Source organism: Escherichia sp. WS1265 (genome assembly GCF_046487585.1).
Lineage (GTDB): Bacteria > Pseudomonadota > Gammaproteobacteria > Enterobacterales > Enterobacteriaceae > Escherichia > Escherichia coli.
In genome coordinates this window covers 230,687-288,357 of sequence record NZ_JBJQJE010000001.1, presented here as the reverse complement: position 1 = coordinate 288,357, position 57,671 = coordinate 230,687, and the positions used below count along the sequence as shown (strand labels likewise).

Genomic DNA, 57,671 nt, shown 5'->3' with positions numbered 1-57,671 from the left:
CATCGACCCCAGAATTGCGCGGTGAATCATTACCGGTACCTTACGCTCGTTGTCTTCGCCCACATAGGAGGCGCTCAGACGAGACGGCAAGGAGAAGTCCAGCTGTACTGTACCGCACTGCCATGCACGATCGAGGCAGTCATACAGGGTAAATTCAATTTTCGGACCGTAGAAAGCGCCTTCACCCAGTTGATATTCAAACGGGATGTTGTTTTCTTCCAGCGCAACCGCCAGGTCCGCCTCAGCACGATCCCACATTTCGTCGCTGCCAATACGTTTTTCAGGACGAGTGGAGAGTTTGACGACGATCTTCTCGAAGCCAAAAGTGCTGTACATATCATAGACTAAACGGATACATCCGTTAACTTCATCGCGAATTTGTTCTTCAGTACAGAATATATGCGCGTCATCCTGGGTAAATCCACGTACGCGCATCAGGCCATGCAGCGAACCTGACGGCTCGTTACGGTGGCAGCTACCAAACTCGGCCATACGCAGCGGCAAATCGCGATACGACTTCAGCCCCTGGTTGAAAATTTGTACGTGACCCGGGCAGTTCATCGGCTTAATGCAGTATTCACGGTTCTCAGAAGACGTGGTGAACATTGCATCTTTGTAGTTGTCCCAGTGACCGGTTTTTTCCCACAGGACACGGTCCATCATGAACGGACCTTTAACTTCCTGATACTGGTACTCTTTCAGTTTAGAACGAACAAACACTTCCAGTTCACGGAAGATGGTCCAGCCGTCGTTGTGCCAGAATACCATCCCCGGCGCTTCTTCCTGCATATGGTACAGGTCGAGCTGTTTACCGATTTTACGGTGGTCGCGTTTCGCGGCTTCTTCCAGGCGCTGCAGGTAAGCGTTAAGTGCTTTTTTGTCTGCCCACGCCGTACCGTAAATACGTTGCAACATTTTGTTGTTGCTGTCGCCACGCCAGTAAGCCCCTGCCGTTTTCATTAGTTTGAAATGATGGCAGAAACGCATGTTCGGTACGTGCGGACCGCGGCACATATCGACATATTCTTCATGGAAGTACAGACCTGGCTTGTCATCATGGGCGATGTTTTCGTCAAGAATGGAGACTTTGTAGCTCTCCCCACGGTTGGCGAAAGTTTCACGCGCTTCGTGCCAGCTGACTTTCTTCTTAATGACGTCGTAGTTTTTCTCAGCAAGCTCATGCATCCGCTTCTCGAGTGCTTCGACATCTTCCTGGGTTAACGTGCGGTCAAGATCAACGTCGTAATAAAAACCGTTGTCAATAACCGGGCCGATTGCCATTTTGGTATGCGGCCAAAGTTGTTTAATCGCGTGCCCTAACAGGTGCGCACAGGAGTGACGAATGATCTCCAGACCTTCTTCGTCTTTGGCGGTAATGATCGACAGTTGTGCGTCGTTTTCAATCAGATCGCAAGCATCAACCAGTTCACCATTAACGCGCCCTGCGATACAGGCTTTCGCCAGACCTGGACCAATGTCCAGCGCAACATCCATGGGGCTTACAGCGTGGTCGTAATGGCGTTGGCTGCCATCAGGAAGAGTTATAACAGGCATTTTATATCCTTATTTGCAGTGGTGACCCACACGAAAGATCACATACAAAGAAAAATTTGTTTATTAACAGTTCATTGCGAAACCATCTAGCCAACAAATGCTAAATTGGTTCGCAATCAGGTACACAAATGAAAGACATTAACCTCTCACCTTCCACCCGGTTGAGCGATGTTAACACTAAAAAAAGGGAGATTGTACCTTTCCGTTTCACATTGATTCGATTCGCAATTCGTTTGTAGTGAGTACACCAGCAAAACGCTTAAAGAACAACTGATAACATCACGGAGCGTCTGAAAGGTTTACTGCGAGCGGATTTACAGCAGCATAAACTGAATCCAGCAAAGTTCGTTGCATGATTTGGCGGTAGTATTTAAACGATCATGAGATTAATGACGAACTGGCCATATCACAATGATAAAAGTGACACAATTCTTATAGCAATTTTTCGTGCACATTTCATTCTGGCGATAATAATTAATTATCATCCTCAAAACCTCCAGACATATATAAGGCGAATAGATTATGAGTCAAAACGACATTATTATCAGAACTCATTATAAGTCTCCTCATAGAATGCACATCGATAGCGACATACCAACGCCTTCATCAGAGCCTATTAATCAATTTGCGTGCCAACTCATCACCCTACTTGATACCTCTGACTTAAGTTCGATGCTGTCATACTGTGTTACTCAGGAATTTACCGCAAACTGTCGAAAAATATCACAAAATTGTTATTCCACTGCCCTTTTTACCATTAACTTTGCCACTTCACCCATCCATGCAGAAAATATACTCATTACATTACACTATAAAAAAGAAATCATTTCCTTATTACTGGAAACCACGCCTATTAAAGCTAACCATTTGCGAAGCATACTGGATTATATTGAACAGGAACAGTTAACTGCCGAAAATCGTAACCATTGTATGAAACTGTCTAAAAAAATCCATAGAGAAAAAACTATACAACCAACAGTAAATCTCAATGGTAGTGCATTTTTTTTGCAATCTCCTTCTGACGCTATTTTTTGTCGCCATCTGTCATTGCAATACGCCCTTGATTCACTGAGAAATGGAAAAGGCAAAGTCAATCTGATTAAACATTACTCCTCCGTTGAATCCATACAGCAGCATGTCCCCTTAGTCCGGGACGCGGAGTTCAGATCATTACTTCGCCATCCTCCTGCAGGGAGTCGCGTTATCGCGAGTAAGGATTTTGGCTTCGCTTTAGATATTTTCTTCTGTCGAATGATGGCAAACAATGTCAGTCATATGTCCGCGATTTTATATATAGACAATCATACTTTGTCAGTAAGGCTACGAATAAAGCAGTCAGCGTATGGGCAATTAAATTATGTTGTGTCCGTTTACGACCCGAACGATACCAACGTTGCCGTCAGAGGCACCCACAGGACAGCACGGGGCTTTCTCTCGCTCGATAAGTTCATCAGTTCAGGTCCCGATGCTCAGACCTGGGCTGATAGGTATGTTCGCAACTGTGCAATTGCTATTCTGCCCCTATTACCTGAGGGAGCTCCAGGGGCTATTTTCACGGGTATCGCGACACGAATGCCATTTGCTCCTATACATCCATCGGCAATGTTGTTAATAATGGCCACAGGCCAGACTCAACAGCTTATTACATTATTCAAACAGTTACCCATACTCCCTGAAAAAGAAATCATTGAAATAATAACTGCGCAGAATAGTGTTGGTACACCTGCTTTATTTCTGGCTATGATGAACGGACATACTGACAACGTAAAAATATTTATGCAAGAAATTCAGTCACTGGTAGATAATCATATCATTCATGAAGATAATCTGGTTAAATTACTGCAAACTAAAAGTGCTAACGAAACACCTGGACTCTATATCTCCATGTTGTATGGATTCGATGAAATAATCGATATCTTTCTGAATGCATTAACCACTCCAATAACACAAGAGCTTTTAAGCAAAAAAATGGTGATGGATATTTTAGCAATGAAAACACGTGATGGTGAGCCAGGATTATATGCCGCAATGGAAAATAATCACCCTTTGTGTGTCACACGGTTCCTCTCTAAAGTTTATGGAATCGCTGTTAAATATAACCTCAGCAAAATTAACATCATGGATTTATTAAAAGGCGCAACAACACATGGAACCCCTGCTTTATACATCGCCATGAGCAAGGGTAATAAAGACGTCGTGTTATCTTATATATCAACGCTGGATACTTTTGCAAAAAAATATTCTTTTAGGCAACATCAGTTATTCACACTGTTGGCCGCTAAAAATCATGACAACATATCAGCTGTTCATATAGCCATTCATCATAATCATTATAAAACAGTAGAAACATATTATGCAGCTATAAATGTAATCAGCCAAAGCCTGAGCTTTAGTTCAGATGAACTACAGGCGTATTTATAACTAAATATTTACGATGTATATGTTGATACATATACTTTAAACTCAATAACAGTGACCGGGTGCACAACGCCACCCGACGGCTGTAATTGCAAAAAATCCCTTGTTGCCTGTCCCTTTTGTTACACTCCGTTATCACGCACAAGAGATATGCAGGACACTGGTATGCCGACTAAACGCTTTGATAAAAAACACTGGAAGATGGTGGTGGTGCTACTGGCAATCTGTGGCGCTATGTTGTTGCTACGTTGGGCAGCAATGATTTGGGGCTGAGCAGTGACAAACGAAAATAGCCAGACCGCATACTACGGTCCGGCAGATGATGTTACATGCTGTAGCCCAGCGATAAGGTTGTCCGACGATCGGTATGTTCCGGTGCAGACTCTGGAGGTTCAGAGTTCCATGTGACGTTGTAAGCCACCTTCAGTCCAAAATGTTCATTAATAGCAACATTTAATGCGCTTTCAGAGTTCAGCGTTGTGTCTTCCGCGCCAAAGACGGAAACACCCTGCGTAAATTTAGCGTTGTCAGTCAACTGCCATGCATAAGCCCCGGAGGCATAACCCAGCGGCTGGGTTTCACTGGCATTGTCGGTATATTTGTCGTAACGCACACCTGGGCCGAATTCAAAGCGGAAACTGTGTACCGGGCCATTCAAAAACTGACGACCATAACCCGCGGTCAACACATCGCGCTCTCGATAGCCGTTATAACGGTCTGTCAGCCAGCTTGCCTGACCAAATAAATAGTCATAATCAGTTAAATTAAAACGGCTACGCCCGCCCGCCGCATATTTTTCTGAAGAACGCTCATCATTAGAAGAAGTATTACTGGCGTTCCCCCACAGCGACCAGGCAGTGGTTTGTCCATACCAGGTCATGGTGGTGTCAGCCGTAAGTGAGGAGCTTTTCGTATTGCCTGATTGTGCAAGATATCCTGCGTTCAGATTACCTTCGAAAGGTTTTTTAGCGCTGGCAGGATCGTCCATGACAGTAAAAACGGAATCATCGGCAGCTGCATTCAATGACGCAAACATGCCCCCCGCCAACATAACGATGGCAGGAACTGTCTTCAAAAGCTTCATTTATCAAGAGTCCGTACAACAAAAAAAGAGACCTTCGCGGTCCCGGAAACTTTCTTAAGGATCAAAGATTAGCGTCCCTGGAAAGGTAACGAATTATAAAAAGGCGCGAATAACTTAGCAATGTATTCTTATTTCATTTTTTGAATAAGCATGTGGCGAAAACAGATTTTTATTTATATATATTTATCTGCAAAATTTTAAATAAAGCTCTAATAAATCATATTGTTAATTTCTTCACTTTCCGCTGATTCGGTGCCAGACTGAAATCAGCCTATAGGAGGAAATGATGGTACGTATCTATACGTTGACACTTGCGCCCTCTCTCGATAGCGCAACAATTACCCCGCAAATTTATCCCGAAGGAAAACTGCGCTGTACCGCACCGGTGTTCGAACCCGGGGGCGGCGGCATCAACGTCGCCCGCGCCATTGCCCATCTTGGAGGCAGTGCCACAGCGATCTTCCCGGCGGGTGGCGCGACCGGCGAACACCTGGTTTCACTGTTGGCGGATGAAAATGTCCCCGTCGCTACTGTAGAGGCCAAAGACTGGACCCGGCAGAATTTACACGTACATGTGGAAGCAAGCGGTGAGCAGTATCGTTTTGTTATGCCAGGCGCGGCATTAAATGAAGATGAGTTTCGCCAGCTTGAAGAGCAAGTTCTGGAAATTGAATCCGGGGCCATCCTGGTCATAAGCGGAAGCCTGCCGCCAGGTGTGAAGCTGGAAAAATTAACCCAACTGATTTCCGCTGCGCAAAACCAAGGGATTCGCTGCATCGTCGACAGTTCTGGCGAAGCGTTAAGTGCAGCACTGGCGATTGGTAACATCGAGTTGGTTAAGCCTAACCAAAAAGAACTCAGTGCGCTGGTGAATCGCGAACTCACCCAGCCAGACGATGTCCGCAAAGCCGCGCAGGAAATCGTTAATAGCGGCAAGGCCAAACGAGTTGTCGTTTCCCTGGGTCCACAAGGGGCGCTGGGCGTTGATAGTGAAAACTGCATTCAGGTTGTGCCACCACCGGTGAAAAGCCAGAGCACCGTTGGCGCTGGTGACAGCATGGTCGGCGCGATGACACTGAAACTGGCAGAAAATGCCTCTCTTGAAGAGATGGTCCGTTTTGGCGTAGCTGCGGGGAGTGCAGCCACACTCAATCAGGGAACACGCCTGTGCTCCCATGACGATACACAAAAAATTTACGCTTACCTTTCCCGCTAACTGAAACATTCCCCCTGCATTGGGGGAATCACCACCAACCTGTCGGCAACGCGTTTCTCCGACTATGCTCAAAAGTCATGTGATAACAAAGGGGTGAACTATGGCCAGTGGCGATCTTGTCCGTTATGTCATAACCGTCATGTTGCGCGAGGATACATTGACTGAAATTAACGAGTTGAATAATTACCTGACTCGCGACGGTTTTTTGCTCACCATGACGGATGATGATGGAAATATCCATGAGCTGGGGACTAACACTTTTGGACTTATCAGTACCCAAAGTGAAGAAGAAATTAGAGAACTGGTTTCGGGGCTTACCCAAAGTGCAACCGGCAAAGATCCTGAAATCACCATCACGACCTGGGAGGAATGGAATAGCAACAGAAAATAAATGGTTTTTGGGCAATAATCAGTCTGTGGTGTGCGTTAGCTCGTGTTTTTACACCGCATTCTTGCGCTAACCTTATGATCTGGCAGACAACATGGGAGAGACATCATGTGGCAGGCAATCAGTCGTCTTTTGAGCGAGCAGTTAGGTGAAGGCGAAATCGAACTGCGTAATGAACTGCCTGGCGGAGAAGTCCATGCCGCATGGCAGTTGCGCTATGCAGGACGTGACTTTTTCGTCAAATGTGATGAAAGGGAACTGCTTCCCGGTTTTACCGCCGAAGCCGACCAACTGGAGTTACTGTCGCGTAGTAAAACCGTCACCGTACCTAAGGTTTGGGCAGTTGGCGCTGACCGTGACTATAGTTTTCTGGTGATGGATTATCTCCCACCTCGCCCGCTGGATGCGCATAGCGCATTTATTCTTGGTCAGCAAATTGCGCGTTTACATCAATGGAGCGACCAACCGCAATTTGGCCTCGATTTCGATAACGCGCTCTCCACAACTCCCCAGCCCAACACCTGGCAACGTCGCTGGTCAACTTTTTTTGCTGAACAACGGATTGGCTGGCAGCTGGAACTGGCGGCAGAAAAAGGGATCGCTTTCGGCAATATCGATGCCATCGTCGAGCATATTCAGCAGCGTCTGGCCTCGCATCAACCGCAGCCTTCTCTGTTGCACGGCGATTTATGGTCCGGCAACTGTGCGCTGGGTCCGGATGGCCCGTACATTTTCGACCCGGCCTGCTACTGGGGTGACCGAGAGTGCGACCTGGCGATGTTACCGCTGCATACTGAACAGCCGCCACAAATCTCTGACGGCTATCAGTCAGTATCCCCGCTACCTGCCGATTTCCTTGAACGTCAACCGGTTTACCAACTCTACACGCTGTTAAATCGTGCAAGGTTATTTGGCGGTCAGCATTTGGTTATTGCTCAGCAGTCACTGGATAGATTATTAGCAGCATAATATGGGGTGAGGATAATGGCCGCTCCGTGCGGCCTTTTGATTAAATAAACCCCAGCAGAGAAAAGAACACATAACCTGCAGCAATACAAATAACCGGCAGGATATACAGCGAGAAAAACTGCAGGAAAATAGTATGGTGCGGCACAACAATACGTGACTCAATTTGTTCACGCGTTAGCCCCTCTTCCCCTTTGGCTTTTTCCAGAATGAGTTGATCTTCAACACCTTCCCGCAAGAAGCGCGCCTGGCGACTCATCCGGGCACCGGAATCCTGCAACGCCAGCCCGACAAAAATCAGGATGAAAATCACCCAGAACATAACGTTCACGCCACCATTAAAATTGGGCGTCGGGGAGTTATACCAGAACAGATTCAAAAAAGGCGTATTCGCCTGCATCATATCGATCATGACATGAGTAAAGTCGAGCATGACCGCATTAATGCCTTCCTGGTTTTCCTGCCGGGTATTCATAAATTTCAGCAAAGAAATCAATGTAGAGATCAATGCAGGTATAAAAATCACCCAACCCAAAATCCTTTTCAAAACAGCAATGCGTCCAGCTTGTTGATACGTCATGAGTTCTCCTTGATTAAGACGCGTCGTTTCACTTAGTTTACCTGTAGATATCTGTTTTCGCCCATTCTTTAAAGGCGATATGATAGGCGCTTAATCATAAGCACGGCTTAATACCTTACACATAATGCTCTAAAGGAGAGGTTGTAATGTCAACCCCGCGTCAGATTCTTGCTGCAATTTTTGATATGGATGGATTACTTATCGACTCAGAACCTTTATGGGATCGAGCCGAACTGGATGTGATGGCAAGCCTGGGGGTGGATATCTCCCGTCGTAACGAGCTGCCGGACACCTTAGGTTTACGCATCGATATGGTGGTCGATCTTTGGTACGCCCGGCAACCCTGGAATGGGCCAAGCCGTCAGGAAGTAGTAGAACGGGTTATTGCTCGTGCCATTTCACTGGTTGAAGAGACACGCCCATTATTGCCAGGCGTGCGTGAAGCCGTTGCGTTATGCAAAGAACAAGGTTTATTGGTGGGACTGGCCTCCGCGTCACCACTACATATGCTGGAAAAAGTGTTGACCATGTTTGACTTACGCGACAGTTTCGATGCCCTCGCCTCGGCTGAAAAATTACCTTACAGCAAGCCGCATCCGCAAGTATATCTCGACTGCGCAGCAAAACTGGGCGTTGACCCACTGACCTGCGTAGCGCTGGAAGATTCGGTAAATGGCATGATCGCCTCTAAAGCAGCCCGCATGCGTTCCATCATCGTTCCTGCGCCAGAAGCGCAAAATGATCCACGTTTTGTATTAGCAAACGTCAAACTCTCATCGCTGACAGAACTCACCGCAAAAGACCTTCTCGGTTAATAACCAGGGGCAGTGATCACGCTGCCCCTGGTTCTTTATCTGAATTTGCATTCAACTGGCGGATTAATCGTCAATTTAAGAAAAAGAGTTACACCGTCACCACTTCCGCGCACTGTATAAAAATCCTATACTGTACGTATCGACAGTTTAGTGAGTTTTATCATGACGGCGGAAGGTCACCTTCTATTTTCTATTGCTTGTGCGGTATTTGCCAAAAATGCCGAGCTGACGCCCGTGCTGGCACAGGGTGACTGGTGGCATATTGTCCCTTCCGCAATCCTGACGTGTTTGTTACCGGACATCGATCACCCAAAGTCGTTTCTTGGGCAGCGATTAAAGTGGATATCAAAACCGATCGCCCGCGCTTTTGGGCATCGTGGTTTTACCCACAGTCTGCTGGCGGTATTTTCGCTGCTGGCAACCTTTTACCTTAAGGTTCCTGAAAGCTGGTTCATTCCGGCTGATGCATTGCAGGGCATGGTGCTGGGTTATTTGAGCCACATACTTGCCGATATGCTGACACCCGCCGGTGTTCCCCTGCTCTGGCCATGCCGCTGGCGTTTCCGCTTGCCTATCCTGGTTCCCCAAAAGGGCAACCAACTGGAACGTTTTATCTGCATGGCATTATTTGTCTGGTCGGTATGGATGCCCCATTCATTACCCGAAAACAGCGCTGTCCGTTGGTCATCGCAAATGATCAATACCTTGCAGATCCAGTTTCATCGGCTTATTAAGCATCAGGTTGAATACTAAAAAGGCAAAAATCACCTTTCTGGAATAAGCAATTCCATTTGAATATAAGAGCCAGCTCACAGTTCTGTTAATCTTGCGCCAACACTATGACTGCTACGCAGTGATAGAAATAATAAGATCAGGAGAACGGGGATGAACTTTCCATTAATTGCGAACATCGTGGTGTTCGTTGTACTGCTGTTTGCGCTGGCTCAGACCCGCCATAAACAGTGGAGTCTGGCGAAAAAAGTGCTGGTGGGTCTGGTGATGGGTGTGGTTTTTGGCCTCGCCCTGCATACCATTTATGGTTCTGACAGCCAGGTACTTAAAGATTCTGTACAGTGGTTTAACATCGTTGGTAACGGCTATGTTCAACTGCTGCAAATGATCGTTATGCCGTTAGTCTTTGCCTCTATTCTGAGCGCGGTTGCCCGTCTGCATAACGCATCACAGTTAGGCAAAATCAGTTTTCTGACCATCGGAACGCTTTTGTTTACCACGCTGATTGCAGCGCTGGTCGGTGTGCTGGTCACCAACCTGTTTGGTTTGACGGCTGAAGGTCTGGTTCAGGGTGGTGCAGAAACTGCACGTTTGAACGCCATCGAAAGTAACTATGTTGGTAAAGTCTCTGACCTGAGCGTTCCGCAGCTGGTCTTGTCCTTTATCCCGAAAAACCCGTTTGCCGATTTGACCGGAGCCAATCCGACGTCAATTATCAGCGTGGTAATTTTTGCCGCATTCCTCGGCGTAGCTGCGCTGAAGCTGCTGAAGGATGATGCGCCGAAAGGTGAACGCGTCTTAACCGCTATCGATACCCTGCAAAGCTGGGTGATGAAACTGGTTCGCCTGGTCATGCAGCTGACCCCTTACGGCGTTCTGGCGCTGATGACCAAAGTGGTTGCAGGTTCTAACCTGCAAGACATCATCAAACTGGGTAGTTTCGTTGTCGCGTCCTACCTCGGTCTTCTGATTATGTTTGCAGTGCATGGCCTTCTGCTGGGCATTAATGGCGTGAGCCCGCTGAAGTACTTCCGTAAGGTATGGCCAGTACTGACGTTTGCCTTTACCAGCCGTTCCAGTGCTGCGTCTATCCCACTGAATGTGGAAGCACAAACGCGTCGACTCGGTGTTCCTGAATCCATCGCCAGTTTCGCCGCCTCTTTCGGTGCGACCATTGGTCAGAACGGCTGCGCCGGTTTGTATCCGGCAATGCTGGCGGTGATGGTTGCGCCTACGGTTGGCATTAACCCGCTGGACCCGATGTGGATTGCGACGCTGGTCGGTATTGTTACCGTTAGTTCCGCAGGCGTTGCCGGTGTCGGTGGTGGCGCAACTTTCGCCGCACTGATTGTGCTGCCTGCGATGGGCCTGCCAGTAACGCTGGTGGCGCTGTTAATCTCCGTTGAACCGCTTATCGACATGGGCCGTACGGCGCTAAACGTTAGTGGCTCGATGACAGCTGGCACGCTGACCAGCCAGTGGCTGAAGCAAACCGATAAAGCCATTCTGGATAGCGAAGACGACGCCGAACTGGCACACCGTTAATTCTTATGCTGGCAACGGTCCGTTTTGTATAGGGACCGTTGCCTTACTTTTTAAATGTTCCATCGCGGCGATGCATACTGACTCATATTTAAACAGATCGTCAGCGAAAAAAATGACCAACTTATCAATACATTCCTGACTCAATGAATGTGCCTGTAGCGAGAAGCTTAAAACCTCATACCCGAGACGTTTTCTAAGTGAACTATCTGGAATACTCATAATATCTTCAAGCACACCATTTCCCATTCCCGGAAGATTTAGTGGATTAAAAAGAAGACTGATATTAAGCATTGATATTATCGAAGGAAACTTTAGGAGACTCTCATTTTTTTGAATCGCAGCAAAAATGCTCCCAACAGGATGTATATAATTTTGTTCATAGCATATCGTTCTTAAATAGTGAATAACCAACCTGTTTTTTATATTGATCAAATTGGTCATTTTTTCTGGGCGAAATACAGAAGTGACATCCATTCCAATAAAATCTTTATTTATACCTCTTATCCGAATTTCACTACCATAAAGATTATTAATTATTACTCTATATTTAACATTGTCCTGCAGATATGTATCAAAACTAAGTACTGGCGCTCCTGGCTTTGAGGCATCATAGTTAATGTTAGACATATAGGCAATCATATAATTAAAGTTTGATTCTGCTATTTCATCGCAGGCACATTGACCCGTTGATATAAAGAAAGTGAGTGCTGTCATGGTAGACTGCAGTCTTTCTTTAAAAGAGTCGAAGGCAAGGTTTTTAATATTTAAATTACCATAATCACTCTGTATTAAGTTTGTAGAAAGCATCTCCCGCCTCATATTGTTAACAAAATTATTATCTCATTTAAATCTAAGTCATTTACAATATAAGTTTAAGAGCGACGCCACAGGATGAACTATCAAAAATAGCTCATCATGATTAGCAAAACTTAACCATTTTAAAATAAATAAACAATTAAAGAAAAAAGTTCACTTATTTATAGCAATAGATCGTCAAAGGCAGCTTTTTGTTACAGGTGGTTTGAATGAATGTAGCAATGAAATACAAAATTTCAGGCCATGTAACTCCCGGCAAAACCGGGAGGTACGTAATCTTTACTCAGTCACTTCCCCTTCCTGGCGGATCTGATTTGCCCAACGCTGGGCGGATTCAGGCACAGTAAACGCCGGTGAGCGCAGAAATGACTCTCCCATCAGTACAAACGCAACATATTTGCCACGCAGCATCCAGACATCACGAAACGAATCCATCTTTATCGCATGTTCTGGCGGCGCGGGTTCCGTGCGTGGGATATAGCTAATAATCTGGCGGTTTTGCTGACGGAGCGGTTTCTTCATTACTGGCTTCACTAAACGCATATTAAAAATCAGAAAAACTGTAGTTTAGCCGATTTAGCCCCTGTACGTCCCGCTTTGCGTGTATTTCATAACACCGTTTCCAGAATAGTCTCCGAAGCGGGATCTGGCTGATGGTCTATATTTAGAGGGTTTTTTGACCAAAACAGCGGCCCTTTCAGTAATAAGTTAAGGAGACGAGTTCAATGTCGCAACATAACGAAAAGAACCCACATCAGCACCAGTCACCACTACACGATTCCAGCGAAGCGAAACCGGGGATGGACTCACTGGCACCTGAGGACGGATCTCATCGTCCAGCGGCTGAACCAACACCGCCAGGTGCACAACCTACCGCCCCTGGGAGCCTGAAAGCCCCTGATACGCGTAACGAAAAACTTAATTCTCTGGAAGACGTACGCAAAGGCAGTGAAAATTTTGCGCTGACCACTAATCAGGGCGTGCGCATCGCCGATGATCAAAACTCACTGCGTGCCGGTAGCCGTGGTCCAACGCTGCTGGAAGATTTTATTCTGCGCGAGAAAATCACTCACTTTGACCATGAGCGCATCCCGGAACGTATTGTTCATGCACGCGGATCAGCCGCTCACGGTTATTTCCAGCCATATAAAAGCTTAAGCGATATCACCAAAGCGGATTTCCTCTCAGATCCGAACAAAATCACCCCAGTATTTGTTAGGTTCTCTACCGTTCAGGGTGGTGCTGGCTCTGCCGATACCGTGCGTGATATCCGTGGCTTTGCCACCAAGTTCTATACCGAAGAGGGTATTTTTGACCTCGTTGGCAATAACACGCCAATCTTCTTTATCCAGGATGCGCATAAATTCCCCGATTTTGTTCATGCGGTAAAACCAGAACCGCACTGGGCAATTCCACAAGGGCAAAGCGCCCACGATACTTTCTGGGATTATGTTTCTCTGCAACCTGAAACTCTGCACAACGTGATGTGGGCGATGTCGGATCGCGGTATACCGCGCAGTTACCGCACCATGGAAGGCTTCGGTATTCACACCTTCCGCCTGATTAATGCCGAAGGGAAGGCAACGTTCGTACGTTTCCACTGGAAACCACTGGCAGGTAAAGCCTCACTCGTTTGGGATGAAGCACAAAAACTAACCGGACGTGACCCGGACTTCCACCGCCGCGAGTTGTGGGAAGCCATCGAAGCAGGCGATTTTCCGGAATACGAACTGGGCTTCCAGTTGATTCCTGAAGAAGATGAATTCAAGTTTGACTTCGATCTTCTCGATCCAACCAAACTCATCCCGGAAGAACTGGTACCCGTTCAGCGTGTTGGCAAAATGGTGCTCAATCGCAACCCGGATAACTTCTTTGCCGAAAACGAACAGGCGGCTTTCCATCCTGGGCATATTGTCCCCGGTCTGGATTTCACCAACGATCCGCTGTTGCAGGGGCGTTTGTTCTCTTATACCGATACACAAATCAGTCGTCTTGGCGGACCCAATTTCCATGAGATTCCGATTAACCGCCCGACCTGCCCTTACCATAATTTCCAGCGTGACGGCATGCATCGTATGGGGATCGACACTAACCCGGCGAATTACGAACCGAACTCGATCAACGATAACTGGCCGCGCGAAACACCGCCGGGGCCGAAACGCGGCGGTTTTGAATCATACCAGGAGCGCGTGGAAGGCAATAAAGTTCGCGAGCGCAGCCCATCGTTTGGCGAATATTATTCCCATCCGCGTCTGTTCTGGCTAAGTCAGACGCCATTCGAGCAGCGCCATATTGTCGATGGTTTCAGTTTTGAGTTAAGCAAAGTAGTTCGTCCGTATATTCGTGAGCGCGTTGTTGACCAGCTGGCACATATTGATCTCACTCTGGCCCAGGCGGTGGCGAAAAATCTCGGTATCGAGCTGACGGACGACCAGCTGAATATCACCCCACCTCCGGACGTCAACGGTCTGAAAAAGGATCCATCCTTAAGTTTGTACGCCATTCCTGACGGTGATGTGAAAGGTCGCGTGGTAGCGATTTTACTTAATGATGAAGTGAGATCGGCAGACCTTCTGGCCATTCTCAAGGCGCTGAAGGCCAAAGGCGTTCATGCCAAACTGCTCTACTCCCGAATGGGTGAAGTGACTGCGGATGACGGTACGGTGTTGCCTATAGCCGCTACCTTTGCCGGTGCACCTTCGCTGACGGTCGATGCGGTTATTGTCCCTTGCGGCAATATCGCGGATATCGCTGACAACGGCGATGCCAACTACTACCTGATGGAAGCCTACAAACACCTTAAACCGATTGCGCTGGCGGGAGACGCGCGTAAGTTTAAAGCAACAATCAAGGTCTCTGACCAGGGTGAAGAAGGGATTGTGGAAGCTGACAGCGCCGACGGTAGTTTTATGGATGAACTGTTAACGCTGATGGCAGCACACCGCGTGTGGTCACGCATTCCTAAGATTGACAAAATTCCGGCGTAAATATGGATAAGGTCACGCCCCCTGGGGAGTGACCTTACCACCTTACTTACACATCAAGATAACTACCCAACCGATAACCACGCTCAGCAATCGCATATTTCAACGACGCTGAAGTCAGCAGATCCAGTTCCGTTAACCGAGGGAAGCAATAAGCACTCTGACGAATCGTATTATCGATAAACGCCGGGTGGCACATCACTTCCAGAGAGCGCTCGCCGCGATGACTGGAGTCATCAAGCACTTGCAGGAACAGTGTCTCGCTAATCTCTTCACCATAAAACGCGCTACTGAATCCCTGCGAACTGCGCAGATTAGCCGGTAAATCACCAACGTTAGATAGCGGCTGACGGTCGATGCGCAACGCTATCCCCTCTTCTGCCGCAAACCTGGCAACAATCGGGAAAATCTGCGGGAACATATGCACATGATGATGGCTATCAAGATGCGTAGGTTTGCGTCCAAATAGCTCAATGAAACGCAAATACTGACTGGCAAGCTCCTGAGTAATTTCTTCCAGCGGTAAAGCATCTTCTTCTGCCAACTGCCAGATCCATTTTCCCAGCACACCATCGCGGGTTAACCCCGGCATAGCTGTCAGTGGCTTGCCCATAGTAAGGACAAAGTGCATCCCTATGGCCAGACTCGGTTCATCACGACTCAACTGCACTGCATGGTCAATAGCCTGCCCATTCACCAGCGCCGTCGTCGACGTGACAATCCCATTGCGACAGGCCTCGATAATGCCGTAGTTCTGACCTTTGCTTAAGCCAAAATCATCGGCATTAACAATCAGTAAGCGTTCCATAATCAGCCTCGGTTAATGTGCTTTTTTAAGCTCTGCGATGCAGTCGGCAAAGTTTGGCAGCCATTTCTCGTGCGCCAGAATCATCTCGCGTGCCAGCAGCTCAGCATCGCGATCGGAATGCACCAACGGACTAAGGTTTAGCGCCAGTAACGCATCGTTAAATTCTCCGCTAAGTGCGGCGTTGCTGGCAGCAACCTCGAAGCCTTTAATGGTGTGAATCAGCCCCATCACTTTATCATCGAAATGCGTAATGCGCGGATGTGGCGTCGCGCCATCGCGCCCCAGCGTACAGGTCATTTCTACCGCCCAGTCTGCCGGAATATTATCAATATGCCCATGATGCGGGATATTAACGTAATGTTCAGCTTGCTTGTCGTTGTAGATAGCGTTGATCACTTCGCACGCTGCATCAGAGTAATAAGCCCCACCGCGCTGTTCCAGTTCTTTCGGCTTAACTTTCAACTCCGGGTTTTTATACAGCTCAAAAAGTTGTTTCTCGACTTTCTGTACTACCTGTGCTCGTGCGCCGCCTTTGTAGTATTCGCCCATTTCAATAGCCAGCATCTCTTTTTGCTTGAAGTAATAAAGCAAATAAGAACACGGCAACAGATTCAGAGAACGAATTAAACCTTCGCTAAATGGCAGATCGAAAATATTTTTAACGCCAGATGCTTTTAACTGCCCGGATGCCACACCATCAAGCAATTCGGCAAAGCGTGATTTGCCATTTACCAGCACATCTTTAATGAACACCATATGGTTGAGGCCGAACAGATCGATAGATAAATCATCGCTATCTTTCAGCATCAGAACATCGCGAATAAACATCTTCATGCCGATCGGAATATTACACACGCCGATAAAGCGTTTAAATCCGGTATGACGATAAACGGCTTCAGTGACCATTCCCGCCGGGTTAGTGAAGTTAATCACCCATGCATTCGGACAAAGTTCTTCGACATCTTTTACGATGTCAAAAATCACCGGAATGGTACGCAGACCTTTAAACAGACCGCCCGCGCCGTTGGTTTCCTGACCAAGATAACCATGACTTAATGGGATGCGTTCATCCAGTTCGCGCGCCGGTAATTGGCCTACGCGCAGTTGGGTAGTAACGAAATCAGCATCTTTCATTGCTTCGCGGCGATCCAGCGTTTTATAAAGCTTCATCGGGACGCCAGCGTTATCAATCATCCGTTGGCAGAGATCAAAAATAATATCCAGTTTAGCTTTACCACCTTCGACATCCACCAGCCATAATTCGCTGACCGGCAATTCGTGATAACGCTTAATAAATCCTTCCAGTAACTCCGGGGTATAGCTGCTCCCGCCACCAATAGTGACGACTTTTAATTTCTGGCTCATAATTTCTCCCTTCAGTACAGAATACTGATATCTGGCATATCTGCCCCCCCGGACATAAATAATCCAGCAACAGGACAGATATGTGAATTGTCAGGTATAACGACTTACTGATTAAATTCAGTCAATTTCTTACGATAGCTCTTAGGCGTAAAGGACGTTAATTTCTTAAACGTTTTAATAAACAAACTCGGGCTACTATAACCGGCCTCAAACGCAATATCCGTCACGGAATAGTTGGTCATTTCCAGTTGTTTTTTGGCAAAATTAATACGGATCTCATTAATAATCTGCATTGGTGTTTTGCCATAATATCGTTGAGTCGCTCGCGTCAAATATTCCTGTGATTTGGCTGACAACGTCACCATATTCTCCAGCGCCGATTCACTAAACTGCTCTTTATCATGCATCTTTTCTACCGTACTTTTCAGCCACTGCGGTACATCATCAATCACCTGTTCTTCGCGGTAATGACGTAAACGGTTAATGACATAAAAAGTAACCATCTCAACAAACTCTTCCAGCCCTGTTTCGCGGAAATTCAATGAAGAAATCACTGTTTCCACATAGGTGAGAAAAGCGTTATTGGTCCGGTATACCTGCGAAGCGACAAAGCAATAAGGCAACAACGGCAGGTAATGCTGCTCAAAAAAGCGTTTACTGATCCCAACATTCAATATGCGCGTGGCACCAAACTCATAAAAACTTTGATGGTGCGAACCTAACGGAATAAAAACAAAATCGCCCCGTTCCAGTAACACGCGCTTACCGTTAATCTCCTGGAAATAACGCCCGGTTAATACCAGAGTAAATTCATAATAGTCGTGCTGATGCAGTCCGCTGATACTCTCAGTTTTGTTGTAGATAAACACATGGAAGTTTTTGCCATTAAACAACTGCTGTTCTCGGGCAGTGGCAATTTCCGGCGCGTTAATCACTGGCTGCATCATCGACTCCTTATGCCTTCAGTTTTTCATGAAGCTCAATTAATTCGGTAATCAGTTCACGCGCAAGCATGGACGTCATTAAATGATCCTGAGCGTGGACCAGCACCAGACTCACTTTCATCTTACCTTCGCCCGCATCGCCTTCAATCAGTTTCGTCTGTACCAGATGCGCTTCATTCAATGCCATCCGTGACTGATCCATCATGGCTTTTGCTGCGGCAAAATCGCCCTGCTTCGCCTCTTTCAGTGCGGCATACGCCAGGCTGCGCGCTTGTCCGGAGTTGATGATAAGTCCCATCACCACTTCTTCCAGCTCTTCAGCTTCTGTTTGCGTATCGGGAATGTTATCGAGATCCATCATACATCGTTCCTCTCTTTTCTTACCGGCACGATTACCCGTACCGGCATCGATTAAAATTTCAGGGCGTTAGCGATATCTTCTTCGCTCTCTTCTTTATCAATCGCGTTTTGTGCTTTGTTAGCAACCACAACAAAGGGCAGATAAATTAACGTTGCGATACCAAGGTTGAAGAGTGCGACCAGCAATGCGGCGACGCTACCGTTGGTGTTAAAGAAGGCTCCCAGACCGGTTGGCATGGTCCACGGTGCAATATTGGTCACCGGAGGAATAATGCCCATGTAGTACGCTGCGAGGGTGATTGCCGCCAGAATCGGTTGTACCAGTACAAACGGAATAAACATCACCGGGTTCATGATAATTGGCAGACCAAACAGAATCGGTTCGTTAATCTGGAAGATACCGGACGGCAGCGCCAGTTTTGCCACCTGACGATAATCAGCACGGCGAGAGGCGATAAAGATAGCCAGGATCAGACCCAAAGTCGCACCACTGCCACCGAGGAAAATAAAGGAGTCCAGCATCGGCTTGGCCCAGATATGGAAGGTCTTACCGGCTGCCAGCGCCGCTTCGACGGAACCATATTGCTGATAGGTCGCGATGTTTTCCAGCGCCCACGGCGTCATAATGCCGTTGTCCAGTGCGGTCAGCGCCAGCGCGCCATGAATACCGAAGAACCAGAGCAGTGGAACAAAGATCACATAGGCCCAGCCCACCACGCTACCCAACGATGCCAGTGGGGTTGAGATGGTATCCATAATGATCTGATGGAAGTTGGTGCCCCAGGTATTCAACGCCCAGGCAATAATCCCCATCACGGAAAGAATAATAAAGCCGGGAATTAAAGCCGAGAAGGAACGCGATACTGAAGCAGGTACGCTGTCGGGCAATTTAATGACCCAATTGCGGCGGACAATAAAGGTAAACATTTCTGCCACCACCAGGCCAATAATAATCCCGGAGATGATATTCGCCCCACCTAACCAGTTTGCGCCAACCGCATAGGCCTCACCGACACTATAAGGCGTGACGGTCATAAATGCTGCAACGGATAACAACCCGGCCGCCAGCGCATCGACTTTACGCTCTTCTGCCAGCGCCATGCCAATAAAGAACGGTGCCATTAAAGACATTATCCCTAATGTTCCGTTATATACGTTGCCGCCAATACCTTTCAGACCATTAAGTGTTTCAATGGTTGAGGCATCCAGGCGAATACCTAAGGAATAAAAAAACGACCCCTCCCCAAAGCTTAGAAAAACGTTGTTAATTAATACAAACATGGCCCCCGCAAGGGTTAACGGCATTAAGCGAATAAAGCCATTTTTGATTGCATTAACGTGTGGCTGCTTTCCTATTTTAACTGCAAAAGGGAGGAGTACCTTTTCAAGCGATGCAATAACATTACTCATAGAAAAATACCCTTAAAAACCGCAATTTAAATATTGCGGTATTGATTTATGAAATAACTCTTTGACGGGAAAATTTAAAAAAATTAATTTGCTGCGGCTTTTTTAATCGCTGCAACCGCAGCCTTAAGCACGCCTAAACCATCGACTTTGCCATAAAGCAGCGAGTCAATTACTTCGACCGGTTTGTTGGGTAACAAACGCTGGATTTCGGGCAACATATAAGCAATCTGTGGCCCTAATAACACGACATCGGCATTCTGACCTTTTTCACCAGCCAGTGTTTCCGGAAATGCTTCAATAATGACCGGAACTTCATATTTTTCTGCCTGTGCGCGCATTTTTGATACCAGTAAAGAGGTAGACATGCCCGCAGAACAAAACAGATAAATGTGTTTCTTTTCCATAAAACTGCCCTCATCGACGATTATCTGTCAGCCAGACACTCCGCAAGCCTTAACCTGCTTCCATGCTCTGGGTAACTTGCGAAACCAACATGACTTTTTTTGTGGCTGAAAGGAGTATACGGTATAGACCTGAGCAATAGTATTTCTTTGACCTTATAAATTGTCTCTCCTTGACCTGCGGTTATGACCCTCTTCACATTTCGGGCAAATAATTCGCGAAGATAATTAAGAACTCAGACCAAAAAAAACCGGCGCAATGGCCGGTTTCCGTTGTTACTCAAGCTTTCAGACGAAGTGATTACTTCGCAGCCTGTGGATCAGTGTCGTATTCAGCACAGGTCTGATAACCGGAGTTGATGACATGTCCGGTATCATCTAACGCGACAAAGTAGGTTTCTGCTTTACCATCACGTTGACCCAGGATGTAGGTCTGGCAAGTACCACGAGCATGGATCATGCTCACTTCAGACGAAGGTTTACCCGCAATTTGTGCAACCTGCGCCCGGCTCATGCCTTTTTTTACGTCTTTCACCACAGGCTGTACAAACTGGTCTTTGGTACGATCATAAGCCGTACAACCCGCCAGCATGGTTAATACCGCCGCTGCACTCAGAATTCCTGCCATATTCTTGTTCATATTCCGTCCTCTTGTTTATCAGCGTGTTAGATAAGCCTGGAATACATTGGGCGCTTTTTCAAGCCCGTGAACGAAACGGCTCCGCTTTCAGAGGATTCCTGTATGACGTTTTAACCACCATTCAACCCGCTGTCGCTTGTCGTTTCAGTAGCAACGGGTTAGCTTTAAGGAAGTTTTGTCTTTTCTGTCTGGAGGGGTTCAATGACATTGCAACAACAAATAATAAAGGCGCTGGGCGCAAAACCGCAGATTAATGCTGAAGAGGAAATTCGTCGTAGTGTCGATTTTCTGAAAAGCTACCTGCAAACTTATCCGTTCATTAAATCACTGGTGCTAGGGATCAGCGGCGGTCAGGACTCCACGCTTGCCGGAAAGCTGTGCCAGATGGCGATTAATGAGCTGCGCCAGGAAACTGGCAACGAATCACTGCAATTTATTGCCGTACGCCTGCCCTATGGTGTTCAGGCTGACGAACAAGATTGCCAGGATGCCATTGCCTTTATTCAACCGGATCGCGTATTAACCGTTAATATCAAGGGCGCGGTATTGGCCAGCGAACAGGCGCTGCGCGAAGCGGGCATTGAACTGAGCGATTTTGTTCGTGGCAATGAAAAAGCGCGTGAGCGGATGAAAGCACAATATAGCATTGCGGGTATGACCAGCGGTGTCGTGGTGGGCACCGATCATGCAGCAGAAGCCATTACCGGATTCTTCACTAAATATGGTGACGGCGGTACGGACATTAATCCACTGTATCGTCTCAACAAACGTCAGGGTAAACAGTTACTGGCAGCATTAGGTTGCCCGGAACACCTTTATAAGAAAGCCCCAACTGCCGATCTGGAAGATGATCGCCCTTCTCTGCCAGATGAAGTGGCACTCGGCGTGACCTATGACAATATCGACGACTATCTGGAAGGGAAAAACGTACCTGAACAGGTCGCCAGAACAATAGAGAACTGGTATCTGAAAACCGAACATAAACGCCGTCCGCCAATTACCGTTTTCGATGATTTCTGGAAAAAGTAATAATTTGCACATATTGGTTTGTGCGAAAAAGAGTACTTTGTTCACGCCGGATGCGGCGTGAACGCCTTATTCGCCCCACAAAACTATGCAAATTCAATATATTGCATGAGTCGAATAGGCCTGACAGGCGTAGCACGTCAGACGGTGTAACCTTTGTCATCAACCCGCCTCTTTTTTAATCGCTCCCCGCCTGTTACACTGGATAGATAACCAGCATTCGGAGTCAACAGTGGTACGGCGTTTAACTTCTCCGCGGCTCGAATTTGAAGCTGCGGCAATTTATGAATATCCCGAACATTTACGTTCATTCCTTAATGACTTACCCACCCGACCAGGGGTGTATCTGTTTCATGGCGAAAGTGACACCATGCCGCTCTATATCGGCAAAAGCGTTAATATCCGCAGTCGGGTGCTTTCTCATTTACGCACCCCGGATGAAGCCGCCATGCTACGGCAATCCCGGCGAATTAGCTGGATCTGCACCGCAGGCGAAATCGGCGCTCTGCTCCTTGAAGCGCGATTAATCAAAGAACAACAGCCGCTGTTTAATAAACGGTTGCGCCGCAATCGCCAGCTCTGTGCCCTGCAATTAAATGAAAAGCGCGTCGATGTGGTGTATGCCAAAGAGGTGGATTTTTCACGAACCCCCAACCTGTTTGGCCTGTTTGCCAATAGGCGCGCAGCTTTGCAAGCATTGCAGACCATCGCTGATGAACAAAAACTTTGCTATGGCCTGCTGGGACTGGAACCGTTAAGCCGCGGGCGTGCTTGTTTTCGTTCTGCATTAAAACGTTGCGCTGGGGCGTGTTGCGGTAAAGAGAGCCATGAGGAACATGCGCTACGTTTGCGCCAGTCTCTGGAACGTTTGCGGGTGGTGTGTTGGCCGTGGAATGGTGCGGTGGCGCTGAAAGAACAGCACCCGGAAATGACTCAATATCATATTATTCAAAACTGGCTGTGGCTGGGGGCGGTTAATTCGCTGGAAGAAGCGACAACGTTAATTCGGGCACCCGCCGGGTTTGATCACGACGGTTATAAAATTCTTTGTAAGCCGCTGCTTTCCGGTAACTATGAAATTACTGAACTTGATCCGGTGAATAACCAGCAAGCCAGTTGATTTCACTGAACAACAGTTTACCTTGCGGTTGTAAAAGCCGCAGGGTGTGCCTGCCATCGAACCAGCACGCGCCCTGGTCGGTAGTGAGCAGTTTATCGCCCAGTTGCCACGCGCCGTTAATCACAAACACCACCCCGCCGCGTGAGCCAAAGGTAGTAAACGTACGTTCGGCAATTCTGACTTTCGCCTTACAGACATCCAGGCGTGTCATGATGTTGAAATCCATCGACATCTGCCCTGCCGTCAGTTTCGCTTTAACCACCTGGTCCGCCGCAAAGGCAAAAGGCTGTAACGGTTTTAAGGTATGGTTAAAGCGGTCTGCGCTTTCAAGGAACATCTCGCCGCCTTCCAGCAACGTCACTATCCTTTCCATACCTGGAAACAAAGAAAACTCCCCATTCGCCGCGATGGATGCAATGCTGGCACGCCAGTAAAAATCACGTTTTGCCGGTGGGAAAGTGCAAATTTCGCGCGTTTCACCGGCAGCATTTCGCCACAGATTCACCGACATTTTACGCATATCAAAGTATTCCATACTCGCTCCCGGCCCGTTCTTTTCATTGTTATCGTTCAGGTAACCGTGGATGGTTATCGGCAACTCGGGTGATTTACGTTAGTGGCGATCAGGCTTTTTTTGCATCTGTTTGAGAACAAAAAAGAAAACCGCCGATCCTGTCCACCGCATTACTGCAAGGTAGTGGACAAGACCGGCGGTCTTAAGTTTTTTGGCTGAAAGATTATTCAGCAGTTGCAGGCATTTTACCTTTTGCCGCTGGACGTTCTGTCAGACGCTTCTCAAAATTAGCATTAAATTGCTTTTTCTGTTCCGGCGTCAGGATGTTGTAAATCTTGTTCTGGGTTTCCATGTGCGCCAGCATGTTAGCTTTGCGCTGTTCTTCCATTTTTGCGATCTGCGCTTCAGCTTTTGCTTTATCGAAGGTATCGCTGGCAATGATGTCATGCATTGCGCGGCGTTCTTCCAGCGGCGGACGTTTCATCTGGTCACGCTGGCCTTTCATGATTTCGCGGATCTGCTGTTTCTGCGCGTCGGTCAGGTTCAGGTCTTTGAACATCATGTCCTGATGCGGACCGAACTTGCCTTTGTGGTGCATCATCGGCTTCGCGTCAGCCGGTGCTGCGGTAGTGGTGTCTGCGGCATGGGCCAGGTTAGCCGCGCCAAGAGCCAGGGTAGAGGCAACAAACAGTGCAGTTAATTTACGCATATTCTATATCCTTCCTTTCAGTTATTTATTACGGCTTTCTTAAGTAGCGTGCCGTGTTGACGAGATTAACTTTACTGACTTTAGCGTCAATTAATCAGAGCAACGGTAAAACAATGAAAGTGTAAAAACACTTTTGCGCCAATTATGGAGAAAAAAAGAAAATTTGATGGAGAGTGATGAGAGAATATTACAACACTATGATTTTGCAGAGATTATGAAGAACTATACCGGATGACTGGTGATAAATAAAGCAAATAACCAGGATTAATCTGTATTAATTTATAAGAAAGTAACTTAATACCCGCAGAATGATTTCTGCGGGTAAGTATTAGCTTATTTTTTCGAGCATTAATCCCGCGCGTAATCCCAACGCTACCAACGGATTAGGGAATAACACATACTCTACATCATGGGTTACGGTAAAACGTTCCTCACCGTCCTGCGCCAGCAACGTTCCTTTCTTAAACGGCATAAAATTAAGCGTGTCACTTGCCATATGCATTTCGAAGGACGGCGAGTGGCGAGTAATTTGCGAAACCACCCGATAACGGAGTGGCGGCGTTCTCACAATACCGACACTCTCACCAGATAGCAGCGCAGCAATTGCGCTGGCAGTGACTGCAAACTGGCGAAGATCGTTTTGTCCAAAGGGCAACGCTTTGCCGAGTTCCAGCGTACAGGCCAGCGCGCCAAAATGTCTGGCGCTGAAATGGGTAAACGTACCACCAGGCTCCTGATGGAACACCAGTGCCTCCAGACCCGCCGCACCCAGCCACGTCAGAAATTTCTCGTCCCAGGGAATGTCGCGTTGCGGTAATACACCGAACCGCGGATGCAAGGAGCCACGAATTGCGGTATGGAGATCAAGGTGCCAGCGCACAGATTCTTTGCCCTGGTCATAAAAATCTTCCAGGCACTGTTCCAGTTCGCGCGCCCGACAGGTTTCCCCGCTTTCAGCAAATAGCTGCCAACGACCGCCAAACATTCGGTTCATATCGCTATGGCAATAACGTTTCCCTTGCTTCAGCGCAGGAGGATTCCCGAGGATCACCAGCAACCGCCAACGTAACGGGATCTCGCCGTGAGATATCGCGCCAAGCAACGCATCCAGCATTTCCACAGGTGCCGTCTCATTACCGTGGATCCCCGCTGAAATCACCAGTGCGCCTTGCGGTGGCGTTAATGGCGTCAGTTCCAGCACACCATCGCCCAGCCAGCGCCAGCGAACGCCGTTGATTTCTCGCTCGGTGATAACCGGTTTTTTACCCGTTAAGGTCAGAGCAAGAAAATTATCCATTGCCCCCTCCTTCACGCTGGAACGGATAAACCGAACCGAGATTCAGTAATTGGCTCAATACATCCAGTGCTTCTCGCCCTTCGCGCAGCAATTGCGGGTCGGCCAGATCGGCAGCAGTAAGACGATCTCGGTAGTAACGATCCACCCAGTCATTGAGTGCATTAAACAGCGTATCGTTCATCATCACCGCCGGATTCACCGCCCGGCGTTCTTCTTCTGTCAACACCACGCGCAACCGCAGGCACGCCGGGCCGCCGCCGTTTGCCATACTTTCACGTAAATCAAAAACTTTTAGTTCGCTAATCGGGTTGTCAGCGGCAAGGAGTTCATTGAGATACCCCCATACTCCGGCGTGTTCCCGACACTCCTGAGGCAGCACCAACATCATGGAACCATCATCGCGGCTCAGCAGTTGGCTGTTAAACAGATATGTAGACACCGCATCTGACACGGAAACCTGCGCCGTGGGCACCTCTATTGCCATAAAGCTATTGACCCGCGCACGCAGGTTTGCCAGTAACTGCGCCTGGCGAGCGAACGCCTGTTGATGGCAAAACAGCACCTGGCGGTTACTCACGGCAATCACGTCATTATGAAAAACGCCCTGGTCGATAACGTCCGGGTTTTGCTGGGCGAAAAACACCTGTTGGGGATTCACCTGATTCAGCCTTGCCACCGCCTCGCTGGCTTCGCGAGTCTGTCGCGCCGGATAACGGGAAGGCCGAGTATCATTGCCCTCTTCTCGCCCGTAGACAAAAAGTTGAATACCCGGTTCACCGTAATGACCGCCGAGACGATTGTGGTTAGCCGCCCCCTCATCACCGAGCAAGGCTACCTGCGGCAACGCCGAATGGACACTAAATTTCTCTTCGTCGTTAAAAATCGCTTTTAACAGCGATTCGGTGACGGGGGCTTCCAGCGAACGGTGAAATTTATTGTTCAGGTTGGCAACGGTGAGATGCACTTTGCCATCCAGCGTATCGGCGGATGGCGCGATCGTTGCCGCATTGGCTACCCACATTGGCGAAGCGGAACTAACGCTGGAAAGCCAGTGCGGTGCCTGGCGTGCAACCTTTTCCAGCACCTGCTCATCGCTACCACTGAAACCCAACTGACGCAGCACCGGAATAAACGGGCGCTCGTGCGGTGGGATCACCGCCTGGGGGAATCCCGCATCGGCAAGGGTTTTCATTTTCAGTAAGCCCTGTTTTGCCGCCAGCCGCGGGTTAGAGATCTGAAAACGGTGACGGGTAGAGGCTTCATTACCAAATGACAGGCCCGCGTAATGATGCGTCAGCCCTACCAGCCCGTCGAAATTGACTTCCCAGGCGTTCATCGCACCACCTCATCGGAAAAATCCAGCCCGGGGTTAAGTGTGGCGGGCAATGTTAACGAGTCCGACTCCAGGCTCGCCATCGGCCAGGCACAATAATCTGCGGCATACCAGGCGCTGGGGCGATGGTTACCGGAAGCGCCAATGCCGCCGAATGGCGCGGTACTGGCAGCGCCGGTAAGCGGTTTGTTCCAGTTAACAATCCCCGCCCGCGCCTCAAGCAGCAGTTGATCGAATTTTTCCCGCGCGGGGGAAACCAGACCGCATGAGAGGCCGAAGCGGGTGTTGTTCGCCATTCGAATCGCTTCATCGAAATTGTCATAACGCCAGACGCGCAATAACGGTCCGAACACCTCTTCATCTGGTACGCCAGCAACGCCCGTCATTTCAATGATCCCCGGCGTCAGCAACGATGTTCCTGCTTGTAATAAGCGCGGCGCAAGCAGGGTTCGCCCACCCATCGCTTCCAGTTCCTGCCAGGCAGTAACCACCTGCTGTGCAGCCTGCTCTGATATCAACCCGCCAATAAATGGCTGCGGTTCGTCATCCCAGTTGCCCGGCGTTAATCGCTGGCTGACGGCAACCAGACGAGCAAGAAACGCATCGCCCTGCGCCCCGCTTTTCAGCAATAAACGGCGGGCGCAGGTGCAGCGTTGCCCGGCTGTGACAAACGCCGACTGAATGGTCAGATGGACAGCCGCGTCGATATCCGCCACCTCATCGATAATCAGCGGGTTATTGCCGCCCATTTCGAGGGCGAGAATTTTCTCCGGCTGACCGGAGAGCTGACGATGCAACTGGTAGCCAGTATTGGCGCTACCGGTAAACAACAAGCCGTCGAGATCCTCCAGCGCACTCAGCGCCTGACCCGTTTCACGCCCGCCCTGCACCAGGTTCAGCACGCCCGGCGGCAAGCCAGCCTGCTGCCATAAACGCATTACCGCTTCGCCACTCCACGGTGTCAGTTCGCTGGGTTTAAAGATAATGGTGTTACCTGCCAGCAATGCCGGAACGATATGTCCGTTCGGCAAATGACCAGGGAAATTATACGGCCCAAACACCGCCAGCACGCCGTGTGGACGATGGCGCAGGCTTGCCGCGCCGTCCGGCATTTCGCTGCGCTGTTCCCCCGTGCGCACGTGATATGCCTTGATTGATATCGCAATTTTATTGATCATCGCCGTCACTTCAGTTGCCGCTTCCCAGCGCGGCTTACCGGTTTCTCTGGCAATAATCGCGGTTAATTCGCCTTTATTGCTTTCCAGCAGTGCGGCAAAGCGTTCGACAACTGCCTGACGTTCAGCAAATGAGAGACGCGCCCAGCGCGGAAACGCCGCACGGGCAGCCCGACAAGCCTGCTCAACCTGAGCGGCATCGGCATCATTGCCCTGCCATAACACCTCGCCCGATACCGGATTACGCTTCACACGCGATGCGCCCTGGCCCGTAACCCAGTCACCGTTGATCCATAAAGTCATGCTGTTTTCTCCTCTGCGCACAGGCGCACCAGACGAACGCGATCCCCTGCGTGGCATTTGAGGGCATCCAGTTGTGCGGCGGTTAAAATCAAACGCTCGGTTGCCGGATCGGTACGCACCAGCACCACGCGGAAATGGTGATAATTTTCATTGGCGACCAGGCAGGCCGGAAAATCGCCCTGCGCAGGCTGCCCTTCTGCCACTTCCACCAGCCGACTTTTACGGATGGCGCGCACGCGGTCGATGTCACACTCAAGCGTCGGCCCACCGTCGAAGATGTCGATATAATTACGGTAGCGAAAACCTTCTTTCTCCAGTACCGCACGGGCAGGCGCGGTTTGCGGATGTACCTGACCGATGACGTCCTGGGCTTCCTGGGATAAAAAGTGGGTATAGATCGGATGTTTCGGCATCAGTTCTGCAATAAATGCCTTTTGCCCGGTGCCGCAGAGAAAATCGGCGCGGCTAAAATCCATCGAAAAGAAGCGCTTACCGAGGCTTTGCCAGAACGGTGAATAGCCATGTTCGTCAATCACCCCGCGCATTTCAGCAACCACTTTGTCATTAAACTTGTCGCGAAAAGCCGCCATAAACATAAAGCGCGATTTCGACAGCAAATAGCCGTTGCCCTCTTTGCGCCAGTCCGGGTCGAGAAACAGCGTGCACAGCTCGCTGCTGCCGGTGTGATCGTTACTGAGAAACAGCGTCGGCAATGCGTTATAGACATTCAGCTCTTTTGAGGCGTGAACCAACGTGCCGACGCGATAGTTGTACCAGGGATCGTTCAGCCCAACTGCCACCTCAATGGCACAAATCCCCGCCACGGTGCCTGTCTCGCTATCTTCCAGTACAAACACATAGCCCTGCTCACTTTTGGGCAGTTCGCCTTGCCAGGTTTTGATTGCCCTTTCGATACGCGCCGAAAGCGTGGCTTCATTGGCGGGAAGCGACGTCAGGCCGCCGCCCGTTTTGCTGGCAAGCTGCATCAGCGCCGGGACATCTGAGCGCTCAACGGGACGGATGACCATCATGATGAACCTCCGCTCACAAAGTGTTCGCAAGCAGCTGCAAAGCGATCCAGTCCGGTCGTCACCTCTTCTTCGCTGACATTGAGCGCAGGCGCAAAACGCACCACGTTGCCACCCGCAATCAGTACCATCACGCCTGCTTTCGCCGCTTCCTGAGAGATCTGTTTCGCTTGCCCGGCGTAATCGGCATTCAGTACACAGCCAATCAACAAACCTAAGCCGCGAACTTCACTGAACAAACCGTAGCGGTGATTAATGGTATTAAGGCGCTCAACAAACCAGTCGTGACGCTGTTTAACGCCATTAAGCATCTCTGGCGTGTTAATGAGATCCAGCACTTTGCCTGCTACCGCCGAGGCTAGCGGATTACCACCATAGGTGGTGCCATGAGTGCCAACGGTCATCACACTGGCGCATTCTTCGGTTGCCAACAACGCACCGACCGGGAAACCGCCGCCCAGCGCTTTGGCGGTAGTTAACAGATCGGGCGTCACGCCGTAGTGCATATAGGCATACAGTTCACCAGTACGCCCGACGCCCGTTTGTACTTCATCAAAAATCAGCAATGCGTTGTGGCGGTCACACAGTTCGCGAAGCTCCTGTAAAAATGCGTTGCTGGCTGGCACCACACCACCTTCTCCCTGGATGGGTTCGACAATCACCGCACAGGTAGAGTCGTCAATCAGTGCACTGGCAGAGTTAATATCGTTATATGCGGCATGACGAATATCCGGCGGCAGTGGCGCAAAATCCTGTGAATAGGCTGGCTGACCGCCCGCGCTGACGGTAAACAGCGTGCGACCATGAAACGCATTTTTAAACGCCACGATACCGCTCTTATGGCTGCCGTAGCGGTCGTGAGCGAATTTACGCGCCAGTTTTAGGGCCGCTTCGTTGGCTTCCGCTCCGGAGTTACAAAAAAAGACGCGATCGGCAAACGTGGCGTCGATCAATTTTTTCGCCAGTCGCAGTACCGGCTCGTTGGTGTAACCGTTGCCGGTATGCCAGAACTTACTCGCCTGTTCGTTCAGCGCCTCACGCAGTTCCGGATGCGCATGGCCCAGCGCGTTCACCGCAATGCCACCCGCGAAGTCGATATACTCTTTCCCCTGCTGATCCCACAAGCGCGAACCTTCGCCACGTACCGGTATAAACGGTGCCGGAGCGTAAACAGGTATCATCCATTCATCAAAGTTTTCACGCGTAATTGGCTGAGACATAGCGACCTCTACAGTAAATAATTCGTTATTTATATGTTAACAACAAGTAATGTTTGCGCTGTAAATGTAGATTGCAGGGTTCGTGCCAGCCAGTGATAAAAGTGCATAAACGGCGGAGGCTAACTGGAAATCAAGCAGTTATAACCAAACCATATGCATTTAAAGTGCATATAAAGTGAATACGTTTGCGATGTGGGTGAATAAAAAGAATAAAAAACGCAATGTTATGCAGAAGTAAAATATAATTCTGGAATTGTGATCATTGACGAAATTTACTGGAAATTACTGCGCCATTCTGACGCAGCGCGCACCAAAAGCGGGCATTTTTTGCGCCATCGTTGACATCATTAACAACCATCGATCAAATCATTTAACAACAGGCGGTAAGCAAAGCGAAATTCTGCTACCATCCACGCACTCTTTATCTGAATAAATGGCAGCGACTATGAAATTTGTCTCTTTTAATATCAACGGCCTGCGCGCCAGACCTCACCAGCTTGAAGCCATCGTCGAAAAGCACCAACCGGATGTGATTGGCCTGCAGGAGACAAAAGTTCATGACGATATGTTTCCACTCGAAGAGGTGGCGAAGCTCGGCTACAACGTGTTTTATCACGGGCAGAAAGGCCATTATGGCGTGGCGCTGCTGACCAAAGAGACACCGATTGCCGTGCGTCGCGGTTTTCCGGGTGATGACGAAGAGGCGCAACGGCGAATTATTATGGCTGAAATCCCCTCGACGCTGGGCAATGTTACCGTGATCAACGGTTACTTCCCGCAGGGTGAAAGCCGCGACCATCCGATAAAATTCCCGGCAAAGGCGCAGTTTTATCAGAATCTGCAAAACTATCTCGAAACCGAACTTAAGCGCGAAAATCCGGTGCTGATTATGGGCGATATGAATATCAGCCCCACCGACCTGGATATCGGCATTGGCGAAGAGAACCGCAAACGCTGGCTGCGGACTGGTAAATGCTCTTTCCTTCCGGAAGAACGCGAATGGATGGAGAGACTGATGAGCTGGGGGTTGGTCGATACCTTCCGCCATGCGAATCCGCAAACAGCCGATCGTTTCTCATGGTTTGATTACCGCTCAAAAGGTTTTGACGATAACCGCGGTCTGCGTATCGACCTGCTTCTCGCCAGCCAACCGCTGGCAGAATGTTGCGTAGAAACTGGCATCGACTATGAAATCCGCAGCATGGAAAAACCGTCCGATCACGCCCCCGTCTGGGCGACCTTCCGCCGCTAATTTAGCTGTTCTCCTGGCTCAAACTGGGTCAGGAGAATTAACCTTGAGAAAAATCAACAAACTGTCAGTAATGATTTGTTGCCTGCCGCCCTTTGTTATACCGTCACTGCGTTTTTAGTTGTCTGACCACTTCTCTATTATCAAGTTTGATATAGGAAACTCCACGATGAACGCTGAGCGTAAATTTCTTTTTGCCTGTCTTATTTTTGCGCTGCTCATTTACGCTATCCACGCTTTCGGTTTATTCGATCTGCTCACCGATTTACCCCACTTACAGACACTCATTCGCCAGAGCGGATTGTTCGGCTATAGCCTCTATATTCTGTTATTCATCATTGCCACCCTCTTTCTGTTACCAGGAAGCATACTGGTGATCGCTGGAGGAATAGTTTTTGGCCCGTTCTTAGGGACACTACTCTCATTAATTGCCGCCACGCTGGCCTCCTCGTGCTCATTCCTGCTGGCGCGCTGGCTGGGGCGTGATTTACTGCTGAAATATGTGGGCCATAGCCATACTTTTAAGGCCATTGAAAAAGGCATTGCGCGTAACGGTATTGATTTTCTTATTCTGACCCGCTTAATCCCGTTGTTTCCTTACAATATTCAAAATTACGCTTACGGATTAACCACAATCGCCTTCTGGCCTTATACCCTTATTTCAGCACTCACGACTCTGCCCGGTATTGTTATTTATACCGTGATGGCAAGCGATCTCGCCAATGAAGGCATTACGCTGCGCTTTATATTACAACTCTGTCTGGCGGGCATGGCGCTGTTTATTCTCGTCCAGCTCGCCAAACTCTATGCCCGACACAAACATGTGGATCTGTCTGCTTCGCGCCGCAGCCCACTTACTCACCCCAAAAATGAAGGATAGAACGATGTTGCAACATTATTCAGCGTCATGGAAAAAAGGACTGGCTGCACTCTGCTTACTGGCTGTTGCCGGGCTTAGCGGCTGCGATCAAAAAGAGAATGCTGCTGCAAAAGTGGAATACGACGGACTTTCGAACAGCCAACCGCTGCGTGTCGATGCCAATAACCATACGGTAACCATGCTGGTGCAAATTAATGGTCGTTTCCTCACCGACGACACTCGTCACGGTATTGTGTTTAAAGATGGCTCCAACGGACATAAATCGCTGTTTATGGGTTATGCGACCCCGAAAGCATTTTATGAAGCCCTGAAAGAGGCAGGTGGTACGCCGGGCGAAAACATGACGATGGATAATAAAGAAACGACTCATGTCACAGGCAGCAAACTGGATATTTCGGTCAACTGGCAAGGGGCGGCAAAAGCGTATTCCTTCGATGAAGTGATTGTTGACAGTAATGGTAAGAAACTGGACATGCGCTTTGGCGGTAATTTAACGGCAGCAGAAGAGAAGAAAACGGGTTGCCTGGTGTGTCTGGATAGCTGCCCGGTCGGCATCGTCAGCAATGCAACATACACTTATGGTGCGGTGGAAAAACGCGGCGAAGTGAAATTCAAAGGCAATGCCTCAGTTCTCCCGGCGGATAACACGCTGGCAACGGTTACCTTTAAAATCACCGAATAAAGCAGGATAACGGATGATGAAGATGCAATCGCGTAAAATCTGGTACTACCGTATAACCCTCATCATCCTGTTGTTCGCTGTGCTGCTGGCATGGGCGCTGCTTCCCGGCGTCCATGAGTTTATCAATCGCAGCGTTGCGGCGTTTGCCGCCGTGGACCAACAGGGTATAGAACGCTTTATTCAGTCTTACGGCGCACTAGCGGCAGTTGTCTCGTTCTTGTTGATGATTTTACAGGCCATTGCTGCACCGCTACCTGCGTTTTTGATCACCTTTGCCAATGCGTCGCTGTTTGGTGCGTTCTGGGGCGGCTTACTGTCGTGGACCAGTTCGATGGCCGGCGCGGCGCTGTGCTTTTTTATCGCCAGAGTGATGGGCCGCGAAGTGGTGGAAAAATTAACCGGCAAAACCGTACTTGACAGTATGGACGGCTTTTTTACCCGCTATGGTAAACACACCATTCTGGTATGCCGATTATTGCCTTTTGTGCCTTTTGATCCCGTAAGCTATGCTGCCGGTTTGACTTCAATACGTTTTCGCTCGTTTTTTATCGCCACCGGGCTTGGTCAGTTACCAGCGACTATTGTTTATTCCTGGGCGGGCAGCATGTTAACAGGCGGTACTTTCTGGTTTGTCACCGGACTGTTTATTCTGTTTGCCCTGACCGTGGTGATTTTTATGGCGAAGAAAATATGGCTTGAGCGCCAGAAGAGGAATGCCTGATGGGTTTACCGCCGCTTAGCAAAATTCCTTTCATTTTACGTCCGCAGGCGTGGCTGCATCGTCGCCATTACGGCGAGGTGCTAAGCCCGATTCGCTGGTGGGGGCGGATCCCGTTTATCTTTTATCTGGTGTCGATGTTTGTCGGCTGGCTGGAGCGCAAACGCTCACCGCTCGATCCAGTAGTGCGATCGCTTGTCAGCGCGCGCATTGCGCAAATGTGCCTGTGTGAGTTTTGCGTGGATATCACCAGTATGAAAGTCGCCGAGCGTACCGGCAGCACCGATAAACTGCTGGCAGTGGCTGACTGGCGGCAAAGCCCGCTCTTTAGCGATGAAGAACGGCTGGCGCTGGAGTACGCCGAAGCCGCAAGCGTCACACCGCCAACAGTCGATGATGCCCTGCGCACCCGACTGGCTGCGCATTTTGACGCTCAGGCGCTCACCGAACTGACGGCATTGATCGGCCTGCAAAACCTGTCGGCTCGTTTTAATTCTGCCATGGACATTCCCGCTCAGGGGCTGTGCCGTATTCCGGAAAAACGTTCTTAAGGAGGGAAGATGCGCCATTGTGGGTGGTTGCTGGGATTGTTATCGCTGTTTTCTTTGGCAACACATGCCAGTGACTGGCAGGAAATTAAAAATGAGGCCAAAGGGCAAACCGTCTGGTTTAACGCCTGGGGCGGCGATACCGCAATTAACCGCTATCTCGACTGGGTTAGCGGCGAGATGAAAACCCATTACGCTATAAACCTGAAGATTGTTCGTCTCGCGGATGCCGCAGACGCGGTGAAGCGCATTCAGACCGAAGCTGCTGCCGGACGTAAAACGGGCGGCTCGGTGGATCTGCTCTGGGTGAACGGCGAAAACTTCCGCACCTTAAAAGAGGCCAATTTATTACAAACGGGCTGGGCGGAGACTCTGCCCAACTGGCGCTATGTCGACACACAGCTGCCGGTGCGGGAAGATTTTTCAGTGGCTACAGAAGGGGCTGAATCGCCCTGGGGGGGCGCACAACTGACGTTTATCGCCCGCCGCGATGTTACGCCACAGCCACCACAAACGCCGCAAGCCTTACTGGAGTTTGCTAAAGCCAACCCTGGTACGGTTACCTATCCGCGCCCGCCAGACTTTACCGGCACGGCGTTTCTTGAACAGTTGCTGATTATGCTAACGCCAGATCCCACAGCATTAAAAGAAGCGCCGGACGATGCGACTTTCGCCCGCGTCACTGCGCCCTTGTGGCAATATCTTGATGCACTGCATCCGTATTTGTGGCGCGAAGGAAAGGATTTCCCACCTTCGCCCGCGCGGATGGATGCTCTGCTGAAAGCTGGCACATTGCGCCTGTCGCTGACCTTTAACCCCGCGCATGCGCAGCAAAAAATCGCCAGTGGCGATTTGCCGGCAAGCAGTTACAGTTTTGGTTTTAACGAGGGGATGATTGGCAACGTGCATTTTGTCACCATTCCTGCCAACGCGAATGCCAGTGCTGCGGCGAAGGTAGTTGCCAATTTCCTGCTCTCACCCGATGCGCAACTGCGTAAAGCAGATCCCGCTGTCTGGGGCGATCCTTCTGTTCTCGATCCGCAAAAACTGCCTGACGGGCAGCGCGAAACATTGCAATCGAGAATGCCGCAGGATCTGCCGCCGGTACTGGCTGAACCGCACGCAGGTTGGGTAAATGCGCTGGAACAAGAATGGCTACACCGTTACGGTACGCATTAATCTTTTTGCTGTGGGCGATGATGGCGGTGATTTATGCACCGCTGATCCCGGCAGCTCTCACGCTGATATCGCCTGCTTTGTCGTTGACACACTGGCAGGCGTTATTTGCCGATCCACAGTTACCGCAGGCATTAATGGCAACGCTGGTGTCGACAACCATCGCGGCGGTCGGGGCGTTGTTGATTGCCCTGCTGGTGATTGTGGCGTTGTGGCCAGGGCCGAAATGGCAGCGTATGTGCGCCCGTCTGCCGTGGCTGCTCGCCATTCCCCATGTGGCTTTTGCCACCAGCGCCCTTCTGCTCTTTGCTGACGGAGGGCTGCTTTATGACTATTTCCCATATTTCACTCCGCCAATGGACAAATTGGGTATTGGGCTGGGCTTCACGCTGGCGGTGAAAGAAAGCGCATTTCTATTGTGGATCTTAGCGGCAGTATTGAGCGAAAAACGGCTGTTGCAGCAACTCATTGTGCTGGATTCGCTGGGCTACAGCCGCTGGCAATGCCTGAACTGGCTGCTGTTGCCCTCCGTCGCGCCTGCGCTGGCAATGGCGATGCTGGCGATTGTCGCCTGGTCGCTGTCGGTCGTGGATGTGGCGATTATCCTTGGGCCAGGTAATCCCCCGACGCTGGCAGTAATTAGCTGGCAGTGGTTAACTCAGGGCGACGCCGATCAACAAGCGAAAGGCGCACTCGCCAGCCTGCTGCTGATGCTGTTACTCGCCGCCTACGTTTTGCTGGGCTATCTGCTATGGCGTAGCTGGCGGCGTACTATTCCCCGCGTAGATGGCGTTCGTAAGCCTGCCACGCCTTTATTGCCAGGCATTACGCTGGCGAGTTTTTTACCCTTAACCGGTGTACTGTGTGTGGTTCTGCTGGCGATCCTCGCGGATCAGTCGACGATCAATAGTGAAGCGCTCATCAACAGCCTGACAATGGGGCTGGTGGCGGCATTCATCGCTTTGGTCCTGTTACTGCTGTGGCTGGAATGGGGGGCAAAGCGTCGCCGGTTGTGGCTATGGTTGCCCATTTTATTACCCGCTCTGCCGTTGGTGGCGGGCCAGTACACGCTAGCGCTATGGCTGAACCTGGATGGGAGCTGGACGGCGGTGGTCTGGGGGCATCTGCTGTGGGTAATGCCGTGGATGCTGTTTATCCTGCAACCCGCCTGGCAGCGCATTGATTTACGGTTAATTTTGATTGCGCAAACACTGGGCTGGTCGCGGGCCAAAATCTTCTTTTACGTGAAATGCCCACTCATGTTGCGCCCTGCGCTGATTGTCTTCGCGGTGGGATTTTCAGTCAGTATTGCACAGTATATGCCGACGCTGTGGCTGGGCACGGGGCGTTTTCCGACGCTCACCACTGAAGCGGTGGCATTAAGCAGCGGCGGCAGCAACGGTATTCTCGCCGCCCAGGCTTTATGGCAACTACTGTTGCCGCTTATTATTTTTGCCCTGACCGCGTTAGTCGCAAAATGGGTAGGTTATGCCAGACAAGGACTCCGCTAATGCTCTGCGTGAAAAATGTTTCGCTACGTTTACCAGAAAGCCGCTTGCTGACAAACGTTAACTTTACGGTAGATAAAGGTGACATTGTCACGTTAATGGGGCCGTCTGGCTGTGGAAAATCCACTCTGTTTTCGTGGATGATTGGTGCGCTGGCCGGACAGTTTTCTTGTACAGGGGAGCTATGGCTTAATGAGCAACGGATTGACATGCTACCCACCGCACAGCGTCAGATTGGCATTCTTTTCCAGGATGCACTGTTATTTGACCAGTTCAGCGTCGGGCAAAATTTACTGCTGGCGCTACCGGCGACACTTAAAGGGAATGCCCGACGTAATGCCGTGAATGATGCACTTGAGCGTTCAGGCCTTGAGGGAGCTTTCCATCAGGATCCTGCCACTTTGTCTGGCGGTCAGCGAGCGCGCGTTGCTCTACTACGTGCCCTTCTCGCCCAACCAAAAGTGTTACTCCTGGATGAGCCATTCAGCCGTCTTGATGTGGCTCTGCGCGATAATTTTCGCCAGTGGGTGTTCAGCGAAGTTCGCGCCCTGGCGATCCCCGTCGTTCAGGTAACGCACGATCTCCAGGATGTTCCTGCTGATAGTTCTGTTCTGGATATGGCGCAGTGGTCAGAAAATTACAACAAACTGCGATAACGCAAAGTTTTTCCCAATGCGTCAGTTCAGAATGGCGCACTCAAAACTACAATGTCGGGATTTTCGATGAAACGTGTTTCTCAAATGACCGCGCTGGCAATGGCTTTAGGGCTGGCTTGCGCTTCTTCGTGGGCCGCTGAACTGGCGAAGCCTCTTACACTTGACCAGCTTCAACAACAAAATGGCAAAGCGATAGATACTCGCCCCAGCGCGTTTTATAACGGCTGGCCACAAACCTTAAATGGCCCTTCTGGTCATGAACCTGCCGCCTTAAACCTCTCTGCTAGCTGGCTCGACAAAATGAGCACCGAACAGCTTAACGCGTGGATCAAGCAACATAACCTGAAAGCCGATGCTCCGGTGGCGCTGTACGGTAATGACAAAGATGTCGACGCCGTCAAAACGCGACTGCAAAAAGCAGGTTTTACGCATATCTCCATTCTGAGTGACGCGCTAAGCGAACCTTCCCGTCTGCAAAAACTGCCGCATTTTGAGCAGCTGGTTTATCCGCAATGGCTGCACGACCTGCAACAAGGTAAAGAGGTTACGGCGAAACCTGCCGGTGACTGGAAAGTCATTGAAGCGGCCTGGGGCGCTCCTAAGCTTTACCTTATCAGCCATATTCCCGGCGCTGACTACATCGATACCAACGAAGTGGAAAGCGAACCGCTGTGGAACAAAGTTTCTGATGAACAACTAAAAGCGATGCTGGCAAAACACGGCATTCGCCATGACACCACGGTCATTCTGTACGGGCGTGACGTATACGCTGCAGCGCGTGTGGCGCAAATTATGCTCTACGCTGGCGTGAAAGATGTGCGCCTGCTGGACGGCGGCTGGCAAACCTGGTCCGACGCGGGTCTGCCCGTTGAGCGCGGAACGCCACCGAAAGTGAAAGCGGAACCGGATTTCGGCGTGAAGATCCCGGCACAACCGCAACTGATGCTTGATATGGAACAGGCGCGTGGACTGCTGCATCGCCAGGATGCATCGCTGGTGAGCATTCGTTCGTGGCCAGAATTTATCGGTACGACCAGCGGTTACAGCTATATTAAACCAAAAGGTGAAATAGCCGGAGCACGTTGGGGACACGCAGGTAGCGACTCGACGCATATGGAAGATTTCCATAACCCGGATGGCACCATGCGCAGCGCCGATGATATTACGGCTATGTGGAAAGCATGGAATATCAGACCAGATCAGCAAGTTTCATTCTACTGCGGCACCGGCTGGCGCGCGTCCGAAACCTTTATGTACGCACGAGCAATGGGCTGGAATAACGTCTCCGTTTACGACGGCGGCTGGTACGAATGGAGCAGCGATCCAAAAAATCCGGTAGCAACCGGTGAACGCGGCCCGGACAGCAGCAAATAACATTGCAATTACTGACGCTGGAGCGACTTCAGCGTCAGATACCCACTCCACACCCGCGTAAAGGTCGTCATCCAACACAGCGCACCAAATACCCACGCAAACCACGGAAAACAGGCCGGAAAGAGGCAACTCAGAACAAACAGCAAAATCGTCTCGCTGCCTTCGGTTAACCCGCCAAGATAATAAAACGATTTATGCGCATAACCGGGATTATCAATCTGATGTTTCGTCGCCAGCGCAGCAAAGGCGAGAAAACTGCTGCCCGTGCCGATAAACGCAAACAACAGCCAGCCTCCGGCCAGCGCGTTTTGTTCTGGTGCAGCGAGAATAAAACCAAACGGCACCAGCGCGTAAAAGAGAAAATCGAGAGAAATATCGAGAAAGCCGCCCGCGTCGGTAAGTCCTCTGCGCCGCGCCAGCGCACCGTCCAGACCATCAAGCAGCCTGTTCAACAAAATGACGACAAGCGCCGCCAGATACCAGCCCAGCGCCAGAAACGGCAGTGCCAGCACACCGATGGCAAATCCCACTAATGTTAAACCATCTGGCGTAATGCCCGGTTTATCAAGAACCCGCACGCACTGATGCAACAACGGTTTAATCCGGGGATGAAGATGGCGGTCTAGCACAGGCACTCCTTAAATATAAAGCCTTTCTGATTGAGCAACAGTGCGGATATTATGGCATTTTTCGCTTATCTACCCGTGTGTAATTTATGAAAATGGTTGAAGTTGTTGCCGCCATCATCGAACGTGATGGCAAAATTTTACTCGCGCAACGCCCCGCGCATAGCGATCAGGCGGGATTATGGGAGTTTGCCGGTGGTAAAGTCGAGCTGGATGAAAGCCAGCAGCAGGCGCTGGTGCGTGAGTTACGCGAAGAATTGGGCATCGAAGCAACTGTTGGTGACTATGTTGCCAGCCATCAGCGAGAAGTGTCGGGGCGGATTATCCATCTTCATGCCTGGCACGTACCCGACTTCCACGGGACGTTACAGGCACATGAACATCAGGCGCTGGTCTGGTGCTCACCTGAAGAGGCGCTGCAATATCCGCTGGCCCCTGCTGACATTCCACTATTAGAGGCGTTTATGGCTTTACGCGCCGCCAGACCAGCGGATTAGTGCTAAGGGTTTTGTCATCCCGCTGGCATTGCAGGAGTATTCCTTCGGCTTTAATTACCGCCCCTTCAGAATAATTTTGATCCTGATAAACGCAGCACTGAGTACAGGGCTGCGCTGACTGCCCGCCTGAACTGAACACTTCTGGCGGTACGTTCACCTCCACGTCCGGACGATAATGCGGGTTAGCCAGTGCAATTAATGGAAATGCTAATACTACGGCGAACAATGCTCGACTCACAGGGAACTCCTTAACGTTATTGTCTCTGCTACTGATAACGGTAGCCGGGTGGCAAAACTTTAGCGTCTGAGTTATCGCATTTGGTTATGAGATTACTCTCGTTATTAATTTGCTTTCCTGGGTCATTTTTTTCTTGCTTACCGTCACATTCTTGATGGTATAGTCGAAAACTGCAAAAGCACATGACATAAACAACATAAGCACAATCGTATTAATATATAAGGGTTTTATATCTATGGATCAGACATATTCTCTGGAGTCATTCCTCAACCATGTCCAAAAGCGCGACCCGAATCAAACCGAGTTCGCGCAAGCCGTTCGTGAAGTAATGACCACACTCTGGCCTTTTCTTGAACAAAATCCAAAATATCGCCAGATGTCATTACTGGAGCGTCTGGTTGAACCGGAGCGCGTGATCCAGTTTCGCGTGGTATGGGTTGACGATCGCAACCAGGTACAGGTCAACCGTGCATGGCGCGTGCAGTTCAGCTCTGCCATCGGCCCGTACAAAGGCGGTATGCGCTTCCATCCGTCAGTTAATCTCTCCATTCTCAAATTCCTCGGCTTCGAACAAACCTTCAAAAATGCCCTGACTACTCTGCCGATGGGCGGTGGTAAAGGCGGCAGCGATTTCGATCCGAAAGGAAAAAGCGAAGGTGAAGTGATGCGTTTTTGCCAGGCGCTGATGACTGAACTGTATCGTCATCTGGGCGCGGATACCGACGTTCCGGCAGGTGATATCGGCGTTGGTGGTCGTGAAGTCGGCTTTATGGCGGGGATGATGAAAAAGCTCTCCAACAATACCGCCTGCGTCTTCACCGGTAAGGGCCTTTCATTTGGCGGCAGTCTTATTCGCCCGGAAGCTACCGGCTACGGTCTGGTTTATTTCACCGAAGCAATGCTAAAACGCCACGGTATGGGTTTTGAAGGAATGCGCGTTTCCGTTTCTGGCTCCGGCAACGTCGCCCAATACGCTATCGAAAAAGCGATGGAATTTGGTGCTCGTGTGATCACTGCGTCAGACTCCAGTGGCACTGTAGTTGATGAAAGCGGATTCACGAAAGAGAAACTGGCACGTCTTATCGAAATCAAAGCCAGCCGCGATGGTCGAGTGGCAGATTACGCCATAGAATTTGGTCTGGTCTATCTCGAAGGCCAACAGCCGTGGTCTGTACCAGTTGATATCGCCCTGCCTTGCGCCACCCAGAACGAACTGGATGTTGACGCCGCGCATCAGCTTATCGCCAATGGAGTTAAAGCCGTCGCCGAAGGGGCAAATATGCCGACCACCATCGAAGCGACTGAACTGTTCCAGCAGGCAGGCGTACTGTTTGCACCGGGTAAAGCGGCTAATGCTGGCGGTGTAGCAACATCGGGCCTGGAAATGGCACAAAACGCTGCGCGCCTGGGCTGGAAAGCCGAGAAAGTTGACGCACGTTTGCATCACATCATGCTGGATATCCACCATGCCTGTGTTGAGCATGGTGGTGAAGGTGAGCAAACCAACTACGTGCAGGGCGCGAACATTGCCGGTTTTGTGAAGGTTGCCGATGCGATGCTGGCGCAGGGTGTGATTTAAGTTGTAAATGTCTGATGGCGCTACGCTTATCAGACCTACAATTGGGCACAATTCATTGAAATTACGCTCTAATGTAGGCCGGGCAAGCGCAGCGCCCCCGGCAAAATTTCAGGCGTTTATGAGTATTTAACGGATGATGTTCCCCAGGGAACATTTCTGATGGGCCAACGGCATTTCTTACTGTAGTGCTCCCAAAACTGCTTGTCGTAACGATAACACGCTTCAAGTTCAGCATCCGTTAACTTTCTGCGATAGCAGCAGATATGCCAGTAAAGAAATCCCATTAGACTATTTTTTTGATAATCTTCTTCGCTTTCGAACAACTCGTGCGCCTTTCGAGAAGCAAGCATTATATAATGCCAGGCCAGTTCTTCTTCAATTGTCCCGTTTTGAAAAGCTGTGCTCGATATCGAGATCATCCATGATAATTCCGCCGCCCATATTAGCTTCGCCGAGGATTTACCGGAGCAATGATTAGCGCAATCAGAGATATAGTCAGAGGGGAAAACAGCAAATTTATTCAACAAGGCGATAACCTGCTCTGGGGCTTCCTCCATGTTCGCTTTAAAGGTATTGGCTCCATGGTCGCCAGAAAGAAAATGCTCCATTAAGGCACAATAACTTTCGCTATCTTCGATACCCCATTGATCCTCTAAAGACACGCGTCTTTTACTGATGATATCGATCGAATCAAAAGGAAGCACATGATATTGAAAGGTATCTTTGCCAGGCTCAGGCTTTCGCGGCCAGAACTCCAGCGTTTCAGACCATTGCTTATGATAGAATCGATAAGGTGCGATCAATTGTAGCGCCTGTAATTTCTCGATAATGAGCGGCTCAATACCTTTAGCCTGATAATAATGCAGTTGTTCTTTTTTTGCTTTAAAACCGGCCCGAACAATAAGCCCCATCATAATTAATAGATAAAGAAAAGAGCATCCCGCGGTAATCAGTCCTCTTTCATTCAAACCGTTGGATGTTATCGCTGCGAATACAAACATTACAGCGACAACACCTGTTAAATAAAACCCCCACTTACAAAGCAGCATGGCCTTATTTTTTTTAATCATCCGTTCAAAATTACTATTAAATATTTCCCAGCCATTGAAAGAATACTTCGCGCTCCCAGGATGGTTTTGTAATAAAACTTTTTTCATCACATTCCCTGTTATTACATACTTTAGAGGCGATAATTTTATCCATGCAAAAAAATATCCAACGAATTTTCTTGATCCGCTGGATATTTCAGAATAAGACTCGAATAGCACGAAAGATTCGCGCGCTTACGCTATCGCCCCGCTTCCGGCTTCATCTGCTGGCGGACTTTTTTTCGCACTACGTTTACGCGGAGCCGCCTTTTTCTTATCAGCACTGCCACTGCCCGGAGCCACTATGCCGCGAAACTGCCGCACCGGCGTACGTTTGGCTTGATCAATTAGCTGATGCAGCGTCCCCACCAGCGGCTGCATAAAGTCCTGATAGCGACACTGCTTTTCGCTGATTTGCGTCAGCACCGATTCCCAGTGCGCGGTCATGTCCGGTCGCGTCGCCATCTCTGGCAGCGAATGGAATAATGCTTTTCCGGCGTCGGTGGAGTGGATATAGCGCCCTTTTTTGGTCAGGAAGCCTCGCTTGAACAGCAGTTCAATAATCCCGGCGCGAGTCGCTTCTGTCCCCAGACCATCGGTCGCACGAAGGATCTTTTTCAGATCTTTGTCCTGCACAAAACGTGCTATCCCGGTCATCGCTGAAAGCAGTGTTGCATCGGTAAAATGGCGCGGCGGCTGGGTTTGCCGCTCTACCACTTCACCTTTTTCACACAGCAACTCATCGCCTTTCGCCACCACAGGCAGCGGCGTGCCGTCGTTTTCTTCATCGCGCTCTTTGCTGCCTAACAGTGTGCACCAGCCTGCTTCAGCAAGAAAACGGGCTTTAGCGACAAATTTGCCTTTGGCAATGTCCAGTTCGATAACACACTTGCGGAACACCGCATCCGGGCAGAACTGCATCAAGTACTGACGGGCAATCAGGTTATAGACCTTCGCTTCGTTCTCCGTCAGGTTGATCGCAGAACTCCGTGCGGTCGGGATGATGGCGTGGTGCGCATCGACCTTTTTGTCATCCCAGCAGCGGTTGCGTATATCTGGATCGACCACTGGCTGCGGTAACAACCCCGGTGCATGAACGCTGATGGCATTCATCACTGCGTGGCGTCCGGCAAAATGCTCTTCCGGCAGATAGCGACAATCGGAACGCGGATAAGTGATTAGCTTGTGCGTTTCGTACAACTTCTGGCAGATATCAAGCACGTTCTGCGCGCTCAGACCAAAGCGTTTTGCCGCTTCAATCTGCAACGCCGAAAGCGAAAACGGCAGCGGTGCGGATTCTGATTCCCGTTTATCGTTATAGCTGGTGACAATAGCCGGTTGGCCGCTGATGCGGTTGACCACATGCTCCGCCAGCGGACGATGTAACAAGCGCCCTTCTTCATCCTGATAAGGTTCACACGCTTCGCTCGGTTGCCAGATAGCGGTAAACCGCTCATCGGCAGGTGTCACGATATGCGCTTTGACTTCAAAGAAATCTTTCGCCACGAAGTTTTCAATCTCTTCGTCGCGGCGCACCACCAGTCCGAGTACGGGCGTCTGCACGCGTCCCACGGAAAGTACGCCCTGATAACCCGCATTGCGACCGAGAATGGTGTAAGCGCGGGTCATATTGATGCCGTACAGCCAGTCGGCTCGGGCTCGCGCCAGCGCAGAAACGCACAACGGCACAAACTCACTGTTGGAACGAAGACGGTCGATCGCCCGCTCAACCGCCTGCGGGTTCAGGTCGTTTATCAAGCAACGCTGCACCTGCTGGCGCTTTTCCGGTGCCAGTTGCAGATAGTCCAGCACTTCATCCACCAGTAATTGCCCTTCGCGATCCGGGTCACCGGCGTGAACGATTTCGCTGGCTTCATGCAGGAAGCGTTTGATGACATTAAGTTGTTTGGTCACGGAGGGTCGGGGCTGTAATTGCCACTTTTCCGGGACAATCGGCAAATCAGCAAGATTCCAGCGCGCATAGCGGCTGTCGTAGGCGTCTGGCTGCGCCTGCTCAAGCAGGTGACCGATACACCAGGTCACCACCTGACCATTACCGCACTCGATAAAGCCATCGCCTTTCCGGTGCGGTTTGGGCAGGACATCAGCAATGGCGCGCGCCAGACTCGGTTTTTCGGCAATAAACAACCGCATTGAATTAACGGATCTCAACCATGGCACGACCGCCGCGCGCTGGCACCAGTTCGCCAATCGCCGTCAGTTCAATGCCAAACTCGGCGGCTGTAGCTTTGACCTCATTTTCTGCTTCCGGCATGACCGCCAGCAGCAGACCGCCAGAAGTTTGCGGATCGCACAGCAGATCGCGCACTTCACGCGGCATTTCACCCATCAGATGACCGTAGCTGGCAAAGTTACGTTCGGTGCCGCCAGGCACTGCGCCCAACTTAATGTACTCTTCAACCCCCGGCAGTTTCGGGATCGCTTCATAGTCGACGCGCGCCTGCACACCAGCCCCCTGACACATTTCGCTTAAATGCCCCAGCAGACCAAAGCCCGTAACGTCGGTCATCGCTTTTACGCCTTCGATGTTGGCAAAGGACGCGCCTGCGATGTTCATCCGGCACATCACTTCCGTCGCCAGTCCCTGATGTTCTGGTTTCAGCAGTGATTTTTTCTCAGCCGTGGTAAGAACGCCGATCCCCAGCGGTTTCGTCAGGAACAGTTTACATCCGGCTTGTGCGGTACTGTTTTTCTTCACTCGCTCGGTCGGTACGATCCCCGTTACCGCCAGACCAAAAATCGGCTCCGGCGCATCGATGGAGTGACCGCCAGCCAGCGCAATACCCGCCTGACGGCATGCATAGCGTCCACCTTCGGTTACTTCGCGGGCAATTTCCGGGGAAAGTTTGTTAATCGGCCAGCCGAGGATCGCAATCGCCATAATCGGTTTGCCCCCCATCGCGAAGATATCGCTGATGGCGTTAGTCGCCGCAATGCGGCCAAAATCGAAAGGATTATCAACGATCGGCATAAAGAAGTCGGTGGTACTGATAACGCTGGTACCATTGCCCAGATCGTACACCGCCGCATCGTCGCGGGTTTCATTACCCACAAGCAAATTCGGATCAACAAACTTCGCCTGCTCACTGTGAAGGATGGTTTCCAATACTTTTGGGGAAATTTTACAGCCGCAACCAGCTCCGTGGCTGTATTGGGTCAAACGAATCGAGTTCTCGCTCATGGACATCTCCTGTCAATGCAATCCGGGTATGGTAACCCTCATTCCGTGAAGTGATAAGTGAGAGTGTCTGAATTCCTACGCCTTTGCTCACAATCCAGACAGTTTCGCGACAATTATCAGAAATAAGTTACAAACGGCGTCGGGTCCGGGACGTTTATCGACGTAGATGCTTTCAGCTGCGGCGTGCCGAGGTAGAGAAAACCGACAATTTTATCCTGCTCACGGCAACCGAATGCTTCACGCACTACCGGACTTTCAGTTAATGCGCCACTGCGCCAGATGCCGCCAAACCCCTGGGCAACTGCTGCCATTTGCATCGCCATGACCGCGCATCCCGCAGACATTTCCTGTTCCCAGCGCGGGACTTTATGATTCTCTTCGCATTTTGCCGCCACCGTTATGATGAGCGGTGCGCGGAACGGCGCATTACGCGCTTTGTCGATAGCTTTGTCATCACTACCGGCAGCAATCGCCCCCTGCTCCAGTACAGCGCTGAATCGCTCGCGCCCTTCCCCTTCAATCACAAAAAAATGCCACGGTTGCATGGACTTATGGTCCGGCGCACGCATACCCGCACGCAGGATGTTTTGCAGTTGTTCACCCGTTGGCGCGGGTTCAGCCAGGCGGGAGGCGCTACGGCGATTGATCAATAGTTCGAGTGCATCCATTTGATTAACTCCTGTCGTGATATTTATTCACAAAATTAACACGAGAGTGGATTTTGTTACAGCACAGTCCGCAATTCCTGCTGACAAGTGCCGGTTGGGTCATTACGATAACCACATCTATTGCGCCTGTGACAGGTGTGACCTTAAGTTGGGAGAATACATGCGAACCCTTTGGCGATTTATTGCCGGATTTTTTAAATGGACGTGGCGTCTGCTGAATTTCGTCCGTGAAATGGTACTTAACCTGTTCTTTATTTTTCTCGTGCTGGTTGGTGTGGGGATCTGGATGCAGGTCAGTGGTGGTGATTCGAAAGAAACGGCCAGTCGTGGCGCGCTGCTGCTGGACATATCTGGTGTGATCGTCGATAAACCCGACAGTTCTCAGCGGTTTAGTAAATTAAGCCGCCAACTACTTGGTGCCAGTTCCGATCGTCTGCAGGAAAACTCACTGTTTGATATCGTCAACACCATTCGCCAGGCGAAGGACGACCGCAATATCACCGGTATCGTGATGGATCTGAAAAACTTCGCAGGCGGCGACCAGCCGTCTATGCAGTACATCGGCAAAGCCCTGAAAGAGTTTCGTGACAGCGGGAAACCAGTTTATGCCATAGGCGAGAACTACAGCCAGGGGCAATATTATCTCGCCAGTTTCGCCAATAAAATTTGGCTGTCTCCGCAAGGCGTGGTTGATCTGCACGGCTTTGCCACCAACGGTCTGTACTACAAATCGTTACTGGATAAGCTGAAAGTTTCCACCCATGTGTTCCGCGTGGGTACGTATAAATCTGCCGTTGAACCGTTTATTCGTGATGATATGTCACCGGCAGCCCGCGAAGCTGACAGCCGCTGGATTGGTGAGCTGTGGCAAAACTATCTGAATACTGTTGCCGCTAACCGGCAGATCCCTGCTCAGCAGGTATTCCCTGGCGCGCAAGGGTTGCTTGAGGGTTTAACCAAAACCGGTGGCGATACCGCGAAATATGCGCTGGAAAACAAGCTGGTCGATGCACTGGCATCGAGTGCGGAAATCGAAAAAACTCTGACCAAAGAGTTCGGCTGGAGCAAGACTGATAAAAATTATCGCGCCATCAGTTATTACGATTACGCATTGAAAACGCCGGCAGATACCGGTGACAGCATCGGTGTCGTCTTCGCTAATGGCGCAATTATGGATGGCGAGGAAACTCAGGGGAATGTTGGCGGTGATACCACTGCGGCACAAATCCGCGACGCTCGCCTTGACCCGAAAGTGAAAGCGATTGTTCTGCGTGTTAATAGCCCAGGTGGCAGCGTTACCGCGTCCGAAGTGATTCGCGCTGAACTGGCAGCAGCCCGGGCAGCGGGTAAACCTGTGGTTGTGTCGATGGGCGGTATGGCGGCATCTGGTGGTTACTGGATTTCCACGCCAGCTAATTACATTGTGGCTAACCCCAGCACCCTGACCGGTTCTATCGGTATCTTCGGCGTGATCACCACCGTAGAAAATAGTCTGGATTCGATAGGTGTTCATACTGATGGTGTATCAACTTCACCGTTGGCGGATGTTTCTATCACCAAGGCACTGCCGCCGGAAGCGCAGCAGATGATGCAGTTAAGCATTGAGAATGGCTATAAACGCTTTATCACGCTGGTTGCTGATGCGCGTCATTCGACGCCGGAGCAGATTGATAAAATCGCCCAGGGCCACGTCTGGACCGGTCAGGATGCAAAAGCTAACGGGCTGGTCGATAGTCTCGGTGATTTCGATGATGCGGTCGCCAAAGCAGCAGAGCTGGCAAAAGTGAAACAGTGGCATCTGGAATACTACGTTGATGAACCGACCTTCTTCGACAAAGTGATGGACAACATGTCTGGTTCTGTCCGGGCAATGTTGCCAGATGCGTTCCAGGCCATGTTACCTGCACCGCTGGCCTCGGTAGCCTCTACCGTTAAAAGTGAAAGCGACAAGCTGGCCGCGTTTAACGACCCACAAAACCGTTATGCGTTTTGCCTGACCTGCGCCAACGTGCGTTAAGTCTTGTACTGAGTGGCCGACAGATCGTCGGCCACATTTTTTTACCTCGACGAATCCTCTTCCCGCTGTCTCGCCCCATATTTCCTTATCCGCATAGTATCAGGTGCGCTCCCCCTGCCTCACGTATATACTTTTGCTCTTTCGATATCATTCATATCAATATCATGCAAAAGAAATCAATTTACGTCGCCTACACGGGCGGGACCATCGGGATGCAGCGTTCCGAGCAGGGTTATATTCCGGTGTCAGGTCATCTACAACGCCAACTGGCGCTGATGCCGGAATTCCATCGCCCGGAGATGCCAGATTTCACCATTCATGAATATACGCCGCTGATGGACTCTTCAGATATGACGCCAGAAGACTGGCAGCATATTGCTGAAGATATTAAAGCGCACTATGACGACTATGATGGTTTTGTCATTCTGCACGGCACCGATACGATGGCATATACCGCCTCTGCGCTGTCGTTCATGCTCGAAAATCTCGGTAAACCGGTTATTGTGACAGGGTCACAAATCCCGCTAGCTGAGTTACGCTCTGACGGACAAATTAATCTGCTGAATGCGTTGTACGTTGCGGCGAATTATCCTATCAACGAAGTAACTCTCTTTTTTAATAATCGACTTTATCGTGGCAACCGTACCACCAAAGCCCATGCCGATGGTTTTGATGCGTTTGCCTCTCCAAACCTTCCTCCGTTACTGGAAGCAGGTATCCATATTCGTCGTTTGAATACGCCACCCGCCCCGCACGGTGAAGGGGAATTAATCGTTCATCCAATCACCCCACAACCGATTGGCGTAGTGACGATTTATCCAGGGATTTCTGCTGACGTCGTGCGCAATTTTCTGCGCCAACCGGTGAAAGCATTGATTCTGCGCTCATATGGCGTGGGTAATGCGCCACAAAACAAAGCCTTCCTGCAAGAATTACAAGAAGCCAGCGATCGCGGTATTGTGGTAGTCAACCTGACACAATGTATGTCCGGTAAAGTGAACATGGGTGGTTATGCCACCGGTAACGCCCTCGCCCATGCCGGCGTTATTGGCGGTGCAGATATGACTGTAGAAGCCACACTAACCAAACTGCATTACCTGCTTAGCCAGGAACTGGATACTGAAACCATTCGCAAGGCCATGAGCCAAAACCTGCGCGGCGAACTGACGCCGGATGATTAAGGAGACTGCAATGCCCCCTCGCGCCCTGTTACTGGTCGATTTACAAAATGATTTCTGTGCTGGTGGCGCGCTCGCCGTGCCGGAAGGTGACAGTACGGTGGATGTCGCTAACCGCCTGATTGACTGGTGCCAGTCGCGCGGTGAAGCGGTTATCGCCAGTCAGGACTGGCACCCGGCGAATCACGGCAGTTTTGCCAGTCAGCACGGTGTAGAGCCTTATACGCCAGGCCAACTCGACGGTTTGCCACAAACCTTCTGGCCAGATCACTGTGTACAGAACAGTGAAGGCGCACAATTACATCCGTTACTGAACCAAAAAGCGATCGCAGCGGTGTTCCATAAAGGCGAAAATCCTTTAGTTGACAGTTACAGTGCCTTTTTTGATAACGGCCGTCGGCAGAAAACCACGCTCGATGACTGGTTACGCGATCATGAAATCGATGAATTGATCATTATGGGCCTGGCTACTGACTATTGCGTGAAGTTTACCGTGCTGGACGCGTTACAGTTAGGTTATAAGGTTAATGTGATTACCGATGGTTGTCGTGGCGTGAATATCCAGCCACAGGACAGTGCGCACGCGTTTATGGAGATGTCAGCAGCTGGGGCAACGCTATATACGCTGGCAGATTGGGAAGAGACGCAGGAGTAATTTTATGCTGGCCTACAATTCTGTACTGCCATTGTAGGCCAGATAAAACACGTCAGTGGTACATCTGGCAATTGACGCCATCAACGAAAGATTTAATTCACCTCAGAAATCTCTTCCAGCGACACCTTCCGCGTTTCGATGCCAAAAATGGAGAGGACCAGCGCACAGAGCACTAACATCACGCCAAGCACCATAAACACCGTGATTGACCCATAATGCGTTAATAGTGCCGCAACGCCATAAGGCGTGAAGACCGCGACGATCCGTCCGACGGCATTAACGAAACCTGAACCTCGCAGGCGTAAATGCGTTGGCCAAAGCTCCGGGATATAAACCGCCGACGCGAAGCAAACATACATGTATAAAAAGAAGATCATCACCAGGCCATAGATTAAAATCGCCCACTCTGTAGTCTGAATTGAATAGATATAGCCTAACACGGCAATAATAATAAGTAAGGCGGAGCCAAATAATCGACGAGGAAAATGATCAATAATTAATGCCGCAATAAATATTCCTACCGGAGCGCCAATCATAATAACAGCAGTCATTAATATTGATTTATCGACATCAATGCCGGAGTTAACAAATATGGTCGGTATCCATACGGTGATGGTATAAAGTGAAATATTCATTGCAATTAAAACAGTAATCGCGACTAATGTACGTCGTAACATTTCCCCTTTAAACAGCAGCCAGAAAGTACCATTGATTACGTTAGCCTTGCTGTTGCTCTGATTCAAAGTAAGCGGGGGTAAACGAACACTCTTCTCTCTTTCAATTTGCTGCTCTACTTCACGAAGTTGGCTTTCTGCACCTGCGATTTACCCTTTCCCCGCCAACCATCGAGGCGACTCAATAAAGTATTTACCTGAGAGAAACCAGGCTAACAGTATGCCAATACCACCCAGCAGAAACATTATCCGCCAACTAAAAAAAGCGATAACCACCACGCCTATCGCCGCAGACAGCATGGGCGACCAGTTACCGACAAATGACAGCCGCGCGGACCATTTTCCACGCACCGTCGCGGGGATAAACTCCGTAAACGAAGCATAGCCAACCATAATCAGCGCCCCCATTCCTGTGCCCATCAGGAAGCGAAAGAAAATGAGCCAGTACATATCAGGGACAAAAGCGGCCCCTGTTGCCGCAATACCGACGATGAGAAGATTTATGCGAAAAGCCCTGCGCCGCCCAAAATAATCACCGATGAACCCACCGGTAAGAGAGCCGATGAAATAACCAAACATTAATGCCGAGGTAAAGGCGGCATTGAGGAAATTATTTGACCATCCATTGCTTACCAGCTTTGCTAAAACAACATTGCCTGAATAACTCAAAAAACCCGTTAATAACAGACTAAAGCTTATAATACCAAATATACGATAATGAAACCGGGCCAAAGGCAAGCGGTCCAGTCTTGCGCCAATTTGATCATATTGTTCCATTAGGTGCCTCGGATTTGCTAAAAAGGTAGCAATTGCGGCAAATTCACTTGCCGCATCTTTATCATCATTTTATTTCCAGGCGCAGGAACAAATAATATTGACAACGTGTGCTTAAATTACCACACCAGCTGGATATTATTGTCTTTGCAAAATGCTATCCACTCTGCACCCGGTGATTTATCAGTTATTATGTAATTAATATGACTAAAGTCAGCTAACTGGACAAAAGCTTTGCGATCAAACTTAGAGTGATCAACCAATAACGCAACTTCTGTCGCCTGACGGATCATTGTCTTTTTGATTTCAGCTTCCGCTTCGTTAGAGTCCAGCGCGCCGCTGTTAATATCTAGACCTTTACAACTCATTACCATGATATCGACATGGTAGCGGCTGATGATCTCTTTAGTAATTCTTCCTTGCAGGGAAAGTGTATTTTTGTTTAGTTCCCCACCCGTTGAAACGACTTTAATTTCTGACTGAGCCAGAACATGAATCGCTTCCGCCGAGTTGGTTAGCAACGTCAGGTCACTACGGTCCTGTAACAATTTGAGCAATTCCATTACGGTACTACTGGAATCGGCTGCCATGGTGGTTTTATTGTCGATAAAGGGTAGTGCCTTGCGTGCAATAAGCTGCTTCTCTTCATAAAACGATGAAGCGCGCTTATAAAAATGGATATTCTCCGTCAACATCGCTGTATTTAAAACAGCACCACCATAGGTTCTGGTCAAAAAGCCTTCATCTTCCAGCTTCTCAAGATCGCGGCGAATGGTTTCTTCGGTTACCTGAAAAATCCCACTCAAATTTGAGACTGTCACCTTTTTATCGTTGGCAACCATTTGCTTAATTGCCTGAATCCTGTCTTTTGCCGCCACGATTACACCCCTGTATCTTTTTACATCACATTAGCGCGATTATCGCATAATTGATGTTTACTTTCAAAATAACCTGTTTGAATCACAGATTTTCATCACAGTTTTCACAGAAACAGAGGTGAATCGTGTTAAGTATTTAACGCTCCAGGGCCTCTGCCATTTCCCTCATCAATGTTGCGTCTGCATCCGATAAGTTGATATTCAATGCCGCGACATTTTCGCGTACCTGTTCCGGTGCAGTAGCCCCACTAAGAATGGAGATTAAATCACTCTGTTTTAATATCCACGCCAGTGCCAGAGTGGGAATTGTGCACTGATAACGAGCACAGAGTGGCTGCCACTGTTCAAGCATATCAATCACTTTCAGCATGTTTTCACGCTGGAACCAGACTTTATTTGCCCGAGCGCCGCCCGGAACGTAATCACGAGTGATGGTGCCGGTCAACAATCCCTGCTCTAGCGGGGAATAAACCTGAACCACAATGCCATTATCACGACATAGCGGCAGCAGTTCGTTTTCCATTGCCCGGTCGAGGATACTGTATTTCGCCTGAATAATATCCAGTTCACCATATTGCAGATACTCGCGGATATGGTCAGCATCGACGTTAGCAGCGCCTATAGCGCGAATTTTCCCTTCAGCCTTTAACTCATTAAGCACTGCGACAGTTTCAGCGATCGGCGTAAAAAATGGCGGCACCGACTGCCAGTGCGTCATGTAGATATCGATGTAATCAATACCCAGACGTTGCAAGCTGGCTTCTACCTCTTCGCGGATAGATTCCGGGGAAAGGTTTTTATACAACTGCCGATCGCCAACTTTGTTGAATAAACTTCCTTTTCGTTCCCAGACAATGCCGCATTTGGTTTCTACTACAACCTGTTTACGGGGCAGTTTTTTTAACGCCTGACCGACGATAACTTCACTATTGCCAAAGTTATATCCTGGTGCAGTATCAATCAGATTAATGCCGCAACGATGGGCTTCAAGAATCGTATCAATACATATTTGCCGATCGAGATCGCCATTCCATGCAGGACCGCCGCCAATGGCCCATGTCCCCAACCCCATTCGCGAAAGCGTAATATCCGTTGTGCCTAAAGGTATCTTTTTCATTTGCCTTCATTATCCTTCGTATTCTTCCAGCAATTGTTCGACCAGCTTTCTGTTTTTTACGCCGGTGGTGGCACCGACGCTTAGAACCGAGATAGCCGCCGTTGCATTGGCAAAGCGCGCGCATTCACGCAAATTTTTGCCTTCTAACAGTGCCGCAATGAAACCTGAAGCAAAGTTATCGCCCGCGCCAATGGTGTCGATGGCGGTTATTCCTGCGACCGCCGGCACCTTCATCGTCATATCATCACGCTTGATAAAGCAGCCGTCTTTACCCGTTTTAATCACCACCGTTTTTACGCCGCACGCAAGAAAGCAGTCAGCAATTTCATCCAGTGTCTCTTTCCCGGTGAGTAATTTTGCCTCGGCAAAATTAGGAAACAGATAATCGACAAAACTCAATGCTTCGCAAATATCATCCAGCGTTTCATTCAACCGCGGTTTGATCATATCGGCACAGATAATCATCTGCCGGGCTTTAGCTTGCGTAAAAATTTCTGTTAGCGCTTTACCATCCAATAGAGGACTGTTGAAAATACTGGCCAGAGATAATAATTTCGCCTGAGAAAACCGCGAAAAATCAACATCGTCAATATTCAATTTCCACAGACTGCCGTTACGGTTTGTGACAAACGTCCGCTCGCCATCCTCCGTCACCAGTCCAACGTTAATTGAGGTATCTATGCTGACGTCCTGCTTCAGGCTTTGAATATCAATATTCTCTTTGCGGCAATGGTCGAGAATAAATTGCCCGGCGGCATCTTTACCAATACGACTCATTAATGCTGTGCGATGGCCCAGACGAGAAATAATTGTTGCTTCATTTATTGCATCACCCCCGGTGGTCATTGCGATTCTTTCAAGAGGATAAGAATCCACATCAAAGATATTTTTACTGACCGGTTGCAATGGAATATCAACAATAGCGGCACCTATACAAATAACGTCGAGATTATCCATATCATTATTCCGCTTTGCCATCAGAACCGAACAGTTTAATTTTTTCCAATGCCCGTTCTTTTACAGCTTTACGTACTTCACGTTCTAAATGCAGGAAAGGCTGATCCTGGTTTTCTTTCACTGCTACCATTGCGGCCTGACAGAGCTCCGTATGAATGTTGATTTTCGCGATACCCAACGAAATTGCAGTTTTAATGTCGGTATCACTGATCCCCGATGCGCCGTGCAAAACCAGCGGAACAGAAACGGCATCGCGTACGCGTTTGACGACCTCAAAATTCAATTGTGGCTCTGACGTATAAACCCCATGTTGGTTGCCGATGGCGACAGCCAATGAGTCACAGCCCGTACGTTCAACAAATTCAGCCGCCTGGTCAGGATCGGTATAGTGATAGCCCGCCAGCGCTTCTTCATAAACGGTTTCATTACCGACATGCCCTAATTCTGCCTCTACCGGAATACCCAGCGGATGGAAGAAATCAACAGCCTCTTTGGTTAAACGAATATTTTCTTCGAAATCAAATGCGGAAGCATCACGCATTAATGAATTCATACCATGAGTCCAGGCGTTATGAATAATTTCCATACTCCGACCATGATCCCAATGAGTTATTACCGGCACCGTTGCTTTTTTTGCCATTGATACCATCATGTGAGAGAAATCTTCAAATGAGGTGTTCCCGACAAAACCTGTACCAAAAGAAATAATAACCGGTGATTTCGCTTCTTCGGCTGCGTCGATAACGCCCATCAACATTTCTGCATTCCATACGTTAAAATGGGCAATTGCATAATGTTTATTTGTGGCATCGTTTTCCCAATATCTGATATCTGCGAGCATATTCTGTTCTCCCGTATTAATTAATCGCTAATTTTAATAACGCCTTTAATAATGTCGCGTTTGTTGTTAACCGACTCTTCAAATGCCTGTTGTACATCCTGATAATCGTAAATATGTGTCACCATCGATTTCACATCGAATCGCCCTGAGGAAATAGCTTCAATCGTGACCGGATAACGATTGGCATAGCGGAATACTGTCTGAATAGTGACTTCGCGATTGATTTTGAGGAAATTGATTGCCGAATCGCCCGGTACAGTACCAACAATCATAATTTTACCGCCGCGCATTACCAGATAAGGTGCCTGTTTAACGGTGACCGCAGAACCCGCTGTTTCGAAAACAATATCTGCGCCCATTTCTTCGGTAAATTGCTGACAGCGTGCAATAGTGTCTTCTTTTGCACCGTTAATAACCACTGTCGCGCCGAGCTGTTCCGCCATTGTCAGACGTTTATCCAGTACATCAACGACGGCAATATCCGTAGCTCCCAGGCATTTGCACGCTTGCAACGTCATCAAACCAATACAACCCGCTCCCAGAATAATTATCTTCTTACCCGGTTTAACATCTGCCAGCATCGCGGCATGCATCCCGACTGCAGCAGGCTCCACCAGCGCCCCTTCCATCATGTCCATATTGTCGGGCAGTTTGTAAGTAAAGCTCTCCGGATGACACAGATAGTGCGTTAATGCGCCGCGGTAGTTAGGTTGTGTCGCCATAAAATCAACGTCCGGGCAGATGTTATATTTGCCTTCCAGACAGTAACGACAGTGACCGCAAGGAACGCCAGGTTCGATATTTACCCGATCCCCCGCTTTAAATTTGCGCACACGGCTTCCCACAGCCACAACCGTCCCGGCGCATTCATGACCCAAGCCAATTTCTTGATTTGGGTCTTTAGGCGGAATAAACGGGCCTGATTCAAAACCATGTACATCTGAACCACAAATACCGACATATTCCACTTTAATCAAAACTTCATCTTCTTTAGGCACAGGTATTTCTGCTGAAATAATTTTCATTGTGCCCGGCACCTGCAATATTGCTTTTGAATTTTTCATTTTGAATCCACCAGTATTATTTATTGACTACTGCATCAATACTTAAACTTTCAACGGAGACACCTTTGGTTTCAAT

At 49.5% G+C, this 57,671-nt stretch carries 56 protein-coding genes and 1 pseudogene (2 of these 57 running past the window's edge); 25 read left to right on the top strand and 32 right to left on the bottom strand.

Annotated elements, in window-relative coordinates; translation table 11 throughout:
* On the bottom strand, positions 1-1,554 hold the 5' portion of the coding sequence (gene thrS / locus ACJHX3_RS01440) for a threonine--tRNA ligase (protein ID WP_001144202.1). It extends 375 nt beyond the left edge of the window; the window shows 1,554 of its 1,929 coding nt (coding positions 1-1,554); the start codon lies at positions 1,552-1,554; its stop codon lies beyond the left edge, outside the window.
* A 522-nt stretch (positions 1,555-2,076) separates the two neighbouring features.
* On the opposite strand from thrS, the gene espL1 reads away from it, so the two are divergent.
* Both espL1 and yniD read left to right on the top strand, forming a co-directional pair.
* A complete protein-coding gene (gene espL1 / locus ACJHX3_RS01435) occupies positions 2,077-3,975 on the top strand; it encodes a type III secretion system effector EspL1 (RefSeq protein ID WP_094321992.1) in 1,899 nt (632 codons plus the stop codon).
* Positions 3,976-4,137: 162 nt separating this feature from the next.
* Positions 4,138-4,245 carry a small membrane protein YniD gene (yniD, locus tag ACJHX3_RS01430; protein ID WP_001142445.1) on the top strand — a complete coding sequence of 36 codons (108 nt, stop codon included), beginning with the start codon at positions 4,138-4,140 and terminating at the stop codon, positions 4,243-4,245.
* Between the two features lie 52 nt (positions 4,246-4,297).
* Here the strand turns inward: yniD and ACJHX3_RS01425 are convergent, their stop codons facing one another.
* Complete coding sequence (locus tag ACJHX3_RS01425; RefSeq protein WP_000771396.1) at positions 4,298-5,056, bottom strand: YdiY family protein; 759 nt, start codon at positions 5,054-5,056, stop codon at positions 4,298-4,300.
* Between the two features lie 286 nt (positions 5,057-5,342).
* Between ACJHX3_RS01425 and pfkB the strand changes: the two genes are divergently transcribed.
* The 3 genes from pfkB to ACJHX3_RS01410 all read left to right on the top strand — a co-directional run bounded on the left by pfkB (position 5,343) and on the right by ACJHX3_RS01410 (position 7,629).
* Complete coding sequence (gene pfkB / locus ACJHX3_RS01420) at positions 5,343-6,272, top strand: 6-phosphofructokinase II (protein WP_000251737.1); 930 nt, start codon at positions 5,343-5,345, stop codon at positions 6,270-6,272.
* A gap of 100 nt (positions 6,273-6,372) precedes the next feature.
* Positions 6,373-6,663, top strand: coding sequence for a type V toxin-antitoxin system endoribonuclease antitoxin GhoS (gene ghoS, locus ACJHX3_RS01415; RefSeq protein ID WP_000146166.1), 291 nt, complete (start codon positions 6,373-6,375; stop codon positions 6,661-6,663).
* 105 nt (positions 6,664-6,768) lie between these two features.
* On the top strand, positions 6,769-7,629 hold the full coding sequence (locus tag ACJHX3_RS01410; protein ID WP_094321991.1) for a fructosamine kinase family protein: 861 nt from the start codon (positions 6,769-6,771) through the stop codon (positions 7,627-7,629).
* A 40-nt stretch (positions 7,630-7,669) separates the two neighbouring features.
* Here ACJHX3_RS01410 and ACJHX3_RS01405 read toward each other — a convergent pair whose 3' ends face one another.
* Positions 7,670-8,206 carry a YniB family protein gene (locus tag ACJHX3_RS01405; protein ID WP_000222172.1) on the bottom strand — a complete coding sequence of 179 codons (537 nt, stop codon included), beginning with the start codon at positions 8,204-8,206 and terminating at the stop codon, positions 7,670-7,672.
* 146 nt (positions 8,207-8,352) lie between these two features.
* Between ACJHX3_RS01405 and hxpB the strand changes: the two genes are divergently transcribed.
* From hxpB to tcyP, 3 genes are all read left to right on the top strand, one after another.
* Positions 8,353-9,021, top strand: a complete 669-nt coding sequence (gene hxpB / locus ACJHX3_RS01400; RefSeq protein ID WP_000106830.1) for a hexitol phosphatase HxpB — start codon at positions 8,353-8,355, stop codon at positions 9,019-9,021.
* A 162-nt stretch (positions 9,022-9,183) separates the two neighbouring features.
* On the top strand, positions 9,184-9,774 hold the full coding sequence (locus ACJHX3_RS01395; protein WP_001469175.1) for a metal-dependent hydrolase: 591 nt from the start codon (positions 9,184-9,186) through the stop codon (positions 9,772-9,774).
* 132 nt (positions 9,775-9,906) lie between these two features.
* Positions 9,907-11,298, top strand: coding sequence for a cystine/sulfocysteine:cation symporter (tcyP, locus tag ACJHX3_RS01390; RefSeq protein ID WP_001010714.1), 1,392 nt, complete (start codon positions 9,907-9,909; stop codon positions 11,296-11,298).
* A gap of 3 nt (positions 11,299-11,301) precedes the next feature.
* Here tcyP and ydjO read toward each other — a convergent pair whose 3' ends face one another.
* Both ydjO and cedA read right to left on the bottom strand, forming a co-directional pair.
* A complete protein-coding gene (gene ydjO, locus ACJHX3_RS01385; RefSeq protein ID WP_094308316.1) occupies positions 11,302-12,105 on the bottom strand; it encodes a protein YdjO in 804 nt (267 codons plus the stop codon).
* A gap of 288 nt (positions 12,106-12,393) precedes the next feature.
* Positions 12,394-12,657 (bottom strand): cell division activator CedA, encoded by a 264-nt coding sequence (cedA, locus tag ACJHX3_RS01380; RefSeq protein WP_001241553.1) that lies wholly within the window; start codon positions 12,655-12,657, stop codon positions 12,394-12,396.
* 182 nt (positions 12,658-12,839) lie between these two features.
* Between cedA and katE the strand changes: the two genes are divergently transcribed.
* Positions 12,840-15,101: a catalase HPII gene (gene katE / locus ACJHX3_RS01375; RefSeq protein ID WP_042063579.1), complete on the top strand. Its 2,262-nt coding sequence runs from the start codon at positions 12,840-12,842 to the stop codon at positions 15,099-15,101.
* A 46-nt stretch (positions 15,102-15,147) separates the two neighbouring features.
* Here katE and chbG read toward each other — a convergent pair whose 3' ends face one another.
* The 7 genes from chbG to osmE form a co-directional block, all read right to left on the bottom strand.
* Positions 15,148-15,906: a chitin disaccharide deacetylase gene (gene chbG, locus ACJHX3_RS01370; protein ID WP_042063581.1), complete on the bottom strand. Its 759-nt coding sequence runs from the start codon at positions 15,904-15,906 to the stop codon at positions 15,148-15,150.
* A 12-nt stretch (positions 15,907-15,918) separates the two neighbouring features.
* A complete protein-coding gene (celF, locus tag ACJHX3_RS01365; protein ID WP_042063583.1) occupies positions 15,919-17,271 on the bottom strand; it encodes a 6-phospho-beta-glucosidase in 1,353 nt (450 codons plus the stop codon).
* A gap of 104 nt (positions 17,272-17,375) precedes the next feature.
* Complete coding sequence (gene chbR, locus ACJHX3_RS01360; protein ID WP_000983653.1) at positions 17,376-18,218, bottom strand: transcriptional regulator ChbR; 843 nt, start codon at positions 18,216-18,218, stop codon at positions 17,376-17,378.
* Positions 18,219-18,225: 7 nt separating this feature from the next.
* A complete protein-coding gene (gene chbA, locus ACJHX3_RS01355; RefSeq protein ID WP_000968909.1) occupies positions 18,226-18,576 on the bottom strand; it encodes a PTS N,N'-diacetylchitobiose transporter subunit IIA in 351 nt (116 codons plus the stop codon).
* A gap of 50 nt (positions 18,577-18,626) precedes the next feature.
* The gene (gene chbC, locus ACJHX3_RS01350) at positions 18,627-19,985 is read right to left on the bottom strand and encodes a PTS N,N'-diacetylchitobiose transporter subunit IIC (protein ID WP_000073041.1); all 1,359 of its coding nucleotides are present in this window, start codon (positions 19,983-19,985) and stop codon (positions 18,627-18,629) included.
* A gap of 83 nt (positions 19,986-20,068) precedes the next feature.
* The gene (gene chbB / locus ACJHX3_RS01345; protein ID WP_000412169.1) at positions 20,069-20,389 is read right to left on the bottom strand and encodes a PTS N,N'-diacetylchitobiose transporter subunit IIB; all 321 of its coding nucleotides are present in this window, start codon (positions 20,387-20,389) and stop codon (positions 20,069-20,071) included.
* Between the two features lie 298 nt (positions 20,390-20,687).
* The gene (osmE, locus tag ACJHX3_RS01340) at positions 20,688-21,026 is read right to left on the bottom strand and encodes an osmotically-inducible lipoprotein OsmE (RefSeq protein WP_001039044.1); all 339 of its coding nucleotides are present in this window, start codon (positions 21,024-21,026) and stop codon (positions 20,688-20,690) included.
* Positions 21,027-21,227: 201 nt separating this feature from the next.
* Between osmE and nadE the strand changes: the two genes are divergently transcribed.
* Both nadE and cho read left to right on the top strand, forming a co-directional pair.
* The gene (gene nadE / locus ACJHX3_RS01335) at positions 21,228-22,055 is read left to right on the top strand and encodes an ammonia-dependent NAD(+) synthetase (RefSeq protein WP_000175037.1); all 828 of its coding nucleotides are present in this window, start codon (positions 21,228-21,230) and stop codon (positions 22,053-22,055) included.
* 229 nt (positions 22,056-22,284) lie between these two features.
* On the top strand, positions 22,285-23,172 hold the full coding sequence (gene cho / locus ACJHX3_RS01330; protein WP_024044048.1) for an excinuclease Cho: 888 nt from the start codon (positions 22,285-22,287) through the stop codon (positions 23,170-23,172).
* On the opposite strand, the gene ves is transcribed toward cho, so the two are convergent.
* The 7 genes from ves to astC all read right to left on the bottom strand — a co-directional run bounded on the left by ves (position 23,132) and on the right by astC (position 30,751).
* The gene (gene ves / locus ACJHX3_RS01325) at positions 23,132-23,707 is read right to left on the bottom strand and encodes an environmental stress-induced protein Ves (RefSeq protein WP_001308689.1); all 576 of its coding nucleotides are present in this window, start codon (positions 23,705-23,707) and stop codon (positions 23,132-23,134) included. The two genes, cho and ves, sit on opposite strands and share 41 nt — an antisense overlap.
* 202 nt (positions 23,708-23,909) lie before the next feature.
* Positions 23,910-24,395 carry an ATP-independent periplasmic protein-refolding chaperone Spy gene (gene spy / locus ACJHX3_RS01320; protein ID WP_001228981.1) on the bottom strand — a complete coding sequence of 162 codons (486 nt, stop codon included), beginning with the start codon at positions 24,393-24,395 and terminating at the stop codon, positions 23,910-23,912.
* A 328-nt stretch (positions 24,396-24,723) separates the two neighbouring features.
* Positions 24,724-25,692, bottom strand: coding sequence for a succinylglutamate desuccinylase (gene astE / locus ACJHX3_RS01315; protein WP_000368515.1), 969 nt, complete (start codon positions 25,690-25,692; stop codon positions 24,724-24,726).
* Entirely contained in the window at positions 25,685-27,028 is a 1,344-nt protein-coding gene (gene astB / locus ACJHX3_RS01310; protein WP_000994960.1) for an N-succinylarginine dihydrolase, read from the bottom strand. The genes astE and astB overlap by 8 nt, the downstream gene beginning before the upstream one ends.
* Positions 27,025-28,503: a succinylglutamate-semialdehyde dehydrogenase gene (gene astD, locus ACJHX3_RS01305; protein ID WP_094308310.1), complete on the bottom strand. Its 1,479-nt coding sequence runs from the start codon at positions 28,501-28,503 to the stop codon at positions 27,025-27,027. The genes astB and astD overlap by 4 nt, the downstream gene beginning before the upstream one ends.
* The gene (astA, locus tag ACJHX3_RS01300; RefSeq protein WP_032171371.1) at positions 28,500-29,534 is read right to left on the bottom strand and encodes an arginine N-succinyltransferase; all 1,035 of its coding nucleotides are present in this window, start codon (positions 29,532-29,534) and stop codon (positions 28,500-28,502) included. Before astA ends, astD begins: the two co-directional genes overlap by 4 nt.
* Complete coding sequence (astC, locus tag ACJHX3_RS01295) at positions 29,531-30,751, bottom strand: succinylornithine/acetylornithine transaminase (protein WP_094308309.1); 1,221 nt, start codon at positions 30,749-30,751, stop codon at positions 29,531-29,533. Before astC ends, astA begins: the two co-directional genes overlap by 4 nt.
* 445 nt (positions 30,752-31,196) lie before the next feature.
* Here astC and xthA point away from each other — a divergent pair, with 445 nt between their 5' ends.
* The 9 genes from xthA to ynjE all read left to right on the top strand — a co-directional run bounded on the left by xthA (position 31,197) and on the right by ynjE (position 39,542).
* Positions 31,197-32,003 (top strand): exodeoxyribonuclease III, encoded by an 807-nt coding sequence (gene xthA, locus ACJHX3_RS01290; protein WP_042097576.1) that lies wholly within the window; start codon positions 31,197-31,199, stop codon positions 32,001-32,003.
* A gap of 166 nt (positions 32,004-32,169) precedes the next feature.
* A complete protein-coding gene (locus ACJHX3_RS01285; protein ID WP_042097577.1) occupies positions 32,170-32,880 on the top strand; it encodes a TVP38/TMEM64 family protein in 711 nt (236 codons plus the stop codon).
* Positions 32,881-32,884: 4 nt separating this feature from the next.
* Positions 32,885-33,562 carry a lipoprotein YdjY gene (ydjY, locus tag ACJHX3_RS01280; protein ID WP_042097578.1) on the top strand — a complete coding sequence of 226 codons (678 nt, stop codon included), beginning with the start codon at positions 32,885-32,887 and terminating at the stop codon, positions 33,560-33,562.
* Positions 33,563-33,575: 13 nt separating this feature from the next.
* A complete protein-coding gene (locus ACJHX3_RS01275) occupies positions 33,576-34,283 on the top strand; it encodes a TVP38/TMEM64 family protein (RefSeq protein WP_094308308.1) in 708 nt (235 codons plus the stop codon).
* Positions 34,283-34,831, top strand: a complete 549-nt coding sequence (locus ACJHX3_RS01270) for a carboxymuconolactone decarboxylase family protein (protein ID WP_000524080.1) — start codon at positions 34,283-34,285, stop codon at positions 34,829-34,831. The genes ACJHX3_RS01275 and ACJHX3_RS01270 overlap by 1 nt, the downstream gene beginning before the upstream one ends.
* Before the next feature lie 9 nt (positions 34,832-34,840).
* Complete coding sequence (locus ACJHX3_RS01265; RefSeq protein ID WP_094308307.1) at positions 34,841-36,007, top strand: ABC transporter substrate-binding protein; 1,167 nt, start codon at positions 34,841-34,843, stop codon at positions 36,005-36,007.
* A complete protein-coding gene (locus ACJHX3_RS01260; protein WP_094321989.1) occupies positions 35,980-37,515 on the top strand; it encodes an ABC transporter permease subunit in 1,536 nt (511 codons plus the stop codon). The genes ACJHX3_RS01265 and ACJHX3_RS01260 overlap by 28 nt, the downstream gene beginning before the upstream one ends.
* Positions 37,515-38,168, top strand: coding sequence for an ATP-binding cassette domain-containing protein (locus ACJHX3_RS01255; protein ID WP_094308305.1), 654 nt, complete (start codon positions 37,515-37,517; stop codon positions 38,166-38,168). The genes ACJHX3_RS01260 and ACJHX3_RS01255 overlap by 1 nt, the downstream gene beginning before the upstream one ends.
* Before the next feature lie 66 nt (positions 38,169-38,234).
* On the top strand, positions 38,235-39,542 hold the full coding sequence (gene ynjE / locus ACJHX3_RS01250; RefSeq protein WP_094308304.1) for a thiosulfate sulfurtransferase YnjE: 1,308 nt from the start codon (positions 38,235-38,237) through the stop codon (positions 39,540-39,542).
* 8 nt (positions 39,543-39,550) lie between these two features.
* Here ynjE and ACJHX3_RS01245 read toward each other — a convergent pair whose 3' ends face one another.
* The gene (locus ACJHX3_RS01245; RefSeq protein WP_094308303.1) at positions 39,551-40,171 is read right to left on the bottom strand and encodes a CDP-alcohol phosphatidyltransferase family protein; all 621 of its coding nucleotides are present in this window, start codon (positions 40,169-40,171) and stop codon (positions 39,551-39,553) included.
* A gap of 86 nt (positions 40,172-40,257) precedes the next feature.
* On the opposite strand from ACJHX3_RS01245, the gene nudG reads away from it, so the two are divergent.
* Positions 40,258-40,665 carry a CTP pyrophosphohydrolase gene (gene nudG / locus ACJHX3_RS01240; RefSeq protein ID WP_025210556.1) on the top strand — a complete coding sequence of 136 codons (408 nt, stop codon included), beginning with the start codon at positions 40,258-40,260 and terminating at the stop codon, positions 40,663-40,665.
* On the opposite strand, the gene ACJHX3_RS01235 is transcribed toward nudG, so the two are convergent.
* Positions 40,631-40,903 carry a YnjH family protein gene (locus ACJHX3_RS01235; RefSeq protein WP_000085240.1) on the bottom strand — a complete coding sequence of 91 codons (273 nt, stop codon included), beginning with the start codon at positions 40,901-40,903 and terminating at the stop codon, positions 40,631-40,633. The genes nudG and ACJHX3_RS01235 overlap by 35 nt on opposite strands.
* A 235-nt stretch (positions 40,904-41,138) precedes the next feature.
* On the opposite strand from ACJHX3_RS01235, the gene gdhA reads away from it, so the two are divergent.
* Positions 41,139-42,482 (top strand): NADP-specific glutamate dehydrogenase, encoded by a 1,344-nt coding sequence (gdhA, locus tag ACJHX3_RS01230; protein ID WP_024216554.1) that lies wholly within the window; start codon positions 41,139-41,141, stop codon positions 42,480-42,482.
* A 116-nt stretch (positions 42,483-42,598) separates the two neighbouring features.
* On the opposite strand, the gene ACJHX3_RS01225 is transcribed toward gdhA, so the two are convergent.
* From ACJHX3_RS01225 to ACJHX3_RS01210, 4 genes are all read right to left on the bottom strand, one after another.
* Entirely contained in the window at positions 42,599-43,639 is a 1,041-nt protein-coding gene (locus tag ACJHX3_RS01225) for a DUF1266 domain-containing protein (protein WP_094308302.1), read from the bottom strand.
* Between the two features lie 126 nt (positions 43,640-43,765).
* Positions 43,766-45,724 (bottom strand): DNA topoisomerase III, encoded by a 1,959-nt coding sequence (gene topB, locus ACJHX3_RS01220; RefSeq protein WP_094321988.1) that lies wholly within the window; start codon positions 45,722-45,724, stop codon positions 43,766-43,768.
* A gap of 4 nt (positions 45,725-45,728) precedes the next feature.
* On the bottom strand, positions 45,729-46,772 hold the full coding sequence (gene selD / locus ACJHX3_RS01215; protein WP_001295485.1) for a selenide, water dikinase SelD: 1,044 nt from the start codon (positions 46,770-46,772) through the stop codon (positions 45,729-45,731).
* A 116-nt stretch (positions 46,773-46,888) separates the two neighbouring features.
* Positions 46,889-47,440, bottom strand: a complete 552-nt coding sequence (locus ACJHX3_RS01210; RefSeq protein ID WP_094308300.1) for an NAD(P)H nitroreductase — start codon at positions 47,438-47,440, stop codon at positions 46,889-46,891.
* 160 nt (positions 47,441-47,600) lie between these two features.
* Between ACJHX3_RS01210 and sppA the strand changes: the two genes are divergently transcribed.
* The 3 genes from sppA (at position 47,601) to pncA (ending at position 51,290) form a co-directional block, all read left to right on the top strand.
* Positions 47,601-49,457: a signal peptide peptidase SppA gene (gene sppA / locus ACJHX3_RS01205; RefSeq protein ID WP_094308299.1), complete on the top strand. Its 1,857-nt coding sequence runs from the start codon at positions 47,601-47,603 to the stop codon at positions 49,455-49,457.
* 164 nt (positions 49,458-49,621) lie between these two features.
* Positions 49,622-50,638, top strand: a complete 1,017-nt coding sequence (ansA, locus tag ACJHX3_RS01200) for an asparaginase (RefSeq protein WP_001170162.1) — start codon at positions 49,622-49,624, stop codon at positions 50,636-50,638.
* Positions 50,639-50,648: 10 nt separating this feature from the next.
* Entirely contained in the window at positions 50,649-51,290 is a 642-nt protein-coding gene (gene pncA, locus ACJHX3_RS01195; RefSeq protein ID WP_001135079.1) for a bifunctional nicotinamidase/pyrazinamidase, read from the top strand.
* A 92-nt stretch (positions 51,291-51,382) separates the two neighbouring features.
* Here the strand turns inward: pncA and ACJHX3_RS01190 are convergent.
* The 7 genes and pseudogenes from ACJHX3_RS01190 to ACJHX3_RS01160 form a co-directional block, all read right to left on the bottom strand.
* A pseudogene (locus tag ACJHX3_RS01190) lies at positions 51,383-52,741 on the bottom strand (MFS transporter).
* Between the two features lie 116 nt (positions 52,742-52,857).
* Positions 52,858-53,616: a DeoR/GlpR family DNA-binding transcription regulator gene (locus ACJHX3_RS01185; RefSeq protein WP_000719088.1), complete on the bottom strand. Its 759-nt coding sequence runs from the start codon at positions 53,614-53,616 to the stop codon at positions 52,858-52,860.
* Positions 53,617-53,752: 136 nt separating this feature from the next.
* Complete coding sequence (gene ydjG, locus ACJHX3_RS01180; RefSeq protein WP_094308298.1) at positions 53,753-54,733, bottom strand: NADH-dependent methylglyoxal reductase; 981 nt, start codon at positions 54,731-54,733, stop codon at positions 53,753-53,755.
* A 9-nt stretch (positions 54,734-54,742) separates the two neighbouring features.
* Positions 54,743-55,690: a sugar kinase gene (locus ACJHX3_RS01175; RefSeq protein ID WP_094308297.1), complete on the bottom strand. Its 948-nt coding sequence runs from the start codon at positions 55,688-55,690 to the stop codon at positions 54,743-54,745.
* 4 nt (positions 55,691-55,694) lie between these two features.
* On the bottom strand, positions 55,695-56,531 hold the full coding sequence (locus ACJHX3_RS01170; RefSeq protein ID WP_000878883.1) for a ketose-bisphosphate aldolase: 837 nt from the start codon (positions 56,529-56,531) through the stop codon (positions 55,695-55,697).
* Positions 56,532-56,551: 20 nt separating this feature from the next.
* On the bottom strand, positions 56,552-57,595 hold the full coding sequence (locus ACJHX3_RS01165) for an NAD(P)-dependent alcohol dehydrogenase (protein WP_000798093.1): 1,044 nt from the start codon (positions 57,593-57,595) through the stop codon (positions 56,552-56,554).
* 16 nt (positions 57,596-57,611) lie between these two features.
* Positions 57,612-57,671 carry the 3' portion of an MFS transporter gene (locus ACJHX3_RS01160; RefSeq protein ID WP_000435313.1) on the bottom strand. It continues 1,320 nt past the right edge of the window, so only the last 60 of its 1,380 coding nucleotides appear in the window; the start codon falls outside the window, past its right edge; its stop codon occupies positions 57,612-57,614.

Excerpts from the sequence above, each read along its gene's own strand:
- espL1 (WP_094321992.1), top strand. The coding sequence starts at position 2,077 with ATGAGTCAAAACGACATTATTATCAGAACTCATTATAAGTCTCCTCAT.
- yniD (WP_001142445.1), top strand. The coding sequence starts at position 4,138 with ATGCCGACTAAACGCTTTGATAAAAAACACTGGAAGATGGTGGTGGTG.
- ACJHX3_RS01425 (WP_000771396.1), bottom strand. The coding sequence starts at position 5,056 with ATGAAGCTTTTGAAGACAGTTCCTGCCATCGTTATGTTGGCGGGGGGC.
- pfkB (WP_000251737.1), top strand. The coding sequence starts at position 5,343 with ATGGTACGTATCTATACGTTGACACTTGCGCCCTCTCTCGATAGCGCA.
- ghoS (WP_000146166.1), top strand. The coding sequence starts at position 6,373 with ATGGCCAGTGGCGATCTTGTCCGTTATGTCATAACCGTCATGTTGCGC.
- ACJHX3_RS01410 (WP_094321991.1), top strand. The coding sequence starts at position 6,769 with ATGTGGCAGGCAATCAGTCGTCTTTTGAGCGAGCAGTTAGGTGAAGGC.
- ACJHX3_RS01405 (WP_000222172.1), bottom strand. The coding sequence starts at position 8,206 with ATGACGTATCAACAAGCTGGACGCATTGCTGTTTTGAAAAGGATTTTG.
- hxpB (WP_000106830.1), top strand. The coding sequence starts at position 8,353 with ATGTCAACCCCGCGTCAGATTCTTGCTGCAATTTTTGATATGGATGGA.
- ACJHX3_RS01395 (WP_001469175.1), top strand. The coding sequence starts at position 9,184 with ATGACGGCGGAAGGTCACCTTCTATTTTCTATTGCTTGTGCGGTATTT.
- tcyP (WP_001010714.1), top strand. The coding sequence starts at position 9,907 with ATGAACTTTCCATTAATTGCGAACATCGTGGTGTTCGTTGTACTGCTG.
- ydjO (WP_094308316.1), bottom strand. The coding sequence starts at position 12,105 with ATGCTTTCTACAAACTTAATACAGAGTGATTATGGTAATTTAAATATT.
- cedA (WP_001241553.1), bottom strand. The coding sequence starts at position 12,657 with ATGCGTTTAGTGAAGCCAGTAATGAAGAAACCGCTCCGTCAGCAAAAC.
- katE (WP_042063579.1), top strand. The coding sequence starts at position 12,840 with ATGTCGCAACATAACGAAAAGAACCCACATCAGCACCAGTCACCACTA.
- chbG (WP_042063581.1), bottom strand. The coding sequence starts at position 15,906 with ATGGAACGCTTACTGATTGTTAATGCCGATGATTTTGGCTTAAGCAAA.
- celF (WP_042063583.1), bottom strand. The coding sequence starts at position 17,271 with ATGAGCCAGAAATTAAAAGTCGTCACTATTGGTGGCGGGAGCAGCTAT.
- chbR (WP_000983653.1), bottom strand. The coding sequence starts at position 18,218 with ATGATGCAGCCAGTGATTAACGCGCCGGAAATTGCCACTGCCCGAGAA.
- chbA (WP_000968909.1), bottom strand. The coding sequence starts at position 18,576 with ATGATGGATCTCGATAACATTCCCGATACGCAAACAGAAGCTGAAGAG.
- chbC (WP_000073041.1), bottom strand. The coding sequence starts at position 19,985 with ATGAGTAATGTTATTGCATCGCTTGAAAAGGTACTCCTCCCTTTTGCA.
- chbB (WP_000412169.1), bottom strand. The coding sequence starts at position 20,389 with ATGGAAAAGAAACACATTTATCTGTTTTGTTCTGCGGGCATGTCTACC.
- osmE (WP_001039044.1), bottom strand. The coding sequence starts at position 21,026 with ATGAACAAGAATATGGCAGGAATTCTGAGTGCAGCGGCGGTATTAACC.
- nadE (WP_000175037.1), top strand. The coding sequence starts at position 21,228 with ATGACATTGCAACAACAAATAATAAAGGCGCTGGGCGCAAAACCGCAG.
- ves (WP_001308689.1), bottom strand. The coding sequence starts at position 23,707 with ATGGAATACTTTGATATGCGTAAAATGTCGGTGAATCTGTGGCGAAAT.
- spy (WP_001228981.1), bottom strand. The coding sequence starts at position 24,395 with ATGCGTAAATTAACTGCACTGTTTGTTGCCTCTACCCTGGCTCTTGGC.
- astE (WP_000368515.1), bottom strand. The coding sequence starts at position 25,692 with ATGGATAATTTTCTTGCTCTGACCTTAACGGGTAAAAAACCGGTTATC.
- astB (WP_000994960.1), bottom strand. The coding sequence starts at position 27,028 with ATGAACGCCTGGGAAGTCAATTTCGACGGGCTGGTAGGGCTGACGCAT.
- astD (WP_094308310.1), bottom strand. The coding sequence starts at position 28,503 with ATGACTTTATGGATCAACGGTGACTGGGTTACGGGCCAGGGCGCATCG.
- astA (WP_032171371.1), bottom strand. The coding sequence starts at position 29,534 with ATGATGGTCATCCGTCCCGTTGAGCGCTCAGATGTCCCGGCGCTGATG.
- astC (WP_094308309.1), bottom strand. The coding sequence starts at position 30,751 with ATGTCTCAGCCAATTACGCGTGAAAACTTTGATGAATGGATGATACCT.
- xthA (WP_042097576.1), top strand. The coding sequence starts at position 31,197 with ATGAAATTTGTCTCTTTTAATATCAACGGCCTGCGCGCCAGACCTCAC.
- ACJHX3_RS01285 (WP_042097577.1), top strand. The coding sequence starts at position 32,170 with ATGAACGCTGAGCGTAAATTTCTTTTTGCCTGTCTTATTTTTGCGCTG.
- ydjY (WP_042097578.1), top strand. The coding sequence starts at position 32,885 with ATGTTGCAACATTATTCAGCGTCATGGAAAAAAGGACTGGCTGCACTC.
- ACJHX3_RS01275 (WP_094308308.1), top strand. The coding sequence starts at position 33,576 with ATGATGAAGATGCAATCGCGTAAAATCTGGTACTACCGTATAACCCTC.
- ACJHX3_RS01270 (WP_000524080.1), top strand. The coding sequence starts at position 34,283 with ATGGGTTTACCGCCGCTTAGCAAAATTCCTTTCATTTTACGTCCGCAG.
- ACJHX3_RS01265 (WP_094308307.1), top strand. The coding sequence starts at position 34,841 with ATGCGCCATTGTGGGTGGTTGCTGGGATTGTTATCGCTGTTTTCTTTG.
- ACJHX3_RS01260 (WP_094321989.1), top strand. The coding sequence starts at position 35,980 with ATGGCTACACCGTTACGGTACGCATTAATCTTTTTGCTGTGGGCGATG.
- ACJHX3_RS01255 (WP_094308305.1), top strand. The coding sequence starts at position 37,515 with ATGCTCTGCGTGAAAAATGTTTCGCTACGTTTACCAGAAAGCCGCTTG.
- ynjE (WP_094308304.1), top strand. The coding sequence starts at position 38,235 with ATGAAACGTGTTTCTCAAATGACCGCGCTGGCAATGGCTTTAGGGCTG.
- nudG (WP_025210556.1), top strand. The coding sequence starts at position 40,258 with ATGAAAATGGTTGAAGTTGTTGCCGCCATCATCGAACGTGATGGCAAA.
- gdhA (WP_024216554.1), top strand. The coding sequence starts at position 41,139 with ATGGATCAGACATATTCTCTGGAGTCATTCCTCAACCATGTCCAAAAG.
- ACJHX3_RS01225 (WP_094308302.1), bottom strand. The coding sequence starts at position 43,639 with ATGAAAAAAGTTTTATTACAAAACCATCCTGGGAGCGCGAAGTATTCT.
- topB (WP_094321988.1), bottom strand. The coding sequence starts at position 45,724 with ATGCGGTTGTTTATTGCCGAAAAACCGAGTCTGGCGCGCGCCATTGCT.
- selD (WP_001295485.1), bottom strand. The coding sequence starts at position 46,772 with ATGAGCGAGAACTCGATTCGTTTGACCCAATACAGCCACGGAGCTGGT.
- ACJHX3_RS01210 (WP_094308300.1), bottom strand. The coding sequence starts at position 47,440 with ATGGATGCACTCGAACTATTGATCAATCGCCGTAGCGCCTCCCGCCTG.
- sppA (WP_094308299.1), top strand. The coding sequence starts at position 47,601 with ATGCGAACCCTTTGGCGATTTATTGCCGGATTTTTTAAATGGACGTGG.
- ansA (WP_001170162.1), top strand. The coding sequence starts at position 49,622 with ATGCAAAAGAAATCAATTTACGTCGCCTACACGGGCGGGACCATCGGG.
- pncA (WP_001135079.1), top strand. The coding sequence starts at position 50,649 with ATGCCCCCTCGCGCCCTGTTACTGGTCGATTTACAAAATGATTTCTGT.
- ydjG (WP_094308298.1), bottom strand. The coding sequence starts at position 54,733 with ATGAAAAAGATACCTTTAGGCACAACGGATATTACGCTTTCGCGAATG.
- ACJHX3_RS01175 (WP_094308297.1), bottom strand. The coding sequence starts at position 55,690 with ATGGATAATCTCGACGTTATTTGTATAGGTGCCGCTATTGTTGATATT.
- ACJHX3_RS01170 (WP_000878883.1), bottom strand. The coding sequence starts at position 56,531 with ATGCTCGCAGATATCAGATATTGGGAAAACGATGCCACAAATAAACAT.
- ACJHX3_RS01165 (WP_000798093.1), bottom strand. The coding sequence starts at position 57,595 with ATGAAAAATTCAAAAGCAATATTGCAGGTGCCGGGCACAATGAAAATT.